The organism is Rossellomorea sp. QJM3NY_18 (genome assembly GCF_056173145.1).
Genome location: NZ_CM149659.1, coordinates 2,854,331 through 2,911,801, shown reverse-complemented (window position 1 = coordinate 2,911,801; position 57,471 = coordinate 2,854,331). Strand labels below are relative to the sequence as shown.

The following is a 57,471-nucleotide window of genomic DNA, read 5'->3' as shown; positions in this document are numbered from 1 at the left end:
AACAGTCGGAGTCGCAATCAGCGATGAGCTTGGCTGGACAGCTCAAGGAATTGAAACGATTAAGATCGACGAAAATCAAGGTGTGTTCCGGATGGATCGAATTAGGGAACTTGCCGATGAATACCAGGTGGATACCGTTGTGGTTGGAATGCCTAAAAACATGAATAACACGATTGGTCCACGTGGGGAAGCGTCTAAAGCTTATGGAGAATTGATTCATCAGGAGTTATCCCTTCCCATTAAATACTGGGATGAAAGACTGAGCACAATGGCTGCTGAACGAGTGCTTTTAGAAGCCGACGTAAGCAGAAAGAAACGTAAGAAAGTGATCGACAAAATGGCTGCGATGATGATCCTTCAAGGATACCTTGACAGCCAAAAATAATGAGGTGAATGTTCATGGAACACGGAGAAAAACAAATTACAGTAGTTGACGAACAAGGAAATGAGCAATTATGCGAGGTCCTTTTCACATTTGAATCAGATAAATTCAATAAATCTTATGTTCTTTATTATCCACTTGGAGCAGATGAGAACGATGAAGAAGAAATCGAGATTCATGCATCTGCATTCATGCCTGGGGACGAAGGTCAGGAAGGCGAATTAAAGCCGATTGAAACAGAAGAAGAGTGGGACATGATCGAAGAAATGTTAAACACTTTTCTTGATGAAGAAGAAGACGCTGAATAAGCAGTCGTCATAGGACTATATGAAACAGGGACCGCAAAAAGGGACAAAAAATTCACCCTTTTTGCAGGTCCCTGTTTCACTTTGTGCAAAATATTGTATAATAGTGGAGATGATGTCGAATTACGCATGACGGATAGCCCGCTTTTTTGCTCGAAAGGGGGAAATGAAAGCGTTGGAAGAAAAGAAAAAGATAAAAGAGACACTTATGAAGAAATTGCTTGAAAGGCAAGAGGAGGCCAAAGTCATTAGAAAAATAGTAGGACTTGTCATTCTTTGTCTTGTCATTATCATAGGGGGAACGGCCATTGGCGGCTACCTTTATGTGAATTCAGCCCTGAAACCGGTTGACCCTGATAATACCAAAACGGTGAAAGTGGACATACCTATTGGCTCCGGGGTATCGAGTATTGGAAAGATCCTGGAGGACAAAGGGATCGTTAAGAATTCAACAGTCTTTAAATATTACGTGAAATTCAATAACGAAGCAGGGTTCCAGGCAGGTTCTTATAATTTGACGCCTTCTATGACATTGAATGAAATCGTCAACAGCTTGAAGACTGGTAAGGTCATGAGAAAAGCAGAATTTAAGATTACCATTCCAGAGGGACTTCAATTAGATCAGATCGCAGAAATCATCGCTGATAAGTCCCCATATAAAAAAGATGAGATTGAAAAGAAATTAAACGATAAGAAATGGCTCGAGCAATTAAAAGAGGAATATCCGGAATTGATTACAGATGAAATCTTCAAGAAAGAAATTAAACGACCGCTGGAAGGATATCTTTATCCTGCCACGTACCCTTTCTATGAAAAGAAGCCATCCTTGGACACAATCCTAAAGAAGATGATCGCGCAAACGAATGAAGTGTTGGCTCAATACCAGGAAGCCATGGCAGCAAACGATTATACTCCTCATGAGCTTCTCACCCTTTCATCCCTTATCGAGGAAGAAGCGACGGAAAAAGCGGACAGAGGGAAAATATCAAGTGTGTTCTATAATCGTATGGAAGAAGGAATGCCCCTTCAGACAGATCCGACGGTCCTATATGCATTAGGGAAGCATAAAGATAAAACCGTATATAAAGATCTTGAAGTGGATTCGCCATATAACACGTACAAAGTGAAGGGGTTGCCGCCTGGTCCGATTGCAAATGCGGGCTTGTCTTCGATCGAAGCTGCCCTGCAGCCTGAGGATACAGAGTATTATTATTTCCTCGCTGCTTCCAACGGCTCGGTTTATTATTCTGAAACACTGGATGAGCATAACGAGAAAAAGGCAAAATATATTACCAACAAAGAAGAATAGCACTGTGAGAAGAGGAAAGAAACATTCGCTTTCCTCTTCTCTGTGTGGTAAAATAGTACAAGTTATTTTTATATCCGGGCGTTGTCTTGATGAACGTGTGAAGTAGAAAGCTCATTGTAGCTTTCTTCTTTTCATGTTAAGAAAGAAGCGTTACACGGACACCATTTATGAACATGATCGTGAGGCTTATATATGAACGAACAAGTGATTGGCTATATAGAATCAATCGTGAAAGGACGTCCAGCCTTGATTTCCGAGATGGAGCAATATGCAGAGGTTCATAATGTTCCCATCATGGAACTGGTCGGGATCGAAGCACTCCTCGGGATGTTACGGATCCAACAGCCGAAAGTGATCCTTGAAATCGGGACGGCCATCGGATATTCGGCCCTCCGAATGGCGGGGGCACTTCCAGAGGCGACGGTCGTCACCCTTGAGCGGGATGAAGAAAGATTTGAAGCAGCACAGGAGTTTCTCTCGCGTTCTGAAGATGGCAAGAGGGTCGTCACCCTGTTCGGTGATGCATTAGAGCTTGCCGAAGAAGTGAAAAAGCACGGACCGTACGATGCCATTTTCATAGATGCTGCAAAGGGTCAGTATCTGAAATTCTTTGAACTATACTCCGGTATGCTGTCAGAAAACAGCGTCGTATACTCGGATAATGTCTTATTCAAAGGACTGGTTGCAGAGGAACACGTCGAACAAAAAAGAATTCGGAACATGGTCAAGAAGCTGCAGAATTATAACGCATGGCTAATGAATCATGAAGAGTTCGATACGAGTATTTTACCAGTCGGGGACGGAATCGCCATCAGTAAAAAAAGAGGTGAACAACGATGAAAAAGCCGGAACTTCTTGTAACCCCTGCCTGTGTGTCCGATATTGAACCGTTGGCCTCTGCAGGTGCCGATGCCTTCATGATCGGTGAAGAGCGGTACGGTCTGAGGCTTGCCGGGGAGTTCTCCAGGGAAGATGTGGGGGAAGCTATCAAAGTCGCCCACAAACACAATAAGAAAGTATATGTGGCGATGAATGCCCTCTTTCATAATGATAAAATCGCCGAACTTGATGACTACATTGCATTTCTTAAAGATCGGGGGGCGGATGCCATTGTCTTCGGTGATCCCGCCGTACTGATGGCTGCACGTGAGGCGCCGGAGATGAAACTTCACTGGAATACGGAAACAACGGCCACCAATTGGTACACCTGTAATTATTGGGGCAGAAAAGGTGCAAAACGTGCAGTACTTGCCCGCGAATTAAGCATGGATAGCATTGTAGAAATGAAAGAACATGCAGAGGTCGAAATCGAGGTCCAGGTGCATGGAATGACCTGCATGTTTCAATCCAAACGTTCATTGCTCGGGAATTATTTTGAATATCAAGGCAAAGTGATGGAAATCGAAAACCGGAAAGAACAGCGCAATATGTTTCTTCACGATGAGGAGCGTCATAATAAGTATCCTATCTTTGAAGATGGGAACGGCACGCACATCATGAGTCCGAATGATATGTGCATCATCGATGAGCTTGGTGAAATGATGGAAGCGGGTGTCGACTCTTTCAAGATCGATGGAGTGATGAAGTCTTCGGCTTATATCCTGGAAGTGACGAAACTGTATCGTATGGCCATAGATTTGTGTGCAGAAGACGAAGAGCGTTATGAGGAACAGAAAGACGAGTTTCTGGAAGAAGCGAAAGGCAAGCAGCCGGATAATCGTCCGTTGGATACAGGATTCTTCTTTAAAGAAACCGTGTATTAATAACGATAGATAGATTGATCAGAACGGAGGAGTTATGATGACCACGGTTGTGAAAAAAACGATCTCGAAGGTTGTGGACGGGAAGCGTGTCATTGTGAAGAAACCTGAATTACTGGCTCCTGCCGGTAATCTGGAAAAATTGAAGATTGCTGTCCATTATGGTGCTGATGCTGTCTATATCGGCGGGCAGGAATATGGACTGCGTTCAAATGCCGGTAATTTCACCTTTGAAGACATGAAAGAAGGCGTGGAGTTCGCTCGGAAATATGGTGCAAAGATCTATGTTACCACGAATATCTATGCCCATAATGAAAACATGGATGGTCTTGAAGATTATCTTCGAGGACTGGAGGAAGCCGGAGTAGCGGGGATTATTGTTGCAGATCCCCTTATCATTGAAACCTGCAGAAGGGTGGCGCCGAATGTAGAAGTGCACTTAAGTACACAGCAGTCCCTTTCAAACTGGAAAGCCGTTCAATTCTGGAAAGAAGAAGGACTGGACCGGGTGGTGCTTGCCCGTGAAGCAAGCGGCAAAGATATCCAGGAAATGAAAGAGAAAGTGGATATAGAGATTGAGACCTTCATTCACGGAGCGATGTGCATTGCCTATTCCGGACGTTGTACATTAAGTAACCATATGACAGCGAGGGATTCAAATCGCGGGGGCTGCTGTCAGTCATGCCGCTGGGACTATGATTTATATGAATTGAATGAAGACGGGGAAAATCCCCTTTACGATAAAGCAGATGCCCCTTTCGCCATGAGTCCAAAAGACTTGAAGCTTGTCGAATCCATTCCGGGAATGATTGAATTGGGAATCGACAGTTTGAAAATTGAAGGTCGAATGAAGTCCATTCACTATGTGGCCACGGTGGTTAGTGTATACCGCAAAGTGATCGATGAATATTGTAAGGACCCGGATAACTTCAAGATTCAGAAAGAGTGGCTCGAGGAGCTTGAGAAGTGCGCGAATCGTGAAACTGCCCCGGCATTTTTTGAAGGGGTACCCGGATTCAAGGAGCAGATGTTCGGAGTTCATAACAAGAAGAATACAAATTATGAATTTGTAGGACTGGTATTGGATTACGATGAAGAAACCCAGATCGTCACCCTGCAGCAACGGAACCATTTTAAGGCCGGACAGGAAGTAGAGTTTTTTGGTCCTGAAATCTCCAATTTTACCCAGGTTATAGAAAAAATGTGGGATGAACGGGGAAATGAACTTGAAGTAGCCCGCCACCCGTTACAAATTGTAAAATTCAAAGTTCATCAGAGAGTATATCCTGATAACATGATGCGAAAGGAGAACACCTAATACTTATGAAGCAGAAACCCGTTGTGATTGGTGTAGCAGGAGGATCCGGCTCAGGTAAGACGAGTGTCACCAAAGCCATTTATGAAAAATTCCAAGGTCATTCGATTTTAATGCTGCAGCAGGATTATTATTATAAAGATCAATCGAATCTACCTTTTGAGGAACGTCTGAAAACCAATTATGATCACCCATTAGCCTTTGATAATGATTTGTTGATTCAACATTTGCACGGTCTTTTAGATCATCAGCCCGTCAATAAGCCGGTGTATGATTATAAAATGCACACTCGTTCGGATGATACGATTCTCGTTGAACCGAAAGATGTGATTATTTTAGAGGGGATTTTAGTATTAGAAGATGAAAGATTGCGTAACTTAATGGATATTAAGCTTTATGTAGATACAGATGCGGATCTTCGGATCATCAGAAGAATGCTTCGCGACATTAAAGAGCGCGGACGTTCCATTGATTCTGTCATCGATCAATACATTACCGTCGTTCGCCCGATGCACAATCAATTCATCGAACCGACGAAGCGATATGCCGATGTGATCATCCCTGAAGGCGGTCATAATCACGTGGCAATCGATTTGATGGTAACTAAAATTCAAACAATTCTTGAACAAAAGTCATTTTTGTAATACGATAGCATAGATAAAGACATATAGGCGAGATTTAACATTTCCCACAATGTAAAGAAGCAGGGAATGGAGAGAGAAGAAATTCCACCTCCATTCCCTCCCTTTACATACGTAGAACATTTACATATGGAGCATGGGGAAGCTCTTAGATAGAAAAGGAGTGAAGAGGGTCATGAGTACAGATAAAGTATTTCCGATGACAGCAGAAGGTAAAGAAAAGTTAGAAAAAGAACTGGAGAATTTGAAAACGGTTAAACGTAAAGAAGTCGTTGAGCGCATTAAGATCGCCCGCAGCTTCGGGGATTTATCCGAGAACTCTGAGTACGATGCAGCGAAAGATGAACAAGCATTCGTTGAAGGACGTATTTCCACTCTGGAAAACATGATTCGCAATGCGAAGATCATTCAAGAAAATGATATGAATTCAGATACAGTTCAATTAGGTAAAAAAGTGACATTCGTCGAATTGCCGGACGGGGACAAAGAAACATACACAATCGTCGGTAGTGCAGAAGCGGATCCATTTGAAGGAAAGATTTCAAATGATTCTCCAATTGCGAAAAGCCTTCTTGGACATAAAGTAGGCGCTGAAGTGAATGTTCAGACTCCAGGTGGGGAAATGAGCGTCAAGATTGTAGAAGTAAGCTGATCACCCGGGAAGGGGCTCGAATTTAGAGCCTCTTCTTTTTTATGATTAATTCGCCTAAAACTCGTCAACAATGGGGACGAGGTGACAAAATGAAGCGGAAACGAATCAGGTTGTTCAGTATCGTCCTATTACTTGCTCTCTCTGGGCTTTCAGGGAGATTGATGCAATTGCAATTATTTCAGACTGAATCCTATTCCAAACATAAAATCAATCTTCTTGAAGAAAGCGTCGCGCAACGGACGCAAGCATTGGTGATCGATGAAGGCAGGGGGGAGTTTCTCGATCGGAACGGTGAACCCCTTACGTTTACAGAAAAGAATGTTCTGGTCCTTTTCCCGTTTCTTAAACAACTGGATTGGCCGGTTGCAAAAGTGGCAGAGATCCTTCATGTTCCACAGCAAACGATCCGAACGAAAGTGGAGCAAGCGAAAGGGCCGATCGTTTTCGGAGGGAAAGATCCCTTAAGACTTTCAGAAGAACAGATGAAGGAAATTAATTCCCTTGAAATACAGGGAGTGTTTGCCCTTACGAAAAAGTTTAAAAGCGACGAGGTGCCTGCATCCCAGCTGATCGGGGTGACGGGGGAAAATACAGACGTATTCCACGAGCGCTACCCTGACAAAGTAAAGGGCGCCAATCAGAAAATCGGGGTGTCAGGACTTCAGGAGAGCTTTGATGAATGGCTGGTCGCAGAAGAGGAAGCGAAATTGATTTATCATGTCGATGCCAGAGGAGGTCCATTATTCGGGGTGGATGTAAAGTATCTGGCACCAGCCAACCCATTTTACCCCCTGAATGTGAAGACGACCATCGATGCAAGGATGCAGCAGGCACTGGAAGAAGTCGCTGATACGTATAACATTCAAAAAGGGGGGCTTCTGCTACTTGATATCGAAAAAAGTGAAATACTCGCCAGTGTTTCAAGACCAGCCATGAAGAGCCGTGACCCATTCAGTGGAGGAGCGACGAATAACATGTTGAAAGCGCTGATCCCGGGTTCTGTGTTTAAAACCGTCGTCGCAGCTGCAGCGATGGATGAGGGGATGGTGGATGAACGGAGGCTTTTCCCTTGTGATGAAGACATCTATGGGGAAACCGCAGAAAAACCTCACGGGGACATTAATATAAAGACAAGCATAGCTGTCAGCTGTAACCGTACATTTGCGGATCTTGCTAAAGAGCTGACAGAGAAGGATGACCACCTACTCGATGAGTATGCCGAGAAAATCGGACTGATCGGTGACATTGCATGGAAAGGCAATGTCTTTCATTACGAGAGCTTTCCCCAGCTTCAGGTGAGTGAAGGAAGGATCTTCGCCTCCGATGGGGACAGGGCGGAACCTAAACTAGTCGCCCAAACAGGCATCGGGCAACAGGAAGTCCGCGTCACCCCACTCGGCATTGCCAATATGATGGCCACGATTGCCAGGGGGGGAGAGAAATTTCAGGTGAGTGCCGTCTCTTCCGTGCAGTATCAAAATGGGACCAACATGTTTTCCTTTCCTAAACAGAAGGTAGAGGGGGAGACGATCACCCCTTTCACGGCCATGAAGCTTCAGCAGTATCTTAGAGGTGTGGTGAACTCACCGGAAGGTACCGCACCCTATTTGCAAAACGCCGCCTACACCATCGCCGGAAAGACTGGAACGGCACAGACTGGGAATTACCGGGGAGAAAGGATGAAGGCAAACGAATTATATAATAAATGGTTCGCAGGCTATTTTCCCTTCGAAGATCCCAAATATGCCCTGGTAGCCGTCAACATGGACGTGACCATAGGCGAAGGAGGAATTTATCCGATCTTCAAAGACAGCGTCGATGCTGTCTACCGGATTGATCATGAGTAGAAGGGAGGTTCCGTGAGTTCTGTGACCTTTTTCCCTTTATAGCTGAATCATCCCGTTATGGATAATGTTTCGCTTTATTCTTTTCCTCTTATCATGTTAAAATGTTTAGGATAATAGGGAGGGAACAAAATGGCGAAATACCAATCTCGATTAGACAAACGATCTAAAAAGAATACAAATAAACTGTTAAACATAATGATTGCAATCGTACTTCTATTAATTGTCGTGGTAGGAGGCACCCTCGTTTTTGGAGGGGGCGGCGACGAAAAGGCAACAACAGATGCTCCGAAAAATTCAGAAACCAAGGATGCGGACAAGAGCAACAAGGAGAAAGAAAAAGACAATACCGTTTCCATGGATGAGAAAGACGATTCGAAGGATAAAGCGGACGATAAACAAAAAGACAAAGATAAGAAAAAAGAGGATGAACAAAAGAAAGACAAGTCCTCTGATGAGGATCAAGATTCTGTCGAATTAGATGGGGAAGACCAAAGTAAGATGAAAGTCGAGGAAGGTACAGAACCGAATGTGGTGAAAACCATGGTGCATCCCGACTGGAAGCCGATCGGCACCGAGCAGACAGGTGAACACGTATCCGTCTATGAAGAAGGATCTGTCGACTGGCAGGAGAAAATCGAGGCAACTTCTTATGCTACAGGCATCCCTGAAGGCAACATGACCGTCTGGTGGATGGAAGGGAATGGCGGTCCTCAGAAGTCCATGGCGACCGTGACGGCTAAGGATACAAAGACACCTTACAGAGTGTACCTCCAATGGGTCGACGGCAAAGGATGGCAGCCGACGAAAGTACAGGAATTAAAGGAAAATGATAAAGACTGATTTAAATGAAAAGGCTCTTCCAATCATATGGAAGGGCCTTTTTGCATGAATTACTTCTTCACCTTAAAATGAACCATGGCACTGTACAATCTTCTGCCGTTCTCATCGATGGAAACGGAATGATCCACGTGATGGACGCTCAGCATGATGGCTTTATTATGCTGGATCTGTTCGTCTACCTTTTTCTCCAAAGTCCTGAGATTGTCAGCTTCAAAAAATTCCACTTTATCTTCTATTAAATCGAATGAAATATTCATGGTGAACCTCCTTATTACGCATGATCTGGATAGGCTTTCTCCCTCTATTTTAGAGTCCCCCCACCCTTTTGACAATGAATAATTGTTGAATTCATCAGGAGAATATGATAATTTAATAACAGTTTTAAAATTAATTCATAGTATGTTTATAGGAATTATAAACTTAATGTGGCTGAGGTGCTGAACGATGGGGAGAGAATTTTTGGATTTGTTCCAGGACTGGGCAGATTCTTATGATGATACGGTGACAGGGAATGATGAGGAATATCAAGCGGTATTCGAACACTATGATTCGATTCTTGACGAAGTGGTTTCCCGTTCAAAGGGGAAGGTGGTCGAGTTTGGACCCGGTACAGGAAATTTAACAAAGAAGCTATTAGATGCAGGGCTCGAGGTCATTCCTTTTGAACCGTCTCCTGAAATGAGGGCGATTGGAATGCAGAAGCTTGGCGATTTGGTCACATTCCGTGACGGTGATTTTCTGGATTTTTCCTTAGAAGGAAACGCTGATTCCATTGTAAGCTCTTATGCATTCCATCATTTAACCGATGAAGAAAAGGGAAAAGCTTTCGGCATTTATGGAAAGCTCCTAGTACAAGGTGGTAAAATAGTATTTGCCGATACGATGTTTGAAACGGATCAGCATTATCAAGCCGCCATATCCCAAGCAATAAAAAAAGAGTATATCAATCTGGCTGAAGATTTAAAACGGGAATATTACACGACTCTTGAAGTGTTAAAAGAGCTTTTACGTGATAATGGGTTTTCCGTACAGTTTCAGCAAGTGAATACATTTGTGTGGATCATGGAGGCGACTAAACAGTAGAAAGAGGTTTTAGCAATGAAAATCGCCATCATCGGAGCAATGGAAGAAGAAGTAGCCTTACTGAGAGAAAATATATCAAACCCGACAATGGAAACGATCGCCGGGTGTGAATATACAAGCGGTACCATGAATGATAAAGAAGTGATCTTACTTCGTTCAGGAATCGGAAAAGTGAATGCAGCGATGTCAACTGCGGTTCTGCTGCAGCATTTCAAACCGGATTGCATCATCAACACAGGGTCAGCAGGAGGATTCGATCCTTCTCTAAACGTTGGGGATGTCGTCATTTCCACTGAAGTAAGACATCATGATGTGGATGTAACGGCTTTTGGATATGAATACGGCCAGGTCCCGCAGCTCCCGGCAGCCTTCACAGCAGATGAGAAATTGAAGCAAACCGCCATCGACAGCGTCAAGGAGCTTGGAGGTGCACAGGTGGTGTCCGGATTGATTGCCACTGGCGACTCATTCATGAATGATCCAGTGCGGGTCGATGCGATCCGTGACAAATTCATGGATTTGCAGGCAGTGGAAATGGAAGCGGCAGCCATCGCGCAAGTGGCGCATCAATTCAACGTACCATTTGTCATCATCCGCTCCCTTTCGGATATCGCCGGTAAGGAATCGGATGTGTCGTTCGAACAATACCTGGAAAAGGCTGCACTTCATTCGGCTAAAATGGTCATGAACATCGTGAAATCTGTTTAATACAAAGAGAATACAGCTGACCCAGGCATCTCCCTCTCATCACGTGAACGAGACATGTTCAGACGAACGGTCCATTCATCGGTAGTGAAGACGGATTGGTGAAAGGGTCAGTTTTTGTTTGAAAGGGGATTGAATGAATGGACGTGTATAAAAGTGTACATGACCTGATAGGGAATACACCGATTGTTGAACTGAGACATTTCCAGCTGAAGAACGGAGTCCGTCTCTTCGCGAAGCTTGAATTCTTTAACCCCGGAGGCAGCGTGAAGGATCGATTGGGACTTGAGCTATTAAGAGATGCAGTGGAGAACGGTAAGATCATGCAGGGAGGAACCTTCATCGAACCGACGGCAGGCAATACGGGAATCGGCTTGGCTTTAGCCGCCGTGAACTCAGGATATAAAGTGAAATTCTGTATTCCTGAAAAATTCAGCATGGAAAAGCAGGAACTGATGAAAGCCCTTGGAGCGGAAATCGTCCATACCCCTACTGAAGAGGGGATGATGGGAGCGATCGCGAAAGCAGCGGAATTGGTGAACGAAATTACCAACTCGTATTCCCCGCAGCAATTTGGGAACGAAGCCAACCCGGACACGTATTACAAAACATTGGGCCCAGAACTGTGGAAGCAGATGGATGGAGAGATTCATACCTTCATCGCCGGTGCCGGCACCGGGGGAACCTTCATGGGGACTGCCCGCTATCTCAAAGAAATGAAGGATACCATTAAAACGGTCATCGTTGAACCTGAAGGATCCATCTTGAATGGGGGAGAATCAGGACCTCATAAAACAGAAGGAATCGGTATGGAATTTCTTCCGGATTATATGGATTCAGCGTATTTTGACAGCATCCACACCGTCACGGACGAGGATGCATTCAGAAGAGTGAAAGAACTGGCCGCTAAAGAAGGCTTACTGGTGGGAAGCTCCTCAGGTGCAGCCCTCCATGCAGCACTCCTTGAGGCGGAACAGGCGGAACCGGGAAGTCATATCGTCACCATTTTCCCGGACTCAAGCGAGCGATATTTAAGTAAAAAAATTTATCAAGGAGGAATCTAATCATGAAAAAGAAAACGCAATTAATCCACGGTGGTATCCCGACAGATCCTCAAACAGGTGCCGTATCCACTCCCATCTATCAGGTGAGTACGTATAAGCAGGATGAAGTAGGAAAGCACAAGGGATTCGAATATTCACGGTCAGGAAATCCTACCCGACACGCCCTTGAAGAGCTGATCAAAGATCTTGAAGGCGGGGAAAAAGGCTTTGCATTCGGTTCGGGGATGGCGGCGATCACTGCAGTCATGATGATGTTCAACAGCGGGGATCATATCGTGATGACAGATGATGTATATGGCGGAACATACCGTGTCATGACCAAGGTATTGAACCGAATCGGCATCGAGTCCACATTCGTTGATACAAGCGATGTCAGCAATATCGAAAAAGCCATCCAGCCAAATACAAAAGCGGTTTATATTGAAACACCGACCAACCCATTACTTAAAATCACGGATATCGAGGGAGCCGCTTCATTTGCTAAAAAACACAATCTGCTAACCATCGTAGATAATACGTTCAGCACACCTTACTGGCAAAACCCGATTGCCCATGGAGCAGACATTGTCCTCCACAGTGCAACGAAGTACATCGGGGGGCACAGCGACGTGGTCGCTGGACTCGTGGTAGTGAATTCAGCAGAACTGGCTGAAGAATTATTCTTTGTACAGAATTCCACAGGCGGGGTCCTTGGACCGCAGGATTCATGGTTATTGATTCGCGGGATCAAGACTTTAGGGCTGCGCATGGAAGAGCATGAAGAGAATACACGGAAAATTGTCGAGTTCCTGACAGCTCACCCGAAAGTATCAAAAGTTTACTATCCAGGACTTGAAACTCATCCAAATCACGCCATCGCCAAGAAACAGGCCTCAGGATTCGGTGGGATGGTGTCCTTTGATGTAGGTAGTGAAGAAAATGCAGACCGTCTGCTAACCAATACGAAATATTTCACTCTGGCTGAAAGTCTCGGCGCAGTGGAAAGTCTTATTTCCGTCCCGGCACGCATGACGCACGCATCGATTCCGGCAGAGCGTAGGAACGAACTTGGTATCACGGACGGTCTTGTCAGGATCTCTGTCGGTCTTGAAGATGTGGAAGATCTGATTGAAGATATCGAAAACGCACTTTCCAAGTAACCCATGGCAGAACTGGTATCAATTACATGGTAGGCTGGATGGAATCATGTGTTACCATAGAATGAGAGTTTACTAGTTCTAAAGTAGGTGGATGCAATGAAGAACACAAGCAAAAAGACCATTCAACATAAGGTCGTCGATTTCAAACGATTTGGATTTACATTACTTGCACTGAGTGTCTTTATGTATTTAGGTGTCATCATTCCGACAGTCACGGTCACACCAGGTAAAATGATACCCCTCATGACAGGGACCGTTGCTTTACTCGGGCTGTCACTATATTTCTTCACAAAAGCAATCAAATATAAAAAAGATCTGCAATCAGATGAATAATAGATGAAAAAAGCGGGTTCTCATGGAGAATCCGCTTTTTCATGTGGAAATTTGTAGAAAAAATAATGAGGAAAAGAGTTTACTTTAGTGTAAGAATTGGATATACTAACCAATGTAAGAAAAAAATCACAAGAGGGAGGTCGAAGGAAATGTTCGTGCTTATTGGAAAAAAAGACACAACTTCATATTGTTTTTATCATTCGACCACTTGTGGGATGTTTTCTGCTTAATTTGAATTTCATTCAATAATAGCCACAGGGAGAATGTAGATCCCTGTGGCTTTTTTGTGCCACAAGGATCAGTCGCTTTGTGGCTTTTTATTATGCCCTGCAGACCTGCAGGAACTTTGAAAGGGGTGATATTGTATGACACTGAATCTTTTATTTATAACGGTAACCTTCAATAAGAAACAGGAAACGTTTGAAGAAGCTTCTCATAACGAGATGGTTTCAAAAAGCTATGAAGAAACGAAAACAAAGCAGCACTATATGTCTCAAATGTTTTAATCCTAAAAAAACAACAGATGGAGAGGAGAATGAAAAATGATTTATATACAGGAGAAAATGCTGAATGCGCTATGGGTAGAGAAGGATACTGCCTAACGAACCAGAAGGTGGTGGAGAGATGTTTTTGAATATAGTCATTTGGTCTGCTTTCTTTCATAGAAAGAGGACCCGGGAATTGAAATAACAAATGAAAGGAGGATCCCCTAAGGCTCGGGGGTCCTCCTTTTGTCATCGGTCACATATCTGTCAATACTTAGTAAAGAATTGTTCACGGATGGAAGGGGAATATCCTTTTTTTCGTGATACATTAATAGTAAGAAGTGCAGTTTAATGAGGGAGAGGGATGACGATGTTTTCAATGATCATGGGTCTTATCCTGACGTCTGTAATTGGTTTGATCATTTCTGCTGAAGTCAGTGTAGAATAGAAAAAAAGAAAAGCGGTCCTGGACCGCTTTTCTTTATTGAGGTTTATTCCTTTTTTCTTTTTCCTCACGATAAAATTCATGAAACATCTTCATGAGGGCCCTTTTTTCGATACGTGAGACGTAGCTCCTCGAAATCCCCAGTTCCTTTGCAATTTCCCTTTGCGTTTTTTCTTCTTTCAAATCCAGCCCGAACCGACCGACGATGACTTCTTTTTCCCTCTCGTCCAATACACAAATATATTTTCTGACCTTTTCGAGTTCCATGCTTAATTGGATTGTATCGATGACATCATCGCTTTCCGATTTTAATATATCGATCAAGCTGATTTCATTTCCTTCTTTATCCTGGCCGATGGGATCGTGGAGTGAGACATCTTTTTTGGTTTTCTTAAGGGCACGTAGGTGCATGAGAATTTCATTCTCGATACATCGAGCCGCATAGGTGGCAAGCTTCGTGCCTTTTCCTTCTGAGTAACTTTCAATCGCCTTGATCAACCCGATGGTCCCGATGGAAATCAAATCTTCTGGATCTTCGCCTGTGTTTTCGAATTTCTTGACGATGTGGGCAACCAACCTGAGATTATGTTCGATGAGCATGTTGCGGGCGTGTTCATCCCCTTCTGCCATCAGCTTTAGATATTTTCGTTCATCTGCAGCGGACAGTGGTTGCGGAAAGGCATTATTCTTTACGTAAGAAACTAGGAAAATTAACTCCTTAAAGAAATACCCCAGTGCTGTTAGTACGCCAGACATATTTACACCTCCATGAGGACTTAAGCCTATACTCATTCATATGATAAAAAGGGAATGTCCTTGCATGTCCGGTGAAAGTAATCGGAAAATGGAACATTTTTTTCCAAATTGAATTCAATAATAAAGATGTAACTGCCTATACGCTCATTCCCCATGTACATATACTGTTAGTAAAAGTGAGTGAGGAGGTATGGTCATGCCTTATGGATATCCATGTTACGGACCAGTCTATCCAGGTTGCTATGGCGGCGGGGGATTCTACTTTGCTTTAGTCGTTGTATTGCTAATCTTGCTTTTCCTATTTGGTGGCTGGTGGTACGTCAATAACTGTTAGCCTGATACGAAGTGCATGAAGACTTAAAGAGAGCCCAGTTCACGAGGAACCGGGCTCTCTTATATGCCTTACATCTTCTTCAGTGTGAAAGGGCTGACCATTAATACAGAAAGCGCGATGGTCATACACACAATCAGCACACTCGACACAAATGGAATAAGAAGATAGCTCAGTGTCAGTAAACAGCCCGCTGCTGTAATGGGAAGGCCGGTAAAATAGCCGTCATTTTCTGAAATGTTGAAGCGGGCCAACCGGTAAGCGCCACAGGCTAAATATAAAACGGTGAAGAACATGCCGGGAAAGTCAAACTGACTGAGAACGGCCGTATACATAAGCAATGCAGGGGCCACACCAAAGGAAATGATGTCGCTCATGGAATCCAGCTGCTTTCCTAACTCCGACTCGATGTTTAACTTCCTTGCCACCAATCCATCGAATCTGTCGGTCAACGCAGCGATGAAAATGAGGATCAAGCTTAGATGTAATTGGTTATGATAAACGGAAATGATAGCAAAACCACCTAATGATAAATTCGAGAGGGTAATCAGGTTGGCTGTTTGAGTTTTAAGCTTTTTGAACGTTTGATCGAGTACTCCGGAGAGAAACAATCATCACTCACTCCTTCTTTTAAGTTTGCTCACTGTTGAACAAGGTACATGGCTGAAATATGTCTTAACAAGTGCCTGCTCTTCTGGTTAACGTTGATGGTTAACCTCACATAGTGAAAAAAGATTCTTATTCATATAGTATATAAGTATATTTTATTATATACTTATTAAACTGTTAAAGTTAATCGTTTTTTAAATTGAGTGGGATTTGACCAGGATCAGCCTTCTGAGGAAAGAACAGACAGTAGGTCAGTATTTTGAAATGTGATGCTATCTTAGCATATATTCCATAAAAAAGAGGACGGATTTTATATAAATCCGTCCCGTTTCATGTTAGTATTCTACGAAGTAGCTTTAATTTTATTTGTAAGAGATCGACGGTGAATTTCCATTTCGATGAGGCGAATGAATTCTGTATTGAGTTTCAGCTCCAATGCTTTGTAATAAGAATCAATCAACAGTTCGTCCGATAATTTCCTCATTAATGACACCTCCATTATTCATCATCTTTTTATTCGAAACTTAATGTAAGTACGTTTTTTAGTAGTAATGTAACTTTACCAAAATTATTTTTTCAGAACAAGCGTTCCGTTATCCACAGTTCATGGTGGATAAGTTGTGACTAACTTGTATATAACTGGTAAATAAAGCTTGTTTGTGTTCTGTATAATGTGAATAAGGTTATCCACAAGTATGCGGAAAACTGGAAATTTGTCGAAAAATATTTATTTCTTATAAGAATATGTTTGGAATTCCAGGAATATATATGATTTATTTTGAATCTGTATGTAAAATTGGTTATCATTAATCTGTTATAGGTTAAAGGTATACTATAGAAATCTTTCCTCTAGTCGTGGAACGTTCATCTAATGAAAATATATCGAAAGCAGTTCATCATATAATCGATAAAGAAATTTGAGGTGTAGCATGTGATTAAGCAGTTTTTACCCAATGAACAGGTCCAGGATATTTTTAGTATCACCCCGGGGCATCTTAAGGAAAAAGGGATCAAGGCCGTCATTACCGACTTGGATAATACGTTGGTGGAGTGGGACAGGCCAAACGCCACTCCGAAATTGATCCAATGGTTCAAGGACATGCAGGAGCAGGGGATCCTTGTGACCATTGTATCCAATAACAATAAAAACCGCGTAGGGGCATTCTCCGAACCTTTGGGTGTCCCATTCATCTTCCAGGCACGAAAGCCTATGGGCCGTGCTTTTAAGAAAGCGATCAAACAAATGGGCGTAAAGAAGGAAGAGACGGTTGTCATCGGCGATCAGCTATTAACGGACGTATTAGGTGGAAACCGCAGTGGCTTCCATACGATACTGGTCGTGCCTGTGGCTCAATCGGATGGTTTCTTTACAAAGTTCAATCGTCAGGTAGAACGCAGAATCATGAACTTTTTCAAGCGTAAAGGCATGCTTGAGTGGGAGGACAAAAATTGAGTGAAGTTGTATGTATAGGATGCGGCGTTGAAATCCAGACGGAAAATAAAGAAGGTATGGGCTATGCGCCTCCTTCTGCTCTTCAAAAAGAAGAGATCATTTGTCAGCGCTGTTTCAGATTAAAGCATTATAATGAAGTACAGGATGTTCCGTTGACTGATGATGATTTCCTGAAAATACTGAATGAGCTTGGTGACTCTGAAGGGCTTATTGTCAAAGTGGTAGACATCTTTGACTTTAATGGAAGCTGGCTTCCGGGTCTACACAGGTTTGTCGGGTCCAATCCGATCCTTCTGATAGGAAACAAGGTGGACCTATTGCCGAAATCGGTGAAACACTCCAAGCTGATTCATTGGATGAAGCATGAAGCAAGTCAGTTGGGATTGAAACCGATTGACGTTCAATTGGTGAGCGCTTCCAAGGGGCAGGGGATCGCTGAGGCAATCGAAGCGATCGAGGAATATCGTAATGGAAAAGATGTATACGTGGTAGGATGTACAAACGTAGGGAAATCCACTTTCATCAACCGCATCATCAAACATGTCTCAGGGGAGCAGGATGTTATCACGACTTCACACTTCCCTGGTACGACTCTTGATATGATTCAAATTCCCTTGGATGATGAAGAATCATTGATCGATACACCCGGCATCATCAATCATCATCAGATGGCCCATTTTGTAGATAAACAGGATTTGAAAATCATAACGCCTAAAAAAGAAATCAAGCCCAGAACGTTCCAATTGAATCCGGAACAAACTTTGTTCTTCGGTGGATTGGCCCGTTTTGATTTCATGGCTGGTGAGCGTCAGCCGTTTACTTGCTATTTCTCAAATGAGCTGTCCATCCATCGAACGAAGATTGAAAAGGCGGATGAACTCTATAAAAATCATGCGGGAGAATTATTGCAGCCTCCAAGAAAAGACGATATGGATACATTCCCTCCACTTGTGAGGCATGAGTTTAGGATCAAAGAAGCGAAAACGGATATCGTTTTTTCAGGATTGGGATGGATTACCGTCAATGACGCTGGAGCGACCATTGCCGCTCATGTTCCGAAAGGTGTCAGCGTCTTTTTACGAAAATCATTGATCTAGGAGGGATTCTGTGGCTCTTTATGGTGTGATAGGGGACCCGATTGCTCACTCAATGTCTCCTTTGATGCATAATCGCGCGTTTGAAGATAACGGAATAAACGCTGAATATGTTCGATTTCATGTAAAGAAAGAGCAGCTTCCCGACGCCATCCGTGGAATCAAAGCCTTGGGAATTCAGGGAGTGAATGTGACGGTTCCTCATAAAGAACAAGTCATGTCCCTCCTCGATGGGATCGATCCATTGGCAGAAGCCATCGGAGCTGTCAACACGATCGCAAATGAAAATGGGAAGCTGATTGGATATAATACAGACGGTCTTGGATTTGTTGAAGGCTTGAAGAAGATAGCCGGTGATCGTCTGGAAAACAAGTCGATGCTGATCATCGGTGCCGGCGGTGCAGCCAGGGCCATATATTATACACTTGCCTCTTCGGGTGTAAGGAAGATCGATGTCACCAACCGGACCCCGGGAAGGGCAATGAAGATGATGGAAGCCTGCCCGTTTCCGTTGGATTCTTCGTTCCTTACCCTTGAAGCTGCCGAGAACGAATTGCACCATTATGATGCTATCATCCAGACGACGTCTATCGGCATGTTTCCTCATATTGAAGACAGTCCGATAAAGGTCAATGAATTAAAGCAGGGGAGCATCGTCTCGGATATCATCTATAATCCACTGGAAACATCATTACTGAAGCAGGCTAAACAAAAAGGTGCCCTGACTCAAAACGGACTCGATATGTTCGTTTATCAGGGAGCCCACTCATTTAAGAAGTGGACTGGAATCTTTCCGTCCTATTCCATTATGAGGGACACCGTTTTACAACAACTAGGAGGTTAACATGTTAACAGGTAAACAAAAAAGGTTTTTACGTTCAGAAGCACATCACTTAAATCCGGTTTTTCAAGTAGGAAAAGGCGGAGTCAACGATAATATGATTAAAACGGTCGGTGAAGCAATTGAAATAAGGGAATTGATGAAAATCAGCATCCTTCAAAACTGTGATATGGATAAGTCTGACGTTGCACAGGAACTTTCGGAAGGTGTAGGGGCTGAAATTGTCCAGATCATTGGAAATACCATTGTCCTATACAAAGAATCGAAAGAAAACAAGCAATTAATCCTGCCAAGATAAGGATCGATACGATGATGAAAAAAAAGGTTGGACTTCTGGGAGGGACATTCAATCCTCCCCATATGGGTCACTTGGTCATTGCAGAGCAGGTGTTAGAAAAGGCACAATTAGATGAAATCCGCTTTCTTCCTAACCATGTACCTCCCCACAAACAGGTGGATGAAAGGGTAACAGTGGATCAACGGCTTCGGATGCTAGAGGCAGCCATTGGGGGTCATCCCCGTTTTTCCATTGAACGGATCGAACTCGAACGTCAGGGTGCCTCCTACACATATGACACCATCAAGCTTTTGATGGAAAGAGAAGAGAACACCGAATTTTCGTTTATCATAGGCGGAGATATGATCGAGTATCTCCCGAAGTGGTATAAAATCGATGAGCTTCAGACTATGGTGAAGTTCATCGGGGTCAATCGTCCGGATTATACCCATGAGACTTCCTTTAACGTACAATTGATCGAAGTGCCGGCCATCGACCTTTCTTCTTCTTACATTCGTGACACAGTAAATAAGGGACAATCGGTTCGCTATTTGGTTCCGGACGACGTGTATCGATTTATCAAGGAGGAGAAGTTATATGAATAGGGAAAAAGCACTCGATATGGTTAAAAAGCATTTGACTGAACATCGCTACATTCACACATGTGGTGTAATGGAGACGAGCATTGAGCTTGCGAAACGATATGGAGCCGATGAGAAAAAGGCTGAAACAGCTGCGATCTTTCATGACTATGCAAAGTTTCGGGATAAACAGGAAATGCAGGGGATCATTGAAAGGGAGAGTCTTTCAAAGGATCTTTTACTATATAATGGCGAGTTATGGCACGCGCCCGTAGGAGCTATCCTTGTTGAACGTGAGATCGGGATAGAAGACCGGGATATCCTGAATGCCATCCGCTTCCATACTTCCGGGAAAGAGGGGATGACGGTACTCGACAAGGTGGTTTATTTAGCTGACTATATTGAGCCGAATCGCAGGTTCCCTGGGGTGGAAGAAGTGAGGGAGCTTGCTAAGGAATCATTGGACCTTGCACTCATTAAAGCTCTTCAGAATACGATCACGTTTCTTATGAAAAAGAATCAAGCGATCTATCCGGATACATTTCGCTTTTACAATGAACTGACATTAAATCAGAGGAGATGAAGGAATGGAACAAAATTTAGTAGAATTAGCATTTAAAGCTGCTGATGATAAACGCGCTGAGGATATTGTTGTATTGGATATGAAAGGTGTTTCGTTGATTGCGGATTATTTCCTGATCTGCCACGGAAACTCGGACAAACAGGTACAGGCGATCGCGCGTGAATTGAAAGACGCAGCAGAAGAAAAGGGGTACACAGTCAAACGACTGGAAGGATTTGACCAGGCACGCTGGATATTAGTTGATTTAGGCGATGTCGTCGCTCACGTGTTCCATAAAGAAGAAAGAGGTTACTATAATCTTGAACGTTTATGGGGAGACGCATCATTCGTCGAGGTCGGACAAGGTGAGAACCTCTAAATGAGCTATGAGCGTTTTGCTTATGTATATGATTATTTAATGCAGGACGTCCCATACGACGGCTGGTTGGAATATGTGAACCGGCAGGCAGAACATTATTCGATCCAAGGGAAGAAAGTTCTTGATATCGCTTGTGGAACAGGGGAATTATCGTTGAGGCTAGCGCGTGACGGATATGATGTGACGGGGGTCGACTTGTCTCAGGACATGCTCACCATCGCTCAGGAAAAGGCATCGGCACAGAATGTTCAGATCCAGTTATTTCAACAGGATATGTCGAGACTCGATTCCCTTGGTGAATACGACATCATTACGATTTTTTGTGATTCATTGAATTACCTGGAAGACGAGAATGACGTGGAGAACACATTTAATAGGGTCTATGCCCATCTAAAGCAGGATGGGCTATTCCTTTTTGATGTGCATTCCATTTACAAAATGACGCAGATATTCATGAACCAAACCTTTACCCTGTCAGATGAACAGGTATCCTATATATGGGATTGCTTCCCCGGTGAAGTTCCCAATAGTGTGGAACATGAACTGACTTTTTTCGTGGAAGATGAGGAAACCGGACAGTACGAGAGAGTGGAAGAATTGCACAAACAGCGTACCTATCCAATCCTTATGGTAAAGGAGTGGCTCGTCCGCATCGGATTCGATGTGTTGAATATAACAGCGGACTTTACGGAAGAATCTCCGTCAGATAAGAGTGAGAGAATCTTCTTCGCGTGTAAAAAGAAATAATCAAAAGCCGGGTCGTCTCAAAATGAGAGCGATCCGGCTTATCTTCGTTGAAGACAGGATTGAAATTTTAGAAAAAAGAAGGGAAAAATCAATTTATGTCGAAGTATTAAGTAAAGGGTAATCTTCCTAGACCCCGAACTGTGATTTGGTTCCTTCAATATCATCCACGAATTTTTCCTGCGTGGCTTCAAATAGCTTCTCGAAGACATCTCCCAACTCTCTTTCCATTACAGAAATCCCTATCCCGGTCACCCCTCCTTTTACACAAACCTTCTCTTGAAGTGTCGGTAACGTATAGATGTTCTTTTTCAGCAGGTCCCCAAGACCCACCAGCATTTCAGAAGCGAGGACAGTTGCTGTTTCAGAATCTATCTCAGTCACTTCCGCTGCAGCATCAATGAATCTCTGCGTCACATAACTGAAAAAAGCCGGCCCGCAGCTGACGATATCAGACGCTACCCGAGTTACATTTTCCTCAATCTCGACTGGAGTAGAGATTTGTCCGGCAAACTTCGTTAATTCCCGTCTCCATTTATCTGAACAATGACTTCCATATGTTAGAAGTGACACACCACTCAGTGCGCGGTTTGTGATGCTTGGAATGAATCGTGCGCAGGAACAGGGTAATAAGGATTCCAATTGATTCACACTTACCGGGCTTGTGATGGAAACGACACATTTGTCCTTTGTGAAGTTTTTCTTATTCTCTTGAATCACATCATACACATCATGCGGCTTGACACAGATGAAGACCAGATCAGATGAAGAAATGACCTCTTCATTCGTACGAGCTATGTTCACGTTGCGGAATTTCTCTTTTATATCCTCGGCTTTTTTTAATGAACGATTCGTAATATGAAGATGTGAAGGAGAAATCGCCTGTGATTCAATGAGAGCTTCAATAATGATTTTCCCCATGTTTCCCGTTCCGATGATACCTATTTTCATGTTCAGCCCTCCTTCTTTCCCACTCTCTCCTAAAGGGTATGAATTCCATGCAATGAATATTCCAACAGAGGTGATTTCCATGCAGTCCTTAATCGAAAAGTACCGAACCATCCTTGTGATCCTCGCGATTTGTGCCGTTTTCCTGATTGGGTATATATTGAAAAATGCCGGGGAGGCTCCCGTTGAAGAACCTTCCTTTACTGCAGCAGCAGAAGTGAAAGTGCCTGAAAAGCCTGAAAATCCTGAAATAGCGAAGAGTCCTGAAAAAGTGTTTGTGGACGTAAAGGGTGAGGTGGTGAATCCCGGTCTTTATGAAGTCAAGCAGGGAGACAGGCTTAAGTTCGTCATAGACATGGCCGGTGGATTCACAAAGGATGCAGACAAAAAGTTGATGAATCTCGCCGTTAAAGTGACGGACGAAATGATGATCTATGTCCCGAAAATCGGTGAAATGGAAACGACGCCTCAGTCACTTCCTGCCCCTGTTTCTTCAGGTCCGGAATCAGGAGAGGATAAACTCAATATCAATACAGCCTCAGAAGCCGAATTCGAGACCCTTCCTGGAATAGGACCATCGAAAGCAGCCACCTTTATCCAATACCGTGAAGAAAATGGTCCGTTCAAATCCATTGAAGAAATCACAAACATTTCAGGAATTGGAGAAAAAACTTTCGAGAAATTAAAAGAACATATTTTTGTCCAATGATTGACGAAATGCAGGTAGTATTTATACACTTAAACAAGCATTAAAATAAAACGCAAAACAAGAGAAGGGAGAATGGGGATGGAAAGAATTGCATGGCATCAATATTTCATGGCTCAAAGTCAACTGCTCGCCCTCCGCAGCACGTGTACGAGACTGGCGGTGGGGGCAACCATCGTCCGTGATAAGCGGATCATTGCAGGAGGCTATAATGGCTCCATAGCAGGCGGAGATCATTGTATAGATGAAGGGTGCTATGTCATTGACAATCACTGTGTGAGGACCATCCACGCAGAAATGAATGCACTCCTGCAATGTTCTAAGTTCGGGGTAGGGACGGAGAATGCGGACATATACGTTACGCATTTCCCTTGCCTTCAATGCTGTAAGGCGCTCATACAGGCGGGTATCAAAACAGTTTACTATGCAAAAGATTATAAAAATCATCCGTACGCCATCGAGCTGTTCAAAAAGGCAGACGTCCATGTGGAAAAAGTGCCTTTCCAGGAAAGCAGTATCGATGTGAAACACAAGGAAAAAGCAACGCTCATGATCCGATTGATAGAGGATCTGAGGCAACAGGGAGTTGCCGAGGAGAAGCTTCACTATTATGAGCAAGAATACATAAAGCTTTTTAATGAGTAGAGGCTTATGCATCTATTTGGCGTTGTCGGCTCTATCAGGGACATTGCTGGCACTTCAATTTCTTTGGGGTGCTGTCGTCCTTGTTCTCCTCATCCTATCCCTTTTCCTCAGAAAAGTGCCCCGTACCATCCTTTTCGTTTCATTTCTCCTGGTAATCATTTCTTACTTTCACACCTTTTTATATGAGAAAAACCAGAAATCAGATCTTACCCCGCAATCTGAACCTTCAACCCATCAAGTATTTATAGATGAGATCCCCACCATTGACGGAAGCTCCTTTGTTTCATTTGCGAAAGTGAAGAATGAGAAAATCCTGCTTCGTTATTATTTTTATACCGAAGAGGAAAAACGGAAATTTTCAGAAATAAATCCCGGTTTTGTTTGCAATGTTAAAGGACAGGTGGCAGAACCTCAGCCGGGTAAAAATCCAAATTCATTCAATTATAAAAACTATCTGTCCCATCAAGGGGTATATTGGATCCTTGAGGTACAGGGATTTGAGGGATGTGTGGATCGAAGCACCTGGAAACATGCCCTTACACAGCTTAGATTTCAAGGATTAAAAAGAATTGAACAGGAGTTCCCCTCTTCAACGGTTGGTATCACACAGGCATTACTGTTCGGGGAGACAGGGATGATTACAGAGGATACACTGAAGGCATTCAGGGAGCTCGGGGTCGTTCATCTCCTTGCCATTTCAGGTCTTCATGTGGGACTTTTGTTTGCGATCCTTCATTATTTATTGCTAAGGATAGGCCTGACGAGGGAAGCGGCATCTTGGACAGGGATTATGTTTCTTCTATGCTATATTATATTGACGGGTGGCTCTCCTTCTGTTGTACGTGCATCCTTCATGCTGATTATCCTCATCCTCGGCAAAAAGACCTCCTGGAATATCGGTGTAATCGATAGCCTGGCCACAGTGTTCCTTCTCATTGTCTTATACGATCCATTCTCGGTTTACAATGTGGGCTTTCAGCTCTCATTCGCAGTCAGTTTTTCACTTGTGCTTTCTTCCCGGACCATTTTACAGGCGTCTTCTTCCTTCAAACAAATGGTCACCGTCACGATGGTGGCCCAATTATCTTCCATCCCCTTCGTGATCTATCATTTCTATGAGTTCTCTTTGATCGGTTTTCTGACTAATATCCTATATGTCCCCCTTTTTTCCATTATCATCCTTCCGATGGCCATCCTCACCTATCTCTTCATTTCAGTAGTATCGGCTGGATGGTCCATGATCCCTTATCAAATTCTTCTTGAAGGAATTCAATGGTTATCCTCTGCCGTTGCTTCTTTTCCATTTAGCACCTTGATAATGGGGAGGCCGAATGCTGTTCTTCTCCTGGGGTATCTCATTCTTATTTATTTTGTATTCGTTGGGATAGAGAGGAGAAAATACCTTTCCATCGTTCTGCTTTTTCTTTTTACCGTCTTTCATCTCTCCTTGAATAACTACCATCCTTATGGAGAGATTGTCTTCATTGATGTAGGTCAGGGAGATGCAACCCTGATCGATCTGCCATACAACCATGGCACATATTTAATTGATGCAGGAGGGGAAGTGACGTTCCCTAAAGAAAAATGGGAGGAGAAAGAAAACCGGTTTTCAGTAGGGGAGGACATTGTGGTGCCTTTTTTAAAAAGTAAGGGAATCACTTCCATTGATGCATTGATTTTAACTCATGGAGATCTTGATCATACAGGGGGAGCGGAAGCGGTATTAAACGAAATGAAAGTCGGAGAATTATTGATCAGTCCCGGCAGCCGTGAGAAGGTGGAGGTGGATAGGATTGTCAAAATGGCTCAGGAAAAAAGGATCTCTGTCAAAGAAGCGATGTATCCGGATAGATGGCGTGGAGACCGTGATGGGCTGCATATCGTATCCCCCCTTGATGCTGAGTATGAAGGGAATAATGACTCCATTGTTCTATACGGTCAATTCGGATCAAAGAAATGGTTGTTTACGGGTGATCTGGAGAAGGAAGGGGAAAAAGCGTTTGTTACAACATTCGATCTGCCTGTGGATGTGTTGAAAATCGGTCATCATGGCAGCAATACCAGTACATCGGAAGCGTTCCTGAATGAAACGAACCCGAAAGTCGCGGTGATCTCCGCGGGAGAAACCAATCGCTTCGGACACCCCCACCCTGAAGTGGTGGAGCGATTAAAGGAAAGGGGAATGACGATTTATAGTACGTCAGTGAGCGGGGCAATCACCTATCGTTTTTGGGATAAAAAAGGAACGTTTTCAGCCCACCTGCCATAGGATGTAGAACAAAACAAATTAAGCGCTAATGAAAAAGGGGCAGACCCATCGAGGAAGAATCAGGCGCCTTCAAAGCATCCTTATGATACGGTCAGTACCATATATGGAAATTGAAGTAACCGGAATCTTTCAGGCCTGCCTCCTATTTTTCATTAAGAGCCAATCGTTTTGATAACTGTTGCAATAATGAACATTACGGCAAAGAAACCAAAAGAAACACCGAAGCCGACGCCAGAATCTACAGCATCATTTCTTTTTGATTGTACATTCTTTTCAAATTGGTTCACAACTACCCCTCCTATTTCTATTCTAGTATAGAACAACGTTACTGAAAAATCTATACTTCCCTTTACTTTTTCCTTTATTGACAAGAGTTGTCACCCATAACTTTGAGAGCACGTGGTGACACTAATCAATACAAAGGAAATACCGCTTGACGGATAAGGTTCCTAGGTCTTATCCGTTAGCGTTAATATAGATATAGGGGGTGTCCTATATGAGGGATGTCCCCTTTACCCCTTGCCAAATCCAAAAAGCTTTTTTACCATAGAGTAGAGAAAAGACTTAATGGAGAGTGCTGACTTGGTTATTGATACATGGAAAAAAATAGAGAAATCTCAATTTGCCGCTATATATTTAGTTTACGGAAATGAGTCATTTATTATTAATGAAACGAAACAAAGAATTGTTTCAAGTGCCGTTTCAGAAGAAGAAATGGATTTTAATTTTTCCAGCTATGACCTGGAGGAAACACCGATAGAAGTAGCGATAGAAGACGCAGAGACCTTTCCGTTCATGGGAGAAAGAAGAGTCGTCGTTATCCAAAACCCCGTTTTTTTGACTGCTGAAAAAACTAAAGAAAAAGTAGAACATAATATCAAGCGCTTTGAACAGTACATACAATCACCTGCACCGTACACGATCCTTGTGATCACGGCGAATTATGAAAAACTGGACGAGCGTAAAAAGATCACCAAGTCCTTAAAAAAGAGTGCTGAAGTTGTCGAAGCCAAAAAGTTGAATGAGCATGAATTGAAATCCTGGGTAAGGGAGCGTGCTGCCGGGAATAGTGTTCAGATCGATGAAGATGCCGTCGAATTACTGCTGACATTAGCAGGCACAAATCTGATGATGCTCACTCAGGAATTGGATAAGCTTTCTTTATATGCAAGCGACACCAACCGGATCGATGTGGAAGTCGTCGAACGATTGACGGCCAGGTCGTTGGAACAAAATATTTTCACATTAGTGGACAAAGTTGTTCAAAGAAGGATCGATGAGGCATTAAGGATCTATTACGATCTGCTCAAGCAAAACGAAGAACCGCTTAAAATCCTGGCGATCCTTGCAGGGCAGTTCCGCCTTATTTATGGCGCCAAGGAACTTTCGCGAAGGGGATACGGACAACAAAAAATTGCTTCCACTTTGAAAGTGCATCCGTTCAGGGTAAAACTCGCAGCGGGACAGGCGAAGCATTTCAATGATAAGCAGCTTGCCCATATCATCGATACCCTTTCACAAGGGGATTATGAAATCAAAACAGGAAAGATCAAAAAAGAATTGATGATCGAAATGTTCCTGTTTAAACTTCATGATCAAAGTTTTACATAAAAAAACCACCGGACCATTTGGTTCGGTGGTTTTTTTCAATTAGTTCGCTTTTTTCATTAGGCGAGACTTTTGACGATCTGCAGCGTTTTTGTGAATAAGACCTTTTTGAGCTGCTTTGTCTAATTGACGTACCGCTTCAGTTACTAGATCTTTCGCATTGTCAGCGCTGTTAGTCGCTGCTGCTTCTGCTTTCTTGATAGCAGTACGCATAGTAGATTTTACTGCAGCGTTTTGAGTGTTACGCTCGTTGTTTGTTTTTACGCGTTTGATAGCTGATTTGATGTTTGGCATTCCTGTCACCTCCTAGAAAAGGATCGAGATTCTATGTGACTCGATTTAAATTCCTAAACAATAAGAACAAATGATATTTTACCAAACGGACAGTGATATTGCAATACTATGGAGCGAAATTAAACAAGTGAATGAACACATACCAAAAAGGTAAACATATAAAAATACTGGATAATATCCCAAGCCTGGAGGTAGAGTCGAAATGAAAAAAGAAGAAATCGATCTTAGTAAATATTGTGTGCGTACCGATCTTGCCGTTGAAGCAAGGGAAATGGTCGTCAGTGATAAAGCGGAGGATACGTCCTCCATTCAGGGTGTCATGATTAAAGAAAAAGAAGAAGATGGAGTGAAGGTTTCCCTGGTCACGGTCACGCCAGAAGGGGAAGAAAAAATCGGAAAAAAACCCGGTAACTATCTGACCATCGAGGCTCATGGTATCCGTGAGGAAAATACAGAGCTGCAACAGAAGGTCGAAAATATATTCGCCAATGAATTCAATCAATTCCTGATCAATAACAAGATCGGTAAAAATGCTAGCTGTTTGATCGTCGGCCTCGGCAACTGGAATGTGACCCCGGATTCATTGGGTCCAAGGGTATGTGAAGACATCATAGTGACGAGACATCTATTTGAACTGCAGCCGGAATCGGTGGAAGAAGGGTATCGACCGGTCAGTGCCCTCGTTCCGGGTGTCATGGGACTAACAGGGATTGAAACGAGTGATATCATTTTCGGAGTAGTGGAGAAATCAAAGCCTGACTTTATCATCGCCATCGACGCCTTGGCTTCCCGGTCGATTGAACGCGTGAATGCGACGATCCAGATATCAGATACCGGAATCCATCCAGGGTCCGGAGTGGGGAATAAACGAAAAGGGCTGGATCAGGAAACGTTGGGTGTTCCCGTCATTGCCATCGGTGTTCCGACTGTACTGGATGCCGTGACTATCGTCAGCGATACAGTGGATTTCCTCTTGAAACATTTTGGGAAAGAAATGAGAGAAGGTGACCGTCCCTCACGATCCCTTGCTCCTGCAGGACTCAGCTTCGGTGAAAGAAGGAAGCTAACCGAGGAAGACCTCCCGGAAGAACAGCATCGACAAACCTTCATGGGGATCGTCGGAACCCTTGAAGATCAGGAAAAACGAAAATTGATACATGAAGTCCTTTCTCCGATCGGCCATAACCTGATGGTCACCCCGAAAGAAGTGGATGTGTTCATGGAGGACATGGCGAACCTCATCGCAAGCGGCCTCAATGCCGCGCTCCATGATGCGGTGAATCAGGCGAATACGGGGTATCAGACGAGATAGTGGATTTAGATGATTACGCCTTGAGGGGAAGTGTGGACCTCGAGGCGTTTTTACTATGGGAAAAAGTTTCCCTTTCTCATGAAAATCCAACCAAAAAGCACCATTCCATCACGAAAAATACTAGACTCCACCGTTTAACTTTCTATCAATCATCTCATAATGACTACTACATACAGTTCTACTATCTCTATCAATGTCATAGGTTGTACTAGAGTAGAGAAAAGAAAGGGTGGGAGAATGAGATCATACAAAGACTCTAACTATGTCATCGCCATTCAAATGTCTACGATACTGAAAGGGACGCTGATCTTCATTGCAGGATTGCTCTCGGTTTTTTCAATGATCGGTATCCTCACTTCTTTGAACCCTGAATTTAGAATAACGTCAAATTCGTTGAACCAGGCGGCTTCCAGTGTGAAGGGAGAGACATTATATAAAATGTTGGCGCTGGAAAACCGGTCCTTCAATCAAATATTGCCAGAAGAGGATCAGGCACTCCCCAGCTTGTCATCCATGTTCTTTCAGGTGGCCACCAACGTAAGTTTCGAAGATCCCCGAAGCTTTCTAGGTCGTGAACTGCCGGGTTTCTCGATTTTCGACGGCGATATCCTGGTGGCAGGGGAAGGGACGGACTTTACGAATATGCCGATTGAATCGGTTCCCCCACCCGAAGCTCTCGAAGTTGAAAATGAAGCACCACTCAAGAATGTCGGGGATCTGAAGGAAACCAATCAAAAGGGCGGAGACGTGATGCCACCTTTATCCACGGGAAATAAAAAGACGGTCCTTCTTTACTTCACACATACGCGGGAATCCTATCTTCCTTATCTGGATGGAGTGTCCAAACCGGATTCCGCCATGCATTCCAAGATCAATGTCACCAGGGTGGGGGAAATGGTGAAGACGGGCTTGGAAGACGAGGGGATAGGGACGAGCATCAATAAGACCGATGTGATCCAAAACTTAAACCATAAGGGACTTGACTACTGGGCGGCTTATCAGGAGTCGCGGCCGCTGGTGCAGGCAGCCATGACCAGCAATAAAGATTTGTTATATATGATGGATATTCACCGGGATTCACAGAGGAGAGATATGACGACCGTGGCGATAGGGGGCAAACCTTACGCAAAGCTTGCATTTGTTGTTGGGGAAGAGCATCCGAACTATGAACAGAATCTGAAACTGGCAACTGAACTTCATAAGCGATTGGAATCGCATTATAAAGGGATTTCACGTGGTGTCATTGCGAAAAAGGGAAGTGGCACAAACGGTAAATTCAATCAGGACCTTTCCGGAAACGCCATGCTCCTGGAATTCGGAGGGGTGGATAATACATTTGAGGAGCTGGAGAGGACTGCGAAGGCATTCACTGATGTATTCGCTGAGTACTACTGGCAGGCAGAAAAGGTGGATGATTCACTCACTACACCTGCTGTAAGGCAGTAATGAAAAGGATGGATGAACATGACGAAATTCTTTTTTAAATGTGCATTTCTTATCACGGCATTATTTATCGGCGTCCTGATCGGGATGCAATATGCCAATCAAGGAATCGTGGATATGAAGGGACATGAACAGCAGAACTTTACTTCTCCTGTCGGTGTCAATCAGAACGGGGATGGAAATGTCGAGGCATCGTTCCTCGGGAATGAGGTAGATTCCAAAACGCTGAATGAAAAGAAAGAGAAGCTAGAAGAAATGAAAGCCTTTAATGTATTCTCTTCCATCGGAAAAGTCATAGCGAATACCATCGAAAGCATCACCAATAAAATAGTGGATGTGATTTCTTCGCTCATTTAAACGTAAAGAAGCTGGGGCATAACTAAATTTATTTCCTCTAAAGACGAACAATCAAAAAATTAGTTAGGTTTGCTTGCCACACCGCTATTGATTTCCATGCAAGACTTCGCTTTCCTCGGGCGGAAGGCAAGCCTCCTCACAGCATGTCGCTCCTGCGGGGTCTTACCTATTCCGCTTTTCCCGCAGGAGTCTTCGTCTTGCACTCCAATCAATAGCTAGATCCTACTACATACACTGAATATGCTTTAGCTATAATAATAAAAGGGTCATTCATCAAGGTTTATGTTATTTGTACACAGACTATAGTTTTCGAATGTTCGATTATTTTGGGTCTGTCGAAGCAAAATGAGTCATTCACATCAGGTTAGGAAGAGAATTTATATAAGTAACGGTTACGGTCACTGCAACTATGAGATAAGAATTGATGTATGCAATAGGTAATCTCGACATTAAATTGTTATAGTGAAACCTTACGCTTGGAAAGTTGATTGGAGCGGAAGGTGCTCGACTCCTGCGGGAAACGCGGAAAAGCCTGAAAAGCGGAGGTGGCTTGCTCAGCCCCGACAAGTATAAGATGAATGGGCTAAGAAGGCGTCTTTGTGCCTTCTTGGACCATTTAGCTTATGACCTCGAGGGGCTAGCCACCGTAGCTGGATCTTGAGACCCCACAGGGCAGCCCGAGGAGGCTCAACTCACGCCCCGCGGAAAGCGAGCACCTGGAGCGGAAATCAACCACTACTCACTACATCAAAATGATCTATCCGAACGATTTCGATTTTCAGAAATGAATTTCGAATGATCATTCAGATATTCTTTTAACTAAACACTTTTGTTCCAGCATCCCTTTTTTCATGTTTCACGAGGCAGGTAGATTCGCGAAATGCAAGGAAATCGGTCAATTCCCGATAGACCCTTTAGTTTACATTGAATAATATATAGTCTACTGCTATAATTCAAAATAGTGTACATGTGTGGAAATAACAGGAGTTGAACGAATAATGAACCGTGAAGAGAAATTAGAGAGACAATCGAGAATAAGAAACTTTTCCATTATTGCTCATATCGATCATGGGAAATCTACCCTTGCCGATCGTATATTAGAAAAGACGAAAGCATTGACGGCGCGTGAAATGAAAGCCCAATTGCTGGATTCCATGGACCTTGAGAGAGAGCGTGGAATCACCATTAAATTAAATTCTGTGCAATTAAAGTATCAGGCGAAGGATGGGGAAGAATATATTTTCCATCTGATTGATACACCGGGGCATGTAGACTTTACATACGAAGTATCCCGCAGTTTAGCAGCTTGTGAGGGAGCTGTCCTAGTTGTGGACGCCGCTCAGGGGATTGAAGCCCAGACGCTTGCAAACGTGTATCTTGCTTTGGATAATAACTTGGAAATCCTGCCAGTCATCAACAAAATCGACCTTCCTGCAGCCGATCCCGAGAGAGTTCGTCAGGAAGTGGAAGATGTTATCGGTCTTGATGCATCTGAAGCGGTCCTTGCCTCAGCCAAAGCCGGAATCGGGATTGAAGAGATCCTTGAGCAGGTGGTAGAAAAGGTGCCGGCTCCTCAAGGGGATCCCGATGCACCAATGAAAGCCCTTATTTTTGACTCTTTATATGACGCCTACCGTGGAGTCGTTGCCTACATCCGTGTAATGGATGGAAGCGTCAAAGTAGGGGATAAGGTCCGCATGATGGCGACAGGGAAAGAGTTTGAAGTGACCGAGATCGGCGTCTTCACTCCGAAAGCGACGGGTCAGAAAGAATTGACAGTCGGGGATGTCGGATATTTGACTGCAGCGATCAAGAACGTTGGAGACACCCGTGTAGGGGATACCATCACCCTTGCCAATAATCCTGCACAGGAAGCATTGCCTGGTTATCGCCGAATGAATCCGATGGTTTATTGCGGTTTATATCCGATTGATTCAAATCGCTATAACGATTTGAGAGAAGCGCTTGAAAAGCTTGAATTAAATGACTCTGCCCTTCAATTCGAGCCTGAAACTTCACAGGCATTAGGGTTTGGATTCCGTTGTGGATTCCTGGGTCTTCTTCATATGGAGATCATTCAGGAACGTATCGAACGGGAATTCAAAATCGACCTGATCACGACGGCACCAAGCGTTATCTATCATGTGAAATTGACAGACGGTGAAGAAGTGAAAGTGGATAACCCATCTATGATGCCGGATCCACAAAAGGTCGATCATGTTGAAGAACCTTATGTCAAAGCAACGATCATGGTTCCGAACGACTATGTAGGTGCCGTCATGGAGCTTTGTCAAGTAAAGCGCGGGAACTTCATCGATATGCAGTATATGGATGATACACGAGTGAATATCGTTTATGAAATCCCGCTTGCTGAAATCGTATATGATTTCTTCGATCAGTTGAAATCGAATACGAAAGGATACGCTTCATTTGATTATGAGCTGATTGGATACAAGGAATCCAAGCTTGTGAAAATGGATATCCTGCTGAACGCTGAAAATGTCGATGCTCTCAGCTTTATCGTTCACCGTGACTTTGCTTATGAACGCGGGAAATTGATTGTAGAGAAACTGAAGGAATTAATTCCCAGACAACAATTCGAAGTACCCGTCCAGGCAGCGATCGGACAGAAGATTGTAGCAAGATCGACCATTAAAGCCATCCGTAAGAACGTATTGGCAAAATGTTATGGTGGGGATATCTCGCGTAAACGTAAGCTTCTTGATAAACAAAAAGAAGGTAAAAAACGTATGAAGTCCGTCGGGAATGTTGAAGTTCCGCAGGAAGCCTTCATGGCCGTCCTGAAAATGGATGATACGGATAAAAAATAATCGTCATGCAGATAAAGGGGGAAAGTGGCTTGTTTTTCAAGCACAGCTTACCCCCTTTTCTCTATGAATGCCCCCAAAGGAGGGATAATCTTGGTTAAATCAGCTTATATTCATATTCCTTTTTGTGAACATATCTGCCACTATTGTGATTTTAATAAAGTTTTCCTGGAAGGTCAGCCCGTAAATGAATACTTAATCAGCCTGGGTCAGGAAATGAAACATAGAGTCTCAGCTTCTGAGAAACTGGATACCATTTTTGTCGGCGGTGGTACGCCGACGTCTCTGGATGCAAGGCAGCTCGATACGCTGTGTAAATCCATCACGACCCATTTGCCTTTTGAAAAGGGTGAATTTACCTTCGAAGCAAACCCTGGTGATTTAACACAGGAGAAACTTCGAGTGTTAAAGGAGAACGGTGTGAATCGGTTGAGTTTCGGGGTTCAATCCTTCAATGATGAACTGTTGAAAGGAATCGGTCGTACCCATAAAAGTGAAGATGTCTATACGTCAGTAGAAAACGCTCAAAAAGTAGGGTTTTCAAACATCAGCATTGATTTGATCTATAGTCTTCCAAGGCAAACAGAAGAGGACTTTCGGGATACACTAACAAAAGCGCTTGACCTGGATCTTCCTCATTACTCTGCCTACTCGCTCATCGTAGAGCCGAAAACGGTTTTCTATAACTTGATGAGAAAGGGTAAGTTGTCACTCCCGTCACAGGACCAGGAAGCAGCCATGTACGAGATCCTGATCGAAACGATGGAGAAGTATGGGATCAATCAATATGAGATCAGTAATTTTGCCAAACCGGGATTTGAAAGCAAACACAATCTCGTTTACTGGGACAATAATGAATATTATGGTTTAGGAGCAGGTGCACACGGATATATAAACGGAGTACGTTATTCCAACTACGGACCGCTCAAGAAATACATGGACCCAATTTCAGAAGGTTCCCTCCCGACCATCCAGGAGCATCAAGTCACCAAAGCCGAAATGATGGAAGAAGAAATGTTCCTAGGGTTGCGTAAAGTGGAAGGCGTAAGTAAAACCATTTTCCAACAAAAATTCGGATCGAGCATAGAATCCGTCTTTGGCCCATCCATCGAAGAAATGGAAAAGCGCGGACTGCTCTCAGTAAATGAAGAGAGAATAGCACTTACAAAACAGGGCCGTTTCCTTGGAAACGAAGTATTTCAATCATTCCTGGGTGTAATCGAATAGTTGTGTTCTAATGTGCGGGTTAGCTTATGCTAATTAAGTTGATTGAAGCGGAAGGTGCTCGACTCCTGCGGGAAACGCGTGAATGTTGAGACCCCACAGGGCGAAGCCCGAAGAGGCTCAACTCACGCCCCGCGGAAAGCGAGCACCTGCAGCGGAAATCAACCACCACTCGCTATTTTTAAAAGGCCAATGAAAAGACCCAATCTAATATATTGACATCCCTTTACTGATTTGATAATTTATTAATTAGATTTAGCACTCATCTTAGTAGAGTGCTAACAGGGGTGATGAATGTTGTTAACAGATCGACAACTTCTAATTCTTCAAGTGATCATTGATGATTTTATTTTGTCTGCCCAGCCTGTCGGTTCGAGAAGCTTGTCTAAAAAAGATGAGATTTCATTCAGTTCAGCTACGATCCGTAATGAAATGGCAGATCTTGAGGATTTGGGCTTTATAGAAAAAACCCACACATCCTCAGGTCGCGTACCGTCAGAAAAGGGCTATCGATACTATGTGGATCACTTGCTTTCTCCACAGAAATTAAAAAAGAATGACGTCCATGCACTACGCTCCATCTTTACTGAGCGCATGTATGAATTGGAGAAAGTGGTCCAGAAATCGGCGAAGATCCTTTCAGAGCTGACCAATTATACAACGATTGTTTTAGGGCCAGATTTAAAGGAAAACAAGCTGAAAAAAATTCAGCTGATTCCTCTTAACAAAGATACGGCCATTGCCATCATCGTCACGGATAACGGACATGTTGAAAATAAACTGTTCCATATTCCGCCGACAATGGATGCATCAGAGCTTGAAAAGCTTGTACACATATTAAATGACCGCTTGACGGGTGTTCCGATCAGTGAGTTAAACGATAAAATCTTTAAAGAAGTCGCTCTTTTACTGAAAGAGCATATACAGAATTATGATTTTATCCTCCACTCCCTAACGGACTCCTTTAATCCAACCGTCACGGATAAGCTTTTCTTTGGAGGAAAGACCAATATCCTGAATCAGCCTGAATTTAATGATGTACAAAAGGTCCGCATGCTTCTTGAAATGATCGAACAGGAAGAAAGCATTTATAACCTGATCCGCCCATCTGCCACAGGGGTGAACATCAAGATCGGGAAAGAAAACGATCATCTTGCTATGGAGAATTGCAGTCTCATAACCGCTACTTATTCGATTGGCAAAGAACAATTAGGTTCCATTGCGATCATCGGGCCTACCCGGATGGAGTATTCCCGTGTCGTCAGTCTACTTAATTTCTTTTCAAACGATATGTCCAAGGTTCTGACGAAGCTGTATCAAAGTGAGGATTAGTGGACATATTGTATAAAGGAAAATATGGCCCCGAAAGCGTGTCTGAACAGACGTTTCGGCGCCTTCATACGAACGCTGGCAGGATCACATTTTTAAGGAGGTGAATGTTATGTCTGAAGAAACGAAACAAGAGCAGCAGGAAGCGAAAGAGGAAAAAGGCGAAGCAGTGGAAGAAGTGTTCGCTGAAGAACCTCAAGCTGAGGAAGTGCTTGAAGAGCAGCAAGAATCAGATGAGCTTTCACAATTAGAGGAAAAGCTGAATGAGTCTGAAAATCGTTATCTTCGTTTAAGAGCCGATTTCGATAATTTCCGCCGTCGCATTACCGTGGAAAATGAATCGAAGGAAAAATATCGTGCTCAAGGACTGATTACGGAACTATTACCGGCACTGGATAATTTCGAACGTGCTTTGAATATAGAAGCTGATAATGAGCAAACGAAACAACTGCTTCAAGGAATGGAAATGGTTCACAGAAGTCTTGTGGAAGCCCTCAAGAAAGAGGGTGTGGAACAAATTGAAGCGGTAGGTCAGGAGTTTGACCCTCATATGCATCAAGCTGTCATGCAGGTGGAAGATGAAAACTACGATAGTAATATCGTTGTTGAGGAATTCCAAAAGGGATACAAATTGAAAGATAGAGTAATTCGTCCTTCCATGGTGAAGGTCAGTCAATAAACAAGACATTACATATACAAAACAGGGAGGATTCTTACTATGAGTAAAATTATCGGTATTGACTTAGGTACAACAAACTCATGTGTTTCAGTACTTGAAGGCGGAGAGCCGAAAGTCATTGCAAATGCAGAAGGAAACCGCACAACTCCTTCAGTCGTAGCGTTCAAAAATGGTGAAAAGCAAGTTGGGGAAGTAGCAAAGCGTCAAGCGATCACAAACCCTAACACAATCATCTCAGTGAAACGTCACATGGGAACTGACCATAAAGTAGAAGCAGAAGGAAAAGAATATACGCCACAGGAAATCTCAGCTATGATTCTTCAACACTTGAAATCATATGCAGAGGATTACCTTGGAGAAACAGTTGAAAAAGCGGTCATCACTGTACCTGCTTATTTCAACGATGCAGAACGTCAAGCAACAAAAGACGCAGGTAAAATCGCAGGTCTTGAAGTAGAGCGTATCATCAATGAGCCGACTGCTGCAGCGCTTGCATATGGACTTGATAAAATGGATCAGGACCAGACAATTCTAGTATATGACCTTGGTGGCGGTACGTTCGACGTATCCATCCTTGAACTTGGTGACGGAGTATTTGAAGTACGCTCGACTGCCGGTGACAACCGTCTTGGTGGAGACGACTTTGACCAAGTGATCATCGATTACCTTGTTGCTGAATTCAAAAAAGAAAACGGAATCGATCTTTCTAAGGATAAAATGGCTCTTCAACGTTTGAAAGATGCTGCTGAGAAAGCGAAGAAAGATCTTTCAGGAGTGACTTCAACTCAAATCTCACTTCCTTTCATCACAGCTGGAGAAGCAGGACCCCTTCACTTGGAAGTGACTCTATCCAGAGCGAAATTCGATGAAATCTCCTCTGACCTTGTAGAACGTACAATGGGACCAACTCGTCAAGCAATGAAAGATGCCGGTCTTTCTGCAAGTGAAATCGATAAGATCATCCTTGTTGGGGGATCGACTCGTATCCCAGCAGTACAGGAAGCGATCAGAAAAGAAACAGGTAAAGAGCCATCTAAGGGTGTTAACCCTGACGAAGTTGTAGCGATGGGTGCAGCCATTCAAGGTGGAGTTCTGACTGGAGATGTAAAAGACGTTGTATTACTTGACGTTACACCACTATCACTTGGTATCGAAACAATGGGTGGGGTATCTACGAAGCTGATCGAGCGTAACACAACGATCCCGACGTCTAAATCCCAAACATTCTCAACTGCCGCTGATAACCAGACGGCTGTTGACATTCACGTATTACAAGGTGAGCGCCCGATGGCTGCTGATAACAAAACGCTTGGACGTTTCCAATTAGCGGACATTCCACCGGCACCGCGTGGAGTACCACAAATCGAAGTGAAATTCGATATCGATAAGAACGGTATTGTGAATGTTAGTGCGAAAGATCTTGGAACAGGCAAAGAGCAAAACATCACAATCAAATCTTCTACAGGCCTTTCAGATGATGAAGTAGAGCGCATGGTGAAAGAAGCCGAAGAAAATGCCGATGCAGATAAGAAACGTAAAGAGGAAGTTGAACTTCGCAACGAAGCAGACCAACTTGTTTTCCAAACGGAAAAAACGTTAAAAGATCTTGAAGGCAAAGTAGAAGAAGATGAAGTGAAAAAAGCGGAAGATGCAAAAGCTGAACTGAAAGAAGCGATCGAGAAAGATGATCTTGATCTTATCCGCGAAAAGAAAGACGCATTGCAGGAAATCGTTCAAAGCTTAACGATGAAGCTTTATGAGCAGGCTCAAGCGGAAGCTCAGGCAGCACAAGGCGCTGAAGGCGAAGCTTCGAAAGATGACGATGTGGTCGACGCTGAATATGAAGAAGTAAATGACGATAAGAAATAATCAGGTGTAAACGAACGAAAAAGTCAAAGTCAGGGCGGTTCTTGGCTTTGACTTTTTCTATGATTGAAGGAAACCTTCAATCAACAGACACAAACTAAAGTAAGGAATGTTGAGTTTTTATTGATAATAGTCGAAGCTCAATGTTAAAATAACCTTTATGCAAAGGATTCGGGAGTGGTGTTTTAATGAGTAAACGGGACTATTATGAGGTTCTTGGGGTTGGAAAAGACGCCTCAAAAGACGAAATGAAGAAAGCATACCGCAAGCTCTCCAAAAAATATCATCCGGATATTAATAAAGAAGCGGATGCGGATGAAAAGTTCAAAGAAATATCGGAAGCGTATGAAGTGTTAAGTGATGATCAGAAGCGCGCTCAGTATGATCGTTTCGGACACACGGACCCTAACCAGGGATTCGGCGGCGGAGGAGACTTTGGCGGCGGCGGTTTCGGTGGTTTCGAGGATATCTTCAACACATTCTTCGGTGGAGGCGGCGGGGGCCGGAGAAGAGATCCAAATGCTCCCCGTCAAGGAGCGGACCTTCAATACACAATGTCTCTGACATTTGAAGAAGCGGTATTCGGGAAAGAAACCGAAATCGAAATTCCGAGAGAAGAAGAGTGTGATACGTGCCATGGTTCGGGAGCGAAGCCTGGTACAAAGGTCAATACATGTTCTCACTGTAATGGATCCGGTCAATTGAATGTTGAACAGAATACACCATTCGGCCGCATTGTGAACAGAAGGGTTTGTCACTACTGTAACGGTACAGGTAAACAAATCAAGGAAAAATGTTCAACGTGTGGCGGTGCAGGTAAAGTACAGAAACGCCGTAAAATCGCTGTTAAGATCCCTGCTGGTATCGATGATGGACAACAGCTGCGCGTGACAGGTCAAGGAGAACCGGGTATTAATGGCGGCCCTGCAGGTGACCTGTATGTAGTTTTCCACGTCCGTTCACATGATTTCTTCGAACGTAACGGTGATGACATATACTGCGAAATGCCTGTAACGTTTGCCCAGGCCGCATTGGGTGATGAAATTGAAGTACCGACCTTACACGGTAAAGTAAAGTTGAAAGTCCCTGCAGGTACTCAAACGAGTACGAGATTCCGCTTGAAAGGCAAGGGCGTACCGAATGTTCGAGGTTACGGTACGGGGGATCAGCATGTTCAGGTGAAAGTGGTCACCCCTTCCAAGCTGACGGATAAACAGAAACAATTATTGAGAGAATTTGCTGACATCAGCGGTCAAATTCCTGATGAACAGCATGAAAGTTTCTTTGATAAAGTAAAAAAGGCCTTTAAAGGCGAATAACTAAAGAGTGGAGTTGGTAGATCAATGAAATGGTCAGAAATCAGTATTCTTACAACGAATGAAGCGATTGAGCCGATTTCAAACATTCTTCATGAATCAGGGGCAAGCGGTGTGGTTATTGAAGATCCTGCCGAATTAGTTAAGGAAAGAGAAGATATGTTTGGAGAGATCTACCAACTCAACCCTGATGACTACCCATCTGATGGCGTCATGGTCAAAGCCTATTTGCCCGTCAATAGTTTCCTGGGGGAAACCGTTGACGAGATCAAGCAGGGCATCACGAACCTCGTTACGTATGATATCGACATTGGTGAAAACAAAGTGGAGATTTCTGAAGTGAATGAAGAAGAGTGGGCTACGGCTTGGAAGAAATATTACCATCCGGTGAAGATTTCCGATAAATTTACGATTGTTCCAACCTGGGAAGATTATACTCCGGTACACAGTGATGAACTCATCATTGAGCTGGATCCGGGCATGGCGTTCGGAACGGGTACTCACCCTACTACCGTCATGTGTATCCAGGCACTTGAGCGGATCGTAAAAGAACATGATTCCGTCATTGATGTCGGCACGGGCTCAGGTGTATTATCCATTGCATCGGCTTTATTAGCTGCTGACCAAGTACGTGCATATGACCTGGATGAAGTCGCGGTTCGTTCAGCAAGGCTGAATGTAAAGTTGAACAAAGTTCAGGAAACGGTATCGGTGGATGCCAACAATCTATTGAACGGGGTGACCGGACAGGCTGATGTGATCGTGGCGAACATCCTGGCTGAAATCATCCTGCGCTTTACAGAAGACGCATACGAGCTTGTGAAGCCGGGTGGATATTTTATCACTTCCGGAATCATCCAGCCTAAAAAGCAGGAAGTACGTGACTCTTTGGAAGCTGCCGGTTTCCATATCGAAGAGATCATGGTAATGGAAGACTGGGTTGCGATCATCGCTATAAAACCTGAATAATACAAAGTGAAAACGGTGGAGTTGAGACTGTATGCAACGATATTTTATAGAAGACCTATATCGAGAAAATGATCCGATTACAATCACGGGGGATGATTATCATCATATTGTCCGTGTCATGAGAATGAAGGAACAGGATGAAGTATTCGTTGTCTTCAAGGATCAGGCATCAGCGATCACCCGTATTGAAACGATTACCAGTGACGCAGTCAAGCTATCAATAGTACAATGGGAAACATCGACGAAAGAATTACCAATTAAAGTATCCATTGCGAGCGGACTGCCGAAAGGGGATAAATTGGAGTTGATTTTCCAAAAGGGAACAGAGCTTGGAGCCACTCAATTTATCCCTTTTAATGCGGATCGCTCCATTGTGAAGTGGGACGAAAAAAAAGCAAAGAAAAAGATAGAGCGTTGGGAAAAGATTGTGAAGGAAGCGGCTGAACAGTCGCATAGACTTCTCGTCCCTGATGTCTCTGCACCCCTTTCAATTAAACAATTGATTCAAGCAGGCAGTCAGTTCGATTATAAACTTGTCGCATATGAAGAAGAAGCACGTGCCGGTGAAAAAGGGAACCTGTCAAAGATGTTGTCCTCCATCGGTAACGGGCAAAGTGTACTGGTCGTATTCGGCCCAGAAGGTGGATTATCGGAGAAAGAAATAGAGATGTTGAGGAGCGGAGGCTTTCTTACATGCGGCCTTGGCCCAAGGATCCTCCGAACGGAGACGGCTCCATTATATGTTCTCTCAGCCATCAGCTATCAATTAGAACTTATGAGGTGATTGTAATGCCATCAGTAGCGTTTCACACTCTAGGGTGTAAAGTGAACCACTACGAAACTGAAGCCATCTGGCAACTATTTAAAGAAGAAGGGTATGAACGCGTAGAATATGACTCGATCGCAGATGTGTATGTCATCAATACATGTACTGTAACCAATACAGGGGATAAGAAAAGCAGGCAGGTCATCCGCCGTGCCATCCGGAAAAATCCTGACGGGGTCATCTGTGTAACAGGTTGCTATGCCCAAACGTCCCCAGCCGAAATCATGGCCATCCCGGGAGTCGATGTCGTTGTCGGCACACAGGATCGCAGGAAAATGCTTACGTATATCGAGGAATACAAAAAAGAGCGTCAACCGATCAATGGCGTCACAAATATAATGAAGAATCGCGTGTACGAAGAATTGGATGTCCCGGCCTTCACGGACCGTACCCGTGCCTCGCTTAAGATCCAGGAAGGCTGCAACAATTTCTGTACGTTCTGTATCATTCCCTGGGCACGTGGGCTGATGAGATCCCGCGACCCAGAAGAAGTCATTCACCAGGCCCAGCAGCTTGTTGATGCAGGATATAAAGAAATCGTCTTGACAGGGATCCATACAGGCGGTTACGGAGAGGATATGAAAGATTACAATCTTGCTATGCTCCTTAAAGATCTTGAGCAAAATGTGAAGGGTCTTAAGAGAATTCGCATATCCTCCATCGAAGCGAGTCAATTGACGGATGAAGTCATTGAAGTGATCGATCAATCCGATATCGTGGTAAGGCATCTGCACATTCCACTTCAATCAGGATCCAACACGGTCCTAAAGAGAATGCGCAGAAAATATACGATGGAATTTTTTGCCGAGCGTTTAGAGAAGCTTAAAAAAGCCCTTCCCGGACTGGCCGTTACATCCGATGTCATTGTTGGTTTCCCTGGTGAAACGGAAGAAGAATTCATGGAAACGTATCATTTCATCAAAGAGCATAAATTCTCTGAGCTTCACGTTTTCCCTTATTCAAAACGGACAGGCACGCCTGCAGCCCGAATGGACGATCAGATTGATGAAGACATCAAGAACGCACGTGTCCACCGCTTAATTGAACTTTCGAACCAATTAGCGAAAGAATACGCTTCAGTATTCGAAAACGAAGTACTGGAGGTAATCCCTGAAGAAATCTATCAGGATGACCTCTATGTAGGATACACGGATAACTACTTGAAAGTGGTGTTCCCTGCAACCGAAGAGATGGTAGGGAAGCTTGTGAAAGTGAAACTCACCAAAGCAGGTTATCCTTTAAACGAAGGCCAATTTGTACGAGTACTTGAAGAATCAGAAGAAAAAGCAGCCATTTAATAGATGAAGGCACCTGACGTTTCGCTCGGGTGCCTTGCATTTTATTTTCGCACAATAATACTTTGTAACCACTTTCTTTTTTTGTTAGAATCGAATTATCTATTGATTAGTGCAGAAGAAGGTTGTAAACTAGTATTGTTAATCGAATATTTGAAAAGAGTCTTTTTTTTAAACAATAGTGCAAACGATTGCATTAAATGTAAGCGTTTGTATCTTACTATACTTTGATGAGGTGTTACGATGAAAAAGGCATGGCGTAAAGAGGCAGTGGGATACCAAATCTATCCTAGAAGTTTCCAGGATTCAAACGGTGACGGAATCGGGGACTTACAGGGAGTCATTCAGCGTTTGGATTATATTAAAGAGTTAGGGATCGATGTGATTTGGATCTGTCCAATGTATAAATCCCCTAATGACGATAATGGTTATGATATTTCGGATTATCAGGATATCATGGAAGATTTCGGAACGATGGAAGACTTCGACCAATTATTGAAAGAAGTTCATAATAGAGATATGAAACTCATCATAGACCTTGTCCTGAACCATACTAGTGATGAGCACCCTTGGTTTATCGAATCAAAAAGTTCAAAGGACAATCCAAAGCGTGATTGGTATATTTGGAGAGATGCCGTGAAAGGCAAAGAACCGAACAACTGGGAAAGTATTTTCGGGGGATCTGCCTGGCAGTATGATGAAGAAACGGAGCAATACTTCCTCCATGTCTTCTCGACGAAGCAGCCAGATCTGAATTGGGAAAACGAAGAAGTGCGTGAGGCACTATATGATACGGTGAATTGGTGGCTGGATAAAGGAATCGACGGCTTCAGAATCGATGCTATCAGTCATATAAAGAAGCGTGCTGGTCTGCCGGATATGCCGAATCCGAAGAAGGAAAAATACGTTTCTTCCTTTGACATGCATATGAATCAAAAAGGGATCCATACGTTCCTTCAGGAATTCAAGGATCGTACGTATGCCAATTATGACGTGATGTCGGTTGGAGAAGCAAACGGTGTGAAGGCAGATGAAGCGGAACTATGGGTCGGTAAAGAGAACGGAAAGATGGATATGATCTTTCAATTTGAACATCTTGGATTGTGGGATGCGGAAACAAATCCGGTTCTCGACATCGTTGAATTGAAAAAGGTGCTCACTCGTTGGCAAAAAGGGCTGGAAGGAAACGGCTGGAATGCCCTTTTCATCGAAAATCATGATAAAGCCCGTGTTGTTTCGACTTGGGGGAACGACAAGGAGTACTGGAAAGAAAGTGCCACAGCGATGGCAGCCATGTATTTCCTGATGCAGGGGACACCTTTCATCTATCAGGGACAGGAAATCGGAATGACAAACGTTCAATTTCCTTCCATCGAAGATTATGATGATGTAGCCGTGAAAAATCTATACCGTCTAAAACGTGAAGAAGGGGTCCCTCATCAAGATATCATGGAAATCATCTGGGCTTCGTCCCGTGATAACAGCAGAACACCGATGCAATGGTCAGCCGGGGAAAACAGCGGATTCACAAGTGGATCACCTTGGATGAAAGTGAATCCAAACTATAAGACGATCAACGTAGAAGCACAGGAAAAAGATGAAAAGTCCATCCTCAACTTCTACAAGAAAATGATTCAACTTAAGAAAAGGGAAGACGTCTTCACGTACGGAATCTATGATTTGCTGCTTGAAAAAGACAAGCAAATTTATGCCTATACCCGCACAGGAGAAAATACATCCATGGTCGTCATCACAAACCTTTCCACAAAGAACGCCGTTTGTGACCTTGGTAAACTAAACGTATCATCAGAGAACCTTCTATTGAACAACTATGAAGTAGAGAACCATGGGGAGTTAAGCAAGTTGACCCTCAAACCATACGAGGCGAGAGTATACCGACTAAAATAATCGTGTTACACCGCTGTTGATTTTCGTGCAAGACTTCGCTTTCCTCGGGCGGAAGGCGAGCATCTGGAGTGGAAATCCACTACTGCTTGCTTACTGAGATGCAACCCTTTTGCAGGAATATGAAAAGGTTTTCTTTATTTTGGGAGATACTACAAAGTACTCGTCTTTTTCTCTGTGTTTTGGTATGATAAGAGAGGTACGGACAACTGTTAAAGGAGAGATAATTAATGACTATGAACATTGCAAGTATGATCGATCATACTTTACTTAAACCTGAATCAACAAAAGACCAAGTGGAGGTACTTTGCCAGGAAGCGAAAGAATACAAGTTTGCTTCTGTATGTGTAAATCCTACCTGGGTACAATATTCCAGTGAATTATTAAGCGGTACAGAAGTGAAAGTATGTACGGTGATCGGATTCCCGCTTGGAGCTTCTACACCTGAAACGAAAGCGTTTGAAACAAAAGATGCGATCGAAAAAGGAGCAACGGAAGTCGATATGGTCATCAATATCGGTGCACTAAAAAGCGGCGACCATGAACTAGTAAAACGTGACATTGAAGCGGTCGTTGCAGCATCTAAAGGAAAGGCACTTTCTAAAGTCATCATTGAAACATGTCTTCTGACTGATGAAGAAAAAGTGAAAGCTTGTCAACTTGCCGTGGAAGCGGGAGCGGATTATGTGAAAACATCGACAGGCTTCTCGACTGGCGGAGCAACGGTAGAAGATATCGCTTTAATGAGAAAAACGGTTGGACCTGATATCGGCGTGAAGGCTTCAGGCGGCGTACGCTCCCTTGAAGACGCACAAGCGATGATCGAAGCCGGGGCTACTCGTTTAGGAGCAAGCTCAGGTGTGAAAATTGTCCAAGGTTTAACAAGCGATTCTGATTATTAATAAGATAAAAAAAGCTGAGTGGGTACCCGCTCAGCTTTTTTTATGCAGGTGAACCTTCTCGATTAATCGGGCAAACGAATTGGCGAATGGAAGAACAAGCAGGGAACATATAAGGTTGAATAGGACACTGGCGTGTGCCAGTTGAAGATCAGCAGAACCGGCAAGCGTCTGTACGACTATACCCAACAGAGGGATAAAGGGAATGAAAAGTGCCACTCCCATCACATTTAGCCAGATATGCGCGTATGCCGTCAGCTTGGCTTGGGTGCCGCCTCCGATGCTTGCAATGAAGGCTGTAATACAAGTGCCGACATTTGCACCGAGCATAATAGCTATTCCTGCATGGAGATCAACCGAACCTGCAGCCAGAAACCCCATTGTCACTCCGGTAACGACGGTACTCGATTGTATGATGGCCGTTAACACGCATCCAATCAGTAATGCAAGGACAAGATGTTCATTTACCTGAATCATGTAAGAACGCAAGGACTCGTGCGTCGTCAAAGGCGTTGCAAGCCATTGGATGGCCCGGATCGAGGTGAAGATCAATCCGAAGCCTATAAAGATCATGCCACTGCTTCTGATCTGTGGAGATCTAAAAAAATACAGTACACACCCGATGATCATGGATGGCACAATGAGATAGTTCATATCCAGGGTGAACATTTCAAGGGTGAAAGTAGTCCCGATATTCGAACCAAGCATGATGCCGATGGTTTGACGGAAAGGGATCAGACCGGAGGAAGCAAGTCCCACTGTGAGGACCATGACGGCGGAACTGCTGTGAATGAAGGCGGTGACAATGGTCCCTGTCATGACGCCCTTGACTGGGGTGCTCGTGAGGTAATGAAGCCAAGTCTTGATTTTCTGATTTGCAATATTAAATAGCCCTGACCTGAGCCAGGTCATGCCGAATAAAAAACATAAGATGAAAAAAATAAAAGCGATTCCATGTAAGATCATCGGATTCCTCCTGTATACAAGTACGATTAATACAAATGTATGGGGGAAATCAATCAGACATGCCTATTTAAATGAGTGTTTTATGATAAATTGTTGACCTGACACATATCATATATTATAATGGCAAAGTACATGGATTTCTTTATAATATTAAAGAATCCATCCAAGAAAGACATACACTTTCTGTCCCCTTGTGACAAAAAGACAAGGGCAAAGCCATGACCTATTGGTGAAGTAAAGGACGTCAGAAATCTCTGCGTCTTAAGAAATTGGTACAAACCATTTCTTGACTTGAACATGTAAGTGTAGTGTGTTCGGAGGGAGGGAAAGAGAGATGTCAAAAACAGTTGTTCGTAAAAACGAATCGCTTGAAGATGCTCTTCGTCGCTTCAAACGCTCAGTTTCTAAAACAGGAACTTTACAAGAGTTTAGAAAGCGCGAATTTTATGAAAAGCCAAGCGTAAAACGCAAAAAGAAATCAGAAGCTGCAAGAAAGCGTAAGTTCTAAGAGAGGGTGTAAGTATGAGTCTTCTCAATCGTTTAAATGATGATATGAAACAAGCGATGAAAAATAAAGAAAAAGAGAAGCTTTCCGTTATCCGCATGCTTAAGGCGTCACTTCAAAATGAAGCCATCAAACATGGGAAACAGGAACTCTCTGAAGACGAAGAGTTGACTGTCCTTTCTCGAGAAGTGAAGCAACGGAAAGACTCCCTCCAGGAATTTCAAAACGCCGGTCGCGAAGACCTCGTTGAAAAAATTCAAACAGAACTGACTTACGTCGAAATATATATGCCTAAGCAGCTTTCAGAAGAAGAAGTCTCTGCTATTGTCGAACAGACGGTAGCGGAGGTAGGTGCTACTTCTAAAGCCGATATGGGCAAAGTGATGGGAGCAATCATGCCTAAATTAAAAGGGAAAGCCGATGGAGCTCTCGTCAACAAACTTGTTCTTCAACATCTATCATAAGATTAAAGAAACCGGAAAGCTTGATGCTTTCCGGTTTTTTTAAAATCATTTTCAGGTGGAACAGGTGACTCGATCCATTATTAATAACATATTTTTTCAAAAAGATGAAACTTTAATAGTAGGTCATCCGTACATAAAGTATCAAGGAATATTACCTGAAACGAGGGGGTTAAGTTGAGAAGAAGTATACTTGTATTATTGATGCTGATTCTGGGGGGCACCTTTGTCCAACCGCTGATCAGTTCTGCCGCGAATTCGGATAAGGTATACGTTATTCCCATTCAAAAAGAGGTGGAAAGGGGACTTCATGCATTTTTGGAAAGAGCGATTAAAGATGCGGAAGACGACAATGCGGAACTGATCATTTTCGATATTGATACCCCTGGGGGACTGGTGGATGCCGCGGGCGATATCGGGCAGCTCCTTGATGGAATCGATGTAAAAACGATTGCATTTGTAAACGACCATGCTTTGTCTGCGGGGGCGTTCATTTCCCTCCATGCAGATGAGATCTATATGGTCCCGAATGGACAGATGGGTGCTGCAGCGGTCATTGATCAGGAGGGGAATGCGGCTGATAAGAAAGCCCAGAGCTACTGGCTGTCTGCCATGAAAAGTGCCGCTGAATCAAATGGGAGAGATCCTCAATATGCTCTGGCCATGGCAGATGAGTCCCTTGTCATAGAAGAGCTGGGGATTGAAAAAGGTGAACTATTGACGCTGGGATCAAAGGAAGCGAAGGAAATCGGTTATACCGAAGGGACAGTCAAGAACCTCGATGAGTTGTATGAAACGCTTGGAGTGGATAAATCCTCTGTGAATCGGGTGGATGAAACGTTCGCAGAAAAACTCGCCCGCTTCATCACGAATCCTGTCGTTGTCCCCATTCTTTTATCCCTGGCAAGCATCGGGCTGATTGTGGAGCTCTATTCACCCGGTTTTGGAATTGCCGGTTCTATCGGCTTGATTTCCCTTGTATTATTCTTTTATGGACACTTGGTTGCAGGGCTTGCGGGATATGAAACCATCGTTCTTTTCGTCATTGGCATCATTCTCATCGTCGCGGAGTTCTTCCTCCCAGGCGGGCTTGCGGGCGTCCTTGGTATAGGAGCGATCGTTGCAAGTATTATGTTGGCTGGGGGCGATATGATGCAAATGGGGGTATCAGTTCTGATTGCTTTATTAATTGCCGTTGCGACAGTGATTATCTTTGTAAAGGTGTTTGGTAAAAAAATGAAATTTTTCAACAAAATCATTTTAAATGATTCCACCAGCACAGAAAGCGGATATGTATCAAATGCGAATCGATTGGATTTGATCGGAAGAATGGGTGTGACCAAGACACCTTTAAGGCCATCCGGTACCGTGATCGTGGATGATGAAAGAATCGATGCGGTTACAGAAGGCGGCTTTATTAAAGCAGGTGAAAAGGTTAAGATTGTGAAGGTGGAAGGTTCAAGGATTGTTGTAAGAGACATTTCATAATACTTTAGGAGGTAAGAAAATATGGTTATAGGACCAAGTTCGATTCTACTGCTCGTTGCGATTGTGGTGGGCATTATCGTTTTAGCTATATTATTTACATTTGTACCTGTCATGCTGTGGATTTCAGCAATCGCGGCAGGGGTCAGGATCAGCATTTTCACACTTGTGGGGATGAGGCTTAGACGTGTTATACCAAGCCGTATCATCAATCCGCTGATTAAAGCTCATAAAGCGGGGATTACGGTAACGATCAACCAGCTGGAGAGTCACTATCTTGCTGGAGGTAATGTAGACCGGGTGGTCAATGCACTGATTGCTGCTCATCGTGCAAATATTGAATTGTCTTTCGAACGCTGTGCTGCGATCGACCTTGCAGGTCGTGACGTGCTTGAAGCCGTTCAGATGAGTGTTAACCCTAAAGTGATCGAAACACCGTTCATCGCGGGTGTGGCCATGGATGGGATCGAAGTGAAGGCCAAGGCGCGAATTACGGTCCGTGCGAATATCGACCGCCTTGTCGGTGGTGCCGGTGAAGAAACGATCGTTGCCCGTGTTGGGGAAGGGATTGTATCAACGATCGGTTCATCCGACAATCACAAAAAGGTATTGGAAAACCCGGATTTGATTTCTCAGACAGTCCTCTCAAAAGGTCTGGACGCAGGTACGGCATTTGAGATACTCTCGATTGATATTGCGGATGTTGATATCGGCAAGAATATCGGAGCGGAACTGCAAACAGAACAAGCAGAAGCGGACAAGAACATTGCCCAAGCGAAAGCGGAAGAACGAAGAGCGATGGCGGTTGCCAATGAACAGGAAATGAAAGCAAGGGTAGAAGAAATGAGAGCGAAAGTGGTGGAAGCGGAAGCAGAAGTACCTCTTGCCATGGCTGAAGCACTCAGGTCAGGTAACATCGGTGTGATGGACTATATGAACTTGAAGAATATCGATGCCGATACAGAAATGAGAGACTCGATCGGAAAGCTGACAGGGGATAAAAAAGATCCGAAGAGTGATAAGTAATCTCCCTTTGTTCAGAAAGGAGTAGTCCCAATGGAGCCATTGATCATTGCTATATTGATTGGGATCATCACATCCATATTCAGTAAAGTGAAACAGCCTCCTTCCAATAAACCCGTGAGGCATAAGCCAATTCAAACGGCCTCTCCCGCTTCTCCCGAGCCTGTTGGAAGAGGCAGGGAAAGAGTGGAGAGGGAACGAAGCGTACGGAGGGAACCAAGGTCATATAAAGAGCCTGTAAAAGAGGCCGTTTCTTCCATTCAAAACCGTTTCGAAGACAAAAAGAGGGAGGCAGACTCTACTTATTCCAGCCTTCAGAAACAAGAAGAACGATATTCAAGGAAACTTGAAGCCCACCAGAACCGGGCAAAGAAGATTCGGGACGACTCGGGTCTGATCCTTGATTTCAAAAATGAAGATGATATCGTTAAAGGATTTATTTTTTCAGAGGTGTTCGGTCCTCCGAAATCAAAAAAACGCCATCATCAAAAATAAAAGTGATGAACCCCCTTTTCATTTCATACATATGAGATGAAAGGGGGTTCTTTTTTTATGGCGAAAAGCTTTTTGCACCAGATGCGAAAATGGATGACACAGAAAATGGATTTACCCGAAGATGTCATGATGGACCTTCCTCGCGTCACAATGATTGGACAAATTCATATCTATATAGAAAATCACCGGGGTCTGTTGACCTTCACGGATCGGGAGGTGCGGCTTGTGCTTAAACAGGGTCAACTGTTAATAAAAGGGGAGCAATTTGTCATCAAGATGATCCTTCCGGAAGAAATTCTCCTTCAGGGGAAGATCGTAGAAGTGATCTATTTAGAACAATAGGAGGGACGGATTTGAAGAATCAATGGTTCACCTTTCTGAGGGGAAAGGTATTTGTCAAAATAGAAGGCAGATTAGTCGAGCGGGTCATCAATCAATTGCTCAGGGCTGGTATCACCATATGGAATGTGAAGAGAGCGGGAACGGAAACCATCACCTTTTACTTATCCTTAGAAGATGTACATAACTTCCGAAGAGCGGTTCGGGCATCCGAGTGTAAAGTGACATTTCTAAGAGGTCAGGGGGTTCCTTTTCTATTCAAAAGATCACTGAAAAATTCGGGTTTCATGATTGGTGGACTGGCATTCTTCGTCATCGTATTCCTTCTTTCCAATATGGTGTGGGGCATAGAGATTAAAGGTGCGTCACCTCAAACTGAGCACAGTATACGAAAGGAACTGGAGGAGATGGGGGTTTCAAAGGGGAAGATGCAGTTCTCCATCCCCGATGTAGAGAACATTCAGCGTGAGTTATCCTACAGGATGGATAATATCACGTGGGTAGGCGTGGAGTTGCAAGGGACAACCTTTCACTTTCAAGTGGTGGAAAAGAATGCCCCTGTTCCACCTGAATCAACAGGCATTCAGCATATTGTAGCCAAAAAGAAAGCCATCATCACGGATATGTTTGTAGAAGAAGGGGATCCCCAGGTAAACGTCAATGATTACGTCAATAAAGGACAGCTCCTTGTATCGGGTCTGATCGGGAATGAAAAGGAGCCGAAAGGGGTCTCGGCGAAAGCGAAGATACTGGGGGAAACATGGTATAAGACATCGGTTGAACTCCCGCTGAAGTCACGCTTTATCGTGTTCAGCGGAAACGAGAAAAGAAAACATTATCTTGGGTTCGGTTCAATGAATATTCAGGTATGGGGATTCGGGAAAACGGAATTTAAGGACGTCGTTGTGGAAGAAACGAAAAAGCCACTGCGTTTTTTGAAATGGGAGCTACCAGTTTATTATATTGACCGAAGCATGAAAGAGAAAGAGGACGTGGAGAGAACCTATACAAAATCCGAAGCAATCATGGCTGCGAAAAAGCTTGCCAAAAGTAACCTGGAATCCTCCCTCCCTGAAGATGCAGAAATAAGAGGGGGAAAAATTTTGCAAGAAAAGGTGGAGAATGGTAAAGTTAGGGTAACCATTCACTTCAAAGTAATAGAAAATATTGCAGAAGGACAACCACTTATTCAAGGAGACTAACGAATGTCAGATGAAATCTTAATGAAATTACAACTTGAAAACCCCAATGAAGCCCTCGCTTTGTTCGGTGTTTCAGATTCCCACCTTAAATTAATAGAACAGGAATTACACGTTTCGATCGTAACAAGAGGCGAAGAGTTGCTGGTTTCAGGTAAAGAAGAAGATGTAAGTCTCGCCGTTGATATTTCTGATCGACTGGTGGCTGTGATCCGTAAAGGGATCAATATCGGCCAGCGTGATGTCCATTATGCCATAGAAATGGGCAGACAAGGGACGCTTGAATATTTTACAGAGTTGTACAATGAAGAGATTACAAAGAACGCCAAAGGTAAATCCATACGGGTAAAAACCTTGGGGCAGCGCCAGTACATCCAATCCATCAAGAAGCATGATATGGTGTTCGGGATCGGGCCAGCCGGAACAGGGAAGACCTATTTAGCCGTTGTCATGGCTGTACATGCCTTAAAGAATGGGCAGGTCAAAAAGATCATCCTGACGAGGCCGGCTGTGGAAGCAGGTGAAAGCCTAGGGTTCCTTCCAGGTGACTTGAAAGAGAAGGTGGACCCTTATCTCAGACCCCTATATGATGCCCTGCATGATGTGCTGGGAGCAGAGCATACCGCCCGCCTGATTGAGAGGGGTACCATCGAAATCGCGCCTCTTGCATATATGAGGGGCCGTACACTCGATGATGCGTTCGTAATCCTTGATGAGGCCCAGAATACAACGAAGGCACAAATGAAAATGTTCCTGACAAGGCTCGGCTTTGATTCCAAGATGATTATCACTGGAGACCGTTCCCAGGTAGATCTGCCAAGGGGCAGCGAGTCAGGATTGATTTCTTCTGAACGGATTTTAAAAGATGTTAAAGGAGTGTCGTTCATTTACCTCGATCAAGCCGATGTAGTCCGTCATCCGTTGGTCGCGAAAATTATCGATGCCTATGAAACAATCGAAAAATAGACAAAGAGAGATTGATCCAGTTGATCCATGCCGCCATCATAAGATCCGGCCTGGCCGTGGATCAATCTTTTTTGTTAGGCAATACATAGATAAATAAGTCAAAAACTGTTATCATTTTACATAATTACTAAATGCCTTTACATATGGCTATCTGAAATTGTTTATACATAACAGGGGGTTCTTTATGCAAACTCACCCATTTCTACTCAAAATAAGGAGCTTTCTCAGCTACCGATTATTTACCAATCTCTTATTTGTGCTTCTCGGCATCATTGTTTTCGGTGTCCTGTATGGAAATGTGAAACCGAAAACGCTGGATATTAATTTATATGAAGATGCCCCCACTACGATAAGAGCTCCTAAGAAATTCGTCGATAAGGAGGCCACTGCCAAGAAGAAGGAAGAAGCAAAGGCAGAAGTGGCAAGTGTATATACACCCAAGGAAGGGGCGATCGATAACTCTACTTCATTGATTCACTCTCTGTTGGAAAGTGTAAATGAAGTGAAAAATGAGTCGAAACAGCAGGCGGGGGAAGAGGAAGATTTAAAACCGCCACCAAGTACCAATATAAATGATCAGCTAAAGCTTCTGAAAGCTAAATTGCCGAAGGATAAAAATAATAATGTCACCAACAGTCTGAGTGATGACGTGTTAAAAACGCTTCTTGAGGCGTCAGAAGATGACTTGTCCCGTGTAGAGACCATCGTTACCACACAAATGAAAATCATCATGGAAAACGGGGTGAAAGAGGAAGAATTAAATGAAGCGAAATTGAATTTGGAACAACGGATCACCAACTACTCATTTAATGGTGATTTATCCACCGCTGCCGTTAAGCTGGGGAAAGTTGCCATTGAGCCGACGCTATTCTACGATGCTGAAAAAACGGATGAGTTAAAGAAGCTCGCCGAGGCAAACGTGGAAAAGGTTGAAATTATTGAAGGGGGCGTCATCGTTGAAGACGGGGAGCTGATCACACCTAAAACATACAGCATCCTGAAGAATCTGGGGATGGTTGAGGACACATTTTCCTTCAGGCCATATGTCGGACTGGCACTCTTCGTCCTTGTTGTGATAAGTTCACTCTATTATTTCTTCTACACACTTGAAGTCACCGAGGAAAGAAAGCAAAATTACTTGATCCTCACAAGTATCGTTTTTGTCATATCACTCTTGATCATGAAGATCGTAGGACTAATGGAGCAGCTGGAAATCAATGATATTGCCTTCATATTCCCGGCGGCGTTCACGGGTATGATATTGAGGATCCTACTGAATGAACGGATTGCCATGATGATGGTTTTCATCCTTTCTGCCTGCTCGAGTATCGTGTTTCACCAGCAGTTCTCCGGATCCATCGATATCGAAATTGCGATTTATACGTTATTCAGTGGTGTATCAGGAATTCTTTTCCTTGTAAGCCGAAATCAGCGATCGAATATTTTAAGGGCTGGGATTTACGTAGCACTTGTCAATATCCTGATCCTTGGATTTTTAATCCTATTAAGCGGTACTTCCTATTCGAATAGCGAATATGTGTATTATATAGTGTTTGCCTTGGTATCGGGTATCATGTCTTCCATCCTCACGATCGGTTTCCTCCCGTTTTTTGAAGCGGGATTCGGGATTCTTTCATCCATGAGACTGGTCGAGCTTTCAAGTCCTACACAACCGTTATTGAAGAAACTGTTGACTGATGCGCCGGGGACCTATCATCACAGTGTCATGGTGGCGAACCTTGCGGAAGCCGCGTGTGAAGCCATCGGGGCCAACGGGTTACTCGCCAGGGTCGGATGCTACTATCATGATGTAGGGAAGTCCAAACGTCCGCATTTCTTTATTGAAAATCAGCTGAATATGGGCAATCCCCATGACCGGGTCTCGCCTGAAACAAGCCGGGATGTTATTATTAGTCATGCTTCAGATGGAGCCCGGATGCTCCGGAAACATAAATTGCCAAAGGAAATCGTCGACATCGCCGAGCAGCATCACGGTACGACACTGTTGAAATTTTTCTATTATAAGGCAAAAGAACAAGGGAAAGATGTTAAGGAAGAAGAATACCGCTATCCGGGTCCTAAACCTCAGACGAGGGAAGCGGCTGTCATCAGCATTGCGGATAGTGTAGAAGCGGCTGTCAGGTCGAAGAAATCACCAACCCAGGAAGAAATTCAAAAGCTTGTCCATTCGATTGTACAAGACCGCCTCCAGGACGGGCAGTTTAACGAATGTGATATTTCATTAAAGCAATTAGAGACAGTAAAGAGGTCTCTATGTGAAACGTTGAATGGAATCTTCCATCCACGGATCGAGTACCCCGAACTTCAAGCAAAAGGAGAATAGGCATGACTTTATTAATCGACTTTATTGACGAAACAGAAACCGTATCCGAGGAACAGACACAGCTGGTTCAAAATATCCTGAACTTTGCTGCAGAACAAGAGGGAATCGAGGATGAAAGCGAAGTGTCCGTGACCTTTGTGACCAACGACCGAATCCAGGAAATCAACCGGGAATACCGGGCAAAGGATCAGCCCACGGATGTGATTTCATTTGCCCTTGAAGAGCTGGGGGAGGATGAGGTGGAAATCATAGGGGCAGAGATTCCCCGCGTTCTCGGGGATATCATCATTTCCATTGACCGAACTAAAGAACAGGCGGAAGAATACAACCATTCCGTATCCCGTGAACTTGGTTTTCTTGCCCTTCATGGCTTCCTTCATTTATTAGGGTACGATCATATGGAAGAAGAAGAGGAAAAGAAGATGTTCACGAGACAAAAGGACATTTTAGATGAATATGGACTCAAAAGAGACTAAATTCGGCTTATTCCGGTTCTTAAAATCCTTTGGATATGCAGCGGAAGGAATGAAGTCTGTCTGGGCGACGGAACAGAACTTCAGAATTCATTCTTTCGCAGGGATTGTCGTTTTCCTCCTTGCTTACCTGCTCTCTGTATCCGCCATGGAATGGGTCATACTGATCATCCTTGTCTTTTCCGTGCTTGCTCTTGAAACGATGAATACAGCCATTGAAAAGGCGGTCGATCTTACCATAGAAGGGTATCATCCTCTGGCGAAGGCTGCGAAGGATCTGGCTTCAGCTTCGGTTCTTCTCTTCGCAATCTGTACTGCGATCGTAGGAACCATCATCTTTCTTCCAAAGCTTTTGGAACTGATTCCCTGATCTGAAAAAAAGCATTGTAAGACCGCAAAATAAAGGCTGCAGGGAAGAAAATAAGCGATTTCTTCCCTGCAGCCTTTAATTCATTTGAAAACGTTCTTATACTTGTATAGAATAAGTGGAGCAAAGAACAAAATTGATAAATAGTTTGAATTATCTAACTATTTTATTACAAAATGATAACAGCCCATTTTCTTT

At 43.7% G+C, this 57,471-nt stretch carries 61 protein-coding genes and 1 pseudogene (1 of these 62 running past the window's edge); 53 read left to right on the top strand and 9 right to left on the bottom strand.

What is annotated here, in order from left to right:
• The 10 genes from ruvX to AC0VXY_RS15045 form a co-directional block, all read left to right on the top strand.
• Positions 1 to 385: the 3' portion of a Holliday junction resolvase RuvX gene (gene ruvX, locus AC0VXY_RS15090; protein ID WP_475525713.1), read on the top strand. The gene continues 32 nt to the left of window position 1, outside the view; 385 of the gene's 417 nt are visible here — the last part of the coding sequence; its start codon lies off the left edge, out of view; its stop codon occupies positions 383 to 385.
• 14 nt (positions 386 to 399) lie between these two features.
• On the top strand, positions 400 to 690 hold the full coding sequence (locus AC0VXY_RS15085; RefSeq protein ID WP_034757367.1) for a DUF1292 domain-containing protein: 291 nt from the start codon (positions 400 to 402) through the stop codon (positions 688 to 690).
• 163 nt (positions 691 to 853) lie between these two features.
• Entirely contained in the window at positions 854 to 1,996 is a 1,143-nt protein-coding gene (mltG, locus tag AC0VXY_RS15080; protein ID WP_475525712.1) for an endolytic transglycosylase MltG, read from the top strand.
• Between the two features lie 192 nt (positions 1,997 to 2,188).
• Positions 2,189 to 2,836 (top strand): O-methyltransferase, encoded by a 648-nt coding sequence (locus tag AC0VXY_RS15075; protein ID WP_475525711.1) that lies wholly within the window; start codon positions 2,189 to 2,191, stop codon positions 2,834 to 2,836.
• On the top strand, positions 2,833 to 3,759 hold the full coding sequence (locus tag AC0VXY_RS15070) for a peptidase U32 family protein (RefSeq protein WP_475525710.1): 927 nt from the start codon (positions 2,833 to 2,835) through the stop codon (positions 3,757 to 3,759). The genes AC0VXY_RS15075 and AC0VXY_RS15070 overlap by 4 nt, the downstream gene beginning before the upstream one ends.
• 37 nt (positions 3,760 to 3,796) lie before the next feature.
• Entirely contained in the window at positions 3,797 to 5,074 is a 1,278-nt protein-coding gene (locus AC0VXY_RS15065) for a peptidase U32 family protein (RefSeq protein WP_475527874.1), read from the top strand.
• Positions 5,075 to 5,079: 5 nt separating this feature from the next.
• A complete protein-coding gene (udk, locus tag AC0VXY_RS15060) occupies positions 5,080 to 5,715 on the top strand; it encodes a uridine kinase (protein ID WP_435990059.1) in 636 nt (211 codons plus the stop codon).
• A 172-nt stretch (positions 5,716 to 5,887) separates the two neighbouring features.
• Entirely contained in the window at positions 5,888 to 6,364 is a 477-nt protein-coding gene (gene greA / locus AC0VXY_RS15055; RefSeq protein ID WP_060670735.1) for a transcription elongation factor GreA, read from the top strand.
• A gap of 89 nt (positions 6,365 to 6,453) precedes the next feature.
• Positions 6,454 to 8,211, top strand: a complete 1,758-nt coding sequence (locus AC0VXY_RS15050) for a peptidoglycan D,D-transpeptidase FtsI family protein (RefSeq protein WP_475525709.1) — start codon at positions 6,454 to 6,456, stop codon at positions 8,209 to 8,211.
• Positions 8,212 to 8,340: 129 nt separating this feature from the next.
• A complete protein-coding gene (locus AC0VXY_RS15045) occupies positions 8,341 to 9,051 on the top strand; it encodes a YrrS family protein (RefSeq protein WP_475525708.1) in 711 nt (236 codons plus the stop codon).
• Between the two features lie 50 nt (positions 9,052 to 9,101).
• On the opposite strand, the gene AC0VXY_RS15040 is transcribed toward AC0VXY_RS15045, so the two are convergent.
• Positions 9,102 to 9,308: a DUF2536 family protein gene (locus AC0VXY_RS15040; RefSeq protein WP_060670729.1), complete on the bottom strand. Its 207-nt coding sequence runs from the start codon at positions 9,306 to 9,308 to the stop codon at positions 9,102 to 9,104.
• Between the two features lie 187 nt (positions 9,309 to 9,495).
• On the opposite strand from AC0VXY_RS15040, the gene AC0VXY_RS15035 reads away from it, so the two are divergent.
• The 6 genes from AC0VXY_RS15035 to AC0VXY_RS15010 all read left to right on the top strand — a co-directional run bounded on the left by AC0VXY_RS15035 (position 9,496) and on the right by AC0VXY_RS15010 (position 13,881).
• Positions 9,496 to 10,134, top strand: a complete 639-nt coding sequence (locus tag AC0VXY_RS15035) for a class I SAM-dependent DNA methyltransferase (protein WP_475525707.1) — start codon at positions 9,496 to 9,498, stop codon at positions 10,132 to 10,134.
• 15 nt (positions 10,135 to 10,149) lie between these two features.
• Positions 10,150 to 10,842, top strand: coding sequence for a 5'-methylthioadenosine/S-adenosylhomocysteine nucleosidase (gene mtnN, locus AC0VXY_RS15030; RefSeq protein WP_435990063.1), 693 nt, complete (start codon positions 10,150 to 10,152; stop codon positions 10,840 to 10,842).
• A gap of 137 nt (positions 10,843 to 10,979) precedes the next feature.
• Positions 10,980 to 11,903, top strand: coding sequence for a PLP-dependent cysteine synthase family protein (locus AC0VXY_RS15025; protein ID WP_475525706.1), 924 nt, complete (start codon positions 10,980 to 10,982; stop codon positions 11,901 to 11,903).
• Positions 11,904 to 11,905: 2 nt separating this feature from the next.
• Entirely contained in the window at positions 11,906 to 13,042 is a 1,137-nt protein-coding gene (locus AC0VXY_RS15020; RefSeq protein WP_435990065.1) for a bifunctional cystathionine gamma-lyase/homocysteine desulfhydrase, read from the top strand.
• 96 nt (positions 13,043 to 13,138) lie between these two features.
• Positions 13,139 to 13,375: a YrhC family protein gene (locus AC0VXY_RS15015; RefSeq protein ID WP_475525705.1), complete on the top strand. Its 237-nt coding sequence runs from the start codon at positions 13,139 to 13,141 to the stop codon at positions 13,373 to 13,375.
• A 365-nt stretch (positions 13,376 to 13,740) separates the two neighbouring features.
• Entirely contained in the window at positions 13,741 to 13,881 is a 141-nt protein-coding gene (locus AC0VXY_RS15010) for a YrzI family small protein (RefSeq protein ID WP_435990067.1), read from the top strand.
• Between the two features lie 460 nt (positions 13,882 to 14,341).
• On the opposite strand, the gene sigK is transcribed toward AC0VXY_RS15010, so the two are convergent.
• The 3 genes from sigK to sda all read right to left on the bottom strand — a co-directional run bounded on the left by sigK (position 14,342) and on the right by sda (position 16,485).
• Positions 14,342 to 15,061 (bottom strand): RNA polymerase sporulation sigma factor SigK, encoded by a 720-nt coding sequence (sigK, locus tag AC0VXY_RS15005; RefSeq protein WP_475525704.1) that lies wholly within the window; start codon positions 15,059 to 15,061, stop codon positions 14,342 to 14,344.
• Between the two features lie 402 nt (positions 15,062 to 15,463).
• Positions 15,464 to 16,003 (bottom strand): CDP-diacylglycerol--serine O-phosphatidyltransferase, encoded by a 540-nt coding sequence (gene pssA, locus AC0VXY_RS15000; RefSeq protein WP_435990068.1) that lies wholly within the window; start codon positions 16,001 to 16,003, stop codon positions 15,464 to 15,466.
• Between the two features lie 341 nt (positions 16,004 to 16,344).
• Positions 16,345 to 16,485: a sporulation histidine kinase inhibitor Sda gene (gene sda / locus AC0VXY_RS14995; protein ID WP_034757416.1), complete on the bottom strand. Its 141-nt coding sequence runs from the start codon at positions 16,483 to 16,485 to the stop codon at positions 16,345 to 16,347.
• 447 nt (positions 16,486 to 16,932) lie between these two features.
• Between sda and AC0VXY_RS14990 the strand changes: the two genes are divergently transcribed.
• The 8 genes from AC0VXY_RS14990 to AC0VXY_RS14955 are packed head-to-tail and all read left to right on the top strand — an operon-like array spanning position 16,933 to position 21,935.
• Positions 16,933 to 17,454, top strand: coding sequence for a YqeG family HAD IIIA-type phosphatase (locus AC0VXY_RS14990; RefSeq protein WP_435990069.1), 522 nt, complete (start codon positions 16,933 to 16,935; stop codon positions 17,452 to 17,454).
• Positions 17,451 to 18,551 (top strand): ribosome biogenesis GTPase YqeH, encoded by a 1,101-nt coding sequence (gene yqeH, locus AC0VXY_RS14985; protein ID WP_475525703.1) that lies wholly within the window; start codon positions 17,451 to 17,453, stop codon positions 18,549 to 18,551. Before AC0VXY_RS14990 ends, yqeH begins: the two co-directional genes overlap by 4 nt.
• A 10-nt stretch (positions 18,552 to 18,561) precedes the next feature.
• Positions 18,562 to 19,392, top strand: a complete 831-nt coding sequence (gene aroE / locus AC0VXY_RS14980) for a shikimate dehydrogenase (protein WP_475525702.1) — start codon at positions 18,562 to 18,564, stop codon at positions 19,390 to 19,392.
• Between the two features lies 1 nt (position 19,393).
• A complete protein-coding gene (yhbY, locus tag AC0VXY_RS14975) occupies positions 19,394 to 19,687 on the top strand; it encodes a ribosome assembly RNA-binding protein YhbY (protein WP_435990072.1) in 294 nt (97 codons plus the stop codon).
• Between the two features lie 14 nt (positions 19,688 to 19,701).
• Positions 19,702 to 20,271, top strand: coding sequence for a nicotinate-nucleotide adenylyltransferase (locus AC0VXY_RS14970; protein ID WP_435994449.1), 570 nt, complete (start codon positions 19,702 to 19,704; stop codon positions 20,269 to 20,271).
• Entirely contained in the window at positions 20,264 to 20,830 is a 567-nt protein-coding gene (gene yqeK, locus AC0VXY_RS14965) for a bis(5'-nucleosyl)-tetraphosphatase (symmetrical) YqeK (RefSeq protein ID WP_435990073.1), read from the top strand. The genes AC0VXY_RS14970 and yqeK overlap by 8 nt, the downstream gene beginning before the upstream one ends.
• A gap of 4 nt (positions 20,831 to 20,834) precedes the next feature.
• A complete protein-coding gene (gene rsfS, locus AC0VXY_RS14960) occupies positions 20,835 to 21,188 on the top strand; it encodes a ribosome silencing factor (RefSeq protein ID WP_034757434.1) in 354 nt (117 codons plus the stop codon).
• On the top strand, positions 21,189 to 21,935 hold the full coding sequence (locus AC0VXY_RS14955) for a class I SAM-dependent DNA methyltransferase (protein WP_475525701.1): 747 nt from the start codon (positions 21,189 to 21,191) through the stop codon (positions 21,933 to 21,935).
• A gap of 126 nt (positions 21,936 to 22,061) precedes the next feature.
• Here AC0VXY_RS14955 and comER read toward each other — a convergent pair whose 3' ends face one another.
• Positions 22,062 to 22,883: a late competence protein ComER gene (gene comER, locus AC0VXY_RS14950; RefSeq protein WP_475525700.1), complete on the bottom strand. Its 822-nt coding sequence runs from the start codon at positions 22,881 to 22,883 to the stop codon at positions 22,062 to 22,064.
• Between comER and AC0VXY_RS14945 the strand changes: the two genes are divergently transcribed.
• From AC0VXY_RS14945 to AC0VXY_RS14935, 3 genes are all read left to right on the top strand, one after another.
• Positions 22,867 to 23,589: a helix-hairpin-helix domain-containing protein gene (locus AC0VXY_RS14945; protein WP_475525699.1), complete on the top strand. Its 723-nt coding sequence runs from the start codon at positions 22,867 to 22,869 to the stop codon at positions 23,587 to 23,589. The genes comER and AC0VXY_RS14945 overlap by 17 nt on opposite strands.
• Before the next feature lie 78 nt (positions 23,590 to 23,667).
• Positions 23,668 to 24,231 (top strand): ComE operon protein 2, encoded by a 564-nt coding sequence (locus AC0VXY_RS14940; RefSeq protein ID WP_435990078.1) that lies wholly within the window; start codon positions 23,668 to 23,670, stop codon positions 24,229 to 24,231.
• Complete coding sequence (locus AC0VXY_RS14935; protein ID WP_475525698.1) at positions 24,224 to 26,500, top strand: DNA internalization-related competence protein ComEC/Rec2; 2,277 nt, start codon at positions 24,224 to 24,226, stop codon at positions 26,498 to 26,500. Before AC0VXY_RS14940 ends, AC0VXY_RS14935 begins: the two co-directional genes overlap by 8 nt.
• 152 nt (positions 26,501 to 26,652) lie before the next feature.
• On the opposite strand, the gene AC0VXY_RS14930 is transcribed toward AC0VXY_RS14935, so the two are convergent.
• Entirely contained in the window at positions 26,653 to 26,787 is a 135-nt protein-coding gene (locus tag AC0VXY_RS14930) for a YqzM family protein (protein WP_435990080.1), read from the bottom strand.
• Positions 26,788 to 27,082: 295 nt separating this feature from the next.
• Between AC0VXY_RS14930 and holA the strand changes: the two genes are divergently transcribed.
• The gene (gene holA / locus AC0VXY_RS14925; protein WP_475525697.1) at positions 27,083 to 28,111 is read left to right on the top strand and encodes a DNA polymerase III subunit delta; all 1,029 of its coding nucleotides are present in this window, start codon (positions 27,083 to 27,085) and stop codon (positions 28,109 to 28,111) included.
• A 39-nt stretch (positions 28,112 to 28,150) separates the two neighbouring features.
• Here the strand turns inward: holA and rpsT are convergent, their stop codons facing one another.
• Positions 28,151 to 28,402, bottom strand: a complete 252-nt coding sequence (rpsT, locus tag AC0VXY_RS14920; RefSeq protein WP_435990082.1) for a 30S ribosomal protein S20 — start codon at positions 28,400 to 28,402, stop codon at positions 28,151 to 28,153.
• Between the two features lie 202 nt (positions 28,403 to 28,604).
• Here rpsT and gpr point away from each other — a divergent pair, with 202 nt between their 5' ends.
• The 3 genes from gpr to AC0VXY_RS14905 all read left to right on the top strand — a co-directional run bounded on the left by gpr (position 28,605) and on the right by AC0VXY_RS14905 (position 31,514).
• Complete coding sequence (gpr, locus tag AC0VXY_RS14915) at positions 28,605 to 29,714, top strand: GPR endopeptidase (protein WP_475525696.1); 1,110 nt, start codon at positions 28,605 to 28,607, stop codon at positions 29,712 to 29,714.
• Positions 29,715 to 29,951: 237 nt separating this feature from the next.
• Positions 29,952 to 31,160 carry a stage II sporulation protein P gene (gene spoIIP / locus AC0VXY_RS14910; RefSeq protein ID WP_475525695.1) on the top strand — a complete coding sequence of 403 codons (1,209 nt, stop codon included), beginning with the start codon at positions 29,952 to 29,954 and terminating at the stop codon, positions 31,158 to 31,160.
• 18 nt (positions 31,161 to 31,178) lie between these two features.
• Complete coding sequence (locus AC0VXY_RS14905) at positions 31,179 to 31,514, top strand: DUF3679 domain-containing protein (protein ID WP_435990085.1); 336 nt, start codon at positions 31,179 to 31,181, stop codon at positions 31,512 to 31,514.
• Here AC0VXY_RS14905 and AC0VXY_RS14900 read toward each other — a convergent pair.
• Positions 31,511 to 31,726, bottom strand: a pseudogene (locus AC0VXY_RS14900) (hypothetical protein). The gene AC0VXY_RS14905 and the pseudogene AC0VXY_RS14900 overlap by 4 nt on opposite strands.
• A 786-nt stretch (positions 31,727 to 32,512) precedes the next feature.
• On the opposite strand from AC0VXY_RS14900, the gene lepA reads away from it, so the two are divergent.
• The 11 genes from lepA (at position 32,513) to deoC (ending at position 46,653) form a co-directional block, all read left to right on the top strand.
• The gene (lepA, locus tag AC0VXY_RS14895; RefSeq protein ID WP_435990086.1) at positions 32,513 to 34,345 is read left to right on the top strand and encodes a translation elongation factor 4; all 1,833 of its coding nucleotides are present in this window, start codon (positions 32,513 to 32,515) and stop codon (positions 34,343 to 34,345) included.
• A gap of 90 nt (positions 34,346 to 34,435) precedes the next feature.
• Positions 34,436 to 35,569, top strand: coding sequence for a radical SAM family heme chaperone HemW (gene hemW, locus AC0VXY_RS14890; protein ID WP_475525694.1), 1,134 nt, complete (start codon positions 34,436 to 34,438; stop codon positions 35,567 to 35,569).
• Positions 35,570 to 35,863: 294 nt separating this feature from the next.
• Positions 35,864 to 36,898: a heat-inducible transcriptional repressor HrcA gene (hrcA, locus tag AC0VXY_RS14885; RefSeq protein ID WP_435994453.1), complete on the top strand. Its 1,035-nt coding sequence runs from the start codon at positions 35,864 to 35,866 to the stop codon at positions 36,896 to 36,898.
• Between the two features lie 109 nt (positions 36,899 to 37,007).
• Positions 37,008 to 37,574 (top strand): nucleotide exchange factor GrpE, encoded by a 567-nt coding sequence (gene grpE, locus AC0VXY_RS14880; RefSeq protein WP_475525693.1) that lies wholly within the window; start codon positions 37,008 to 37,010, stop codon positions 37,572 to 37,574.
• A 39-nt stretch (positions 37,575 to 37,613) separates the two neighbouring features.
• On the top strand, positions 37,614 to 39,443 hold the full coding sequence (dnaK, locus tag AC0VXY_RS14875; protein WP_435990088.1) for a molecular chaperone DnaK: 1,830 nt from the start codon (positions 37,614 to 37,616) through the stop codon (positions 39,441 to 39,443).
• A gap of 185 nt (positions 39,444 to 39,628) precedes the next feature.
• Positions 39,629 to 40,759: a molecular chaperone DnaJ gene (gene dnaJ, locus AC0VXY_RS14870; protein ID WP_435990089.1), complete on the top strand. Its 1,131-nt coding sequence runs from the start codon at positions 39,629 to 39,631 to the stop codon at positions 40,757 to 40,759.
• A 24-nt stretch (positions 40,760 to 40,783) separates the two neighbouring features.
• On the top strand, positions 40,784 to 41,725 hold the full coding sequence (prmA, locus tag AC0VXY_RS14865) for a 50S ribosomal protein L11 methyltransferase (RefSeq protein WP_435990090.1): 942 nt from the start codon (positions 40,784 to 40,786) through the stop codon (positions 41,723 to 41,725).
• Positions 41,726 to 41,756: 31 nt separating this feature from the next.
• A complete protein-coding gene (locus tag AC0VXY_RS14860; protein ID WP_475525692.1) occupies positions 41,757 to 42,509 on the top strand; it encodes a 16S rRNA (uracil(1498)-N(3))-methyltransferase in 753 nt (250 codons plus the stop codon).
• A gap of 5 nt (positions 42,510 to 42,514) precedes the next feature.
• Positions 42,515 to 43,849 (top strand): tRNA (N(6)-L-threonylcarbamoyladenosine(37)-C(2))-methylthiotransferase MtaB, encoded by a 1,335-nt coding sequence (gene mtaB, locus AC0VXY_RS14855; RefSeq protein ID WP_475525691.1) that lies wholly within the window; start codon positions 42,515 to 42,517, stop codon positions 43,847 to 43,849.
• A gap of 240 nt (positions 43,850 to 44,089) precedes the next feature.
• On the top strand, positions 44,090 to 45,754 hold the full coding sequence (locus AC0VXY_RS14850) for a glycoside hydrolase family 13 protein (protein ID WP_475525690.1): 1,665 nt from the start codon (positions 44,090 to 44,092) through the stop codon (positions 45,752 to 45,754).
• A 227-nt stretch (positions 45,755 to 45,981) separates the two neighbouring features.
• A complete protein-coding gene (gene deoC / locus AC0VXY_RS14845; protein ID WP_435990094.1) occupies positions 45,982 to 46,653 on the top strand; it encodes a deoxyribose-phosphate aldolase in 672 nt (223 codons plus the stop codon).
• Between the two features lie 30 nt (positions 46,654 to 46,683).
• Here the strand turns inward: deoC and AC0VXY_RS14840 are convergent, their stop codons facing one another.
• Positions 46,684 to 47,616 carry a Na/Pi symporter gene (locus tag AC0VXY_RS14840; protein WP_435990095.1) on the bottom strand — a complete coding sequence of 311 codons (933 nt, stop codon included), beginning with the start codon at positions 47,614 to 47,616 and terminating at the stop codon, positions 46,684 to 46,686.
• A gap of 334 nt (positions 47,617 to 47,950) precedes the next feature.
• Between AC0VXY_RS14840 and rpsU the strand changes: the two genes are divergently transcribed.
• From rpsU to AC0VXY_RS14785, 11 genes are all read left to right on the top strand, one after another.
• Positions 47,951 to 48,124, top strand: coding sequence for a 30S ribosomal protein S21 (rpsU, locus tag AC0VXY_RS14835; protein ID WP_032087602.1), 174 nt, complete (start codon positions 47,951 to 47,953; stop codon positions 48,122 to 48,124).
• A gap of 14 nt (positions 48,125 to 48,138) precedes the next feature.
• Complete coding sequence (locus AC0VXY_RS14830) at positions 48,139 to 48,585, top strand: GatB/YqeY domain-containing protein (RefSeq protein WP_034757488.1); 447 nt, start codon at positions 48,139 to 48,141, stop codon at positions 48,583 to 48,585.
• Between the two features lie 174 nt (positions 48,586 to 48,759).
• Entirely contained in the window at positions 48,760 to 50,070 is a 1,311-nt protein-coding gene (locus AC0VXY_RS14825) for an NfeD family protein (RefSeq protein ID WP_475525689.1), read from the top strand.
• A gap of 21 nt (positions 50,071 to 50,091) precedes the next feature.
• Complete coding sequence (gene floA / locus AC0VXY_RS14820) at positions 50,092 to 51,093, top strand: flotillin-like protein FloA (protein ID WP_435990096.1); 1,002 nt, start codon at positions 50,092 to 50,094, stop codon at positions 51,091 to 51,093.
• 30 nt (positions 51,094 to 51,123) lie between these two features.
• On the top strand, positions 51,124 to 51,585 hold the full coding sequence (locus tag AC0VXY_RS14815) for a hypothetical protein (protein WP_475525688.1): 462 nt from the start codon (positions 51,124 to 51,126) through the stop codon (positions 51,583 to 51,585).
• 57 nt (positions 51,586 to 51,642) lie between these two features.
• A complete protein-coding gene (gene yqfC / locus AC0VXY_RS14810; RefSeq protein WP_435990098.1) occupies positions 51,643 to 51,927 on the top strand; it encodes a sporulation protein YqfC in 285 nt (94 codons plus the stop codon).
• A gap of 11 nt (positions 51,928 to 51,938) precedes the next feature.
• Entirely contained in the window at positions 51,939 to 53,126 is a 1,188-nt protein-coding gene (gene yqfD / locus AC0VXY_RS14805) for a sporulation protein YqfD (RefSeq protein WP_475525687.1), read from the top strand.
• Between the two features lie 3 nt (positions 53,127 to 53,129).
• Positions 53,130 to 54,089 (top strand): PhoH family protein, encoded by a 960-nt coding sequence (locus AC0VXY_RS14800; RefSeq protein ID WP_435990100.1) that lies wholly within the window; start codon positions 53,130 to 53,132, stop codon positions 54,087 to 54,089.
• Between the two features lie 184 nt (positions 54,090 to 54,273).
• The gene (locus AC0VXY_RS14795) at positions 54,274 to 56,433 is read left to right on the top strand and encodes an HD family phosphohydrolase (RefSeq protein ID WP_435990101.1); all 2,160 of its coding nucleotides are present in this window, start codon (positions 54,274 to 54,276) and stop codon (positions 56,431 to 56,433) included.
• Positions 56,434 to 56,435: 2 nt separating this feature from the next.
• Positions 56,436 to 56,909 carry an rRNA maturation RNase YbeY gene (gene ybeY, locus AC0VXY_RS14790; protein WP_475525686.1) on the top strand — a complete coding sequence of 158 codons (474 nt, stop codon included), beginning with the start codon at positions 56,436 to 56,438 and terminating at the stop codon, positions 56,907 to 56,909.
• On the top strand, positions 56,890 to 57,276 hold the full coding sequence (locus AC0VXY_RS14785; RefSeq protein WP_475525685.1) for a diacylglycerol kinase family protein: 387 nt from the start codon (positions 56,890 to 56,892) through the stop codon (positions 57,274 to 57,276). Before ybeY ends, AC0VXY_RS14785 begins: the two co-directional genes overlap by 20 nt.
• Positions 57,277 to 57,471: the final 195 nt, after the last annotated feature.

Coding starts and splice junctions, on each gene's coding strand:
- AC0VXY_RS14955 (WP_475525701.1), top strand. CDS start 21,189: ATGAGCTATGAGCGTTTTGCTTATGTATATGATTATTTAATGCAGGAC.
- rsfS (WP_034757434.1), top strand. CDS start 20,835: ATGGAACAAAATTTAGTAGAATTAGCATTTAAAGCTGCTGATGATAAA.
- ybeY (WP_475525686.1), top strand. CDS start 56,436: ATGACTTTATTAATCGACTTTATTGACGAAACAGAAACCGTATCCGAG.
- mtnN (WP_435990063.1), top strand. CDS start 10,150: ATGAAAATCGCCATCATCGGAGCAATGGAAGAAGAAGTAGCCTTACTG.
- AC0VXY_RS14840 (WP_435990095.1), bottom strand. CDS start 47,616: ATGATCTTACATGGAATCGCTTTTATTTTTTTCATCTTATGTTTTTTA.
- comER (WP_475525700.1), bottom strand. CDS start 22,883: ATGAAAATAGGTATCATCGGAACGGGAAACATGGGGAAAATCATTATT.
- AC0VXY_RS15040 (WP_060670729.1), bottom strand. CDS start 9,308: ATGAATATTTCATTCGATTTAATAGAAGATAAAGTGGAATTTTTTGAA.
- AC0VXY_RS15075 (WP_475525711.1), top strand. CDS start 2,189: ATGAACGAACAAGTGATTGGCTATATAGAATCAATCGTGAAAGGACGT.
- AC0VXY_RS14830 (WP_034757488.1), top strand. CDS start 48,139: ATGAGTCTTCTCAATCGTTTAAATGATGATATGAAACAAGCGATGAAA.
- AC0VXY_RS15085 (WP_034757367.1), top strand. CDS start 400: ATGGAACACGGAGAAAAACAAATTACAGTAGTTGACGAACAAGGAAAT.
- AC0VXY_RS15035 (WP_475525707.1), top strand. CDS start 9,496: ATGGGGAGAGAATTTTTGGATTTGTTCCAGGACTGGGCAGATTCTTAT.
- AC0VXY_RS14850 (WP_475525690.1), top strand. CDS start 44,090: ATGAAAAAGGCATGGCGTAAAGAGGCAGTGGGATACCAAATCTATCCT.
- AC0VXY_RS14785 (WP_475525685.1), top strand. CDS start 56,890: ATGGACTCAAAAGAGACTAAATTCGGCTTATTCCGGTTCTTAAAATCC.
- AC0VXY_RS14905 (WP_435990085.1), top strand. CDS start 31,179: ATGACGAAATTCTTTTTTAAATGTGCATTTCTTATCACGGCATTATTT.
- AC0VXY_RS14860 (WP_475525692.1), top strand. CDS start 41,757: ATGCAACGATATTTTATAGAAGACCTATATCGAGAAAATGATCCGATT.
- sda (WP_034757416.1), bottom strand. CDS start 16,485: ATGAGGAAATTATCGGACGAACTGTTGATTGATTCTTATTACAAAGCA.
- floA (WP_435990096.1), top strand. CDS start 50,092: ATGGTTATAGGACCAAGTTCGATTCTACTGCTCGTTGCGATTGTGGTG.
- AC0VXY_RS14935 (WP_475525698.1), top strand. CDS start 24,224: ATGAGTAGAGGCTTATGCATCTATTTGGCGTTGTCGGCTCTATCAGGG.
- yhbY (WP_435990072.1), top strand. CDS start 19,394: ATGTTAACAGGTAAACAAAAAAGGTTTTTACGTTCAGAAGCACATCAC.
- AC0VXY_RS15025 (WP_475525706.1), top strand. CDS start 10,980: ATGGACGTGTATAAAAGTGTACATGACCTGATAGGGAATACACCGATT.
- AC0VXY_RS15015 (WP_475525705.1), top strand. CDS start 13,139: ATGAAGAACACAAGCAAAAAGACCATTCAACATAAGGTCGTCGATTTC.
- AC0VXY_RS15045 (WP_475525708.1), top strand. CDS start 8,341: ATGGCGAAATACCAATCTCGATTAGACAAACGATCTAAAAAGAATACA.
- rpsU (WP_032087602.1), top strand. CDS start 47,951: ATGTCAAAAACAGTTGTTCGTAAAAACGAATCGCTTGAAGATGCTCTT.
- rpsT (WP_435990082.1), bottom strand. CDS start 28,402: ATGCCAAACATCAAATCAGCTATCAAACGCGTAAAAACAAACAACGAG.
- AC0VXY_RS15070 (WP_475525710.1), top strand. CDS start 2,833: ATGAAAAAGCCGGAACTTCTTGTAACCCCTGCCTGTGTGTCCGATATT.
- AC0VXY_RS15010 (WP_435990067.1), top strand. CDS start 13,741: ATGACACTGAATCTTTTATTTATAACGGTAACCTTCAATAAGAAACAG.
- dnaJ (WP_435990089.1), top strand. CDS start 39,629: ATGAGTAAACGGGACTATTATGAGGTTCTTGGGGTTGGAAAAGACGCC.
- spoIIP (WP_475525695.1), top strand. CDS start 29,952: ATGAGATCATACAAAGACTCTAACTATGTCATCGCCATTCAAATGTCT.
- AC0VXY_RS14945 (WP_475525699.1), top strand. CDS start 22,867: ATGATACCTATTTTCATGTTCAGCCCTCCTTCTTTCCCACTCTCTCCT.
- AC0VXY_RS14940 (WP_435990078.1), top strand. CDS start 23,668: ATGGAAAGAATTGCATGGCATCAATATTTCATGGCTCAAAGTCAACTG.
- AC0VXY_RS15050 (WP_475525709.1), top strand. CDS start 6,454: ATGAAGCGGAAACGAATCAGGTTGTTCAGTATCGTCCTATTACTTGCT.
- dnaK (WP_435990088.1), top strand. CDS start 37,614: ATGAGTAAAATTATCGGTATTGACTTAGGTACAACAAACTCATGTGTT.
- greA (WP_060670735.1), top strand. CDS start 5,888: ATGAGTACAGATAAAGTATTTCCGATGACAGCAGAAGGTAAAGAAAAG.
- udk (WP_435990059.1), top strand. CDS start 5,080: ATGAAGCAGAAACCCGTTGTGATTGGTGTAGCAGGAGGATCCGGCTCA.
- AC0VXY_RS14795 (WP_435990101.1), top strand. CDS start 54,274: ATGCAAACTCACCCATTTCTACTCAAAATAAGGAGCTTTCTCAGCTAC.
- gpr (WP_475525696.1), top strand. CDS start 28,605: ATGAAAAAAGAAGAAATCGATCTTAGTAAATATTGTGTGCGTACCGAT.
- prmA (WP_435990090.1), top strand. CDS start 40,784: ATGAAATGGTCAGAAATCAGTATTCTTACAACGAATGAAGCGATTGAG.
- yqeK (WP_435990073.1), top strand. CDS start 20,264: ATGAATAGGGAAAAAGCACTCGATATGGTTAAAAAGCATTTGACTGAA.
- AC0VXY_RS15065 (WP_475527874.1), top strand. CDS start 3,797: ATGACCACGGTTGTGAAAAAAACGATCTCGAAGGTTGTGGACGGGAAG.
- yqfC (WP_435990098.1), top strand. CDS start 51,643: ATGGCGAAAAGCTTTTTGCACCAGATGCGAAAATGGATGACACAGAAA.
- AC0VXY_RS15020 (WP_435990065.1), top strand. CDS start 11,906: ATGAAAAAGAAAACGCAATTAATCCACGGTGGTATCCCGACAGATCCT.
- grpE (WP_475525693.1), top strand. CDS start 37,008: ATGTCTGAAGAAACGAAACAAGAGCAGCAGGAAGCGAAAGAGGAAAAA.
- AC0VXY_RS14800 (WP_435990100.1), top strand. CDS start 53,130: ATGTCAGATGAAATCTTAATGAAATTACAACTTGAAAACCCCAATGAA.
- mtaB (WP_475525691.1), top strand. CDS start 42,515: ATGCCATCAGTAGCGTTTCACACTCTAGGGTGTAAAGTGAACCACTAC.
- AC0VXY_RS14815 (WP_475525688.1), top strand. CDS start 51,124: ATGGAGCCATTGATCATTGCTATATTGATTGGGATCATCACATCCATA.
- sigK (WP_475525704.1), bottom strand. CDS start 15,061: ATGTCTGGCGTACTAACAGCACTGGGGTATTTCTTTAAGGAGTTAATT.
- lepA (WP_435990086.1), top strand. CDS start 32,513: ATGAACCGTGAAGAGAAATTAGAGAGACAATCGAGAATAAGAAACTTT.
- AC0VXY_RS14970 (WP_435994449.1), top strand. CDS start 19,702: ATGAAAAAAAAGGTTGGACTTCTGGGAGGGACATTCAATCCTCCCCAT.
- deoC (WP_435990094.1), top strand. CDS start 45,982: ATGACTATGAACATTGCAAGTATGATCGATCATACTTTACTTAAACCT.
- mltG (WP_475525712.1), top strand. CDS start 854: ATGAAAGCGTTGGAAGAAAAGAAAAAGATAAAAGAGACACTTATGAAG.